Annotated in this window: 59 protein-coding genes, 1 pseudogene and 1 other annotated feature (1 of these 61 running past the window's edge); of the genes and pseudogenes, 21 read left to right on the top strand and 39 right to left on the bottom strand. The window is 42.4% G+C overall.

The window, feature by feature from the left end; all coding sequences use genetic code 11:
* The 7 genes from Q1J64_RS09415 to Q1J64_RS09385 all read right to left on the bottom strand — a co-directional run.
* On the bottom strand, positions 1-139 hold the 5' portion of the coding sequence (locus Q1J64_RS09415; protein ID WP_301108808.1) for an ABC transporter ATP-binding protein. 878 nt of this gene lie to the left of the window's left edge; 139 of the gene's 1,017 nt are visible here — the first part of the coding sequence; it begins with the start codon at positions 137-139; its stop codon lies off the left edge, out of view.
* Positions 140-156: 17 nt separating this feature from the next.
* Positions 157-1,092, bottom strand: coding sequence for an ABC transporter permease (locus Q1J64_RS09410; protein WP_301108807.1), 936 nt, complete (start codon positions 1,090-1,092; stop codon positions 157-159).
* Between the two features lie 16 nt (positions 1,093-1,108).
* Positions 1,109-2,026 carry an ABC transporter permease gene (locus Q1J64_RS09405; RefSeq protein ID WP_301108806.1) on the bottom strand — a complete coding sequence of 306 codons (918 nt, stop codon included), beginning with the start codon at positions 2,024-2,026 and terminating at the stop codon, positions 1,109-1,111.
* An 84-nt stretch (positions 2,027-2,110) separates the two neighbouring features.
* A complete protein-coding gene (locus tag Q1J64_RS09400; RefSeq protein WP_301108805.1) occupies positions 2,111-3,661 on the bottom strand; it encodes an ABC transporter substrate-binding protein in 1,551 nt (516 codons plus the stop codon).
* 16 nt (positions 3,662-3,677) lie between these two features.
* Positions 3,678-4,868 (bottom strand): M20 family metallopeptidase, encoded by a 1,191-nt coding sequence (locus Q1J64_RS09395; protein ID WP_301108804.1) that lies wholly within the window; start codon positions 4,866-4,868, stop codon positions 3,678-3,680.
* Between the two features lie 336 nt (positions 4,869-5,204).
* Positions 5,205-6,284, bottom strand: coding sequence for an AI-2E family transporter (locus tag Q1J64_RS09390; RefSeq protein WP_301108803.1), 1,080 nt, complete (start codon positions 6,282-6,284; stop codon positions 5,205-5,207).
* An 84-nt stretch (positions 6,285-6,368) separates the two neighbouring features.
* Entirely contained in the window at positions 6,369-7,571 is a 1,203-nt protein-coding gene (locus tag Q1J64_RS09385; protein WP_367183376.1) for an MFS transporter, read from the bottom strand.
* 164 nt (positions 7,572-7,735) lie between these two features.
* On the opposite strand from Q1J64_RS09385, the gene Q1J64_RS09380 reads away from it, so the two are divergent.
* The 3 genes from Q1J64_RS09380 to Q1J64_RS09370 all read left to right on the top strand — a co-directional run bounded on the left by Q1J64_RS09380 (position 7,736) and on the right by Q1J64_RS09370 (position 9,153).
* A complete protein-coding gene (locus tag Q1J64_RS09380; protein WP_301108802.1) occupies positions 7,736-7,858 on the top strand; it encodes a hypothetical protein in 123 nt (40 codons plus the stop codon).
* 200 nt (positions 7,859-8,058) lie between these two features.
* The gene (locus Q1J64_RS09375) at positions 8,059-8,874 is read left to right on the top strand and encodes a flagellin N-terminal helical domain-containing protein (RefSeq protein WP_301108801.1); all 816 of its coding nucleotides are present in this window, start codon (positions 8,059-8,061) and stop codon (positions 8,872-8,874) included.
* Between the two features lie 66 nt (positions 8,875-8,940).
* Entirely contained in the window at positions 8,941-9,153 is a 213-nt protein-coding gene (locus Q1J64_RS09370) for a CsbD family protein (protein WP_301108800.1), read from the top strand.
* Between the two features lie 110 nt (positions 9,154-9,263).
* On the opposite strand, the gene Q1J64_RS09365 is transcribed toward Q1J64_RS09370, so the two are convergent.
* Positions 9,264-9,737 carry a YflT domain-containing protein gene (locus Q1J64_RS09365; protein WP_301108799.1) on the bottom strand — a complete coding sequence of 158 codons (474 nt, stop codon included), beginning with the start codon at positions 9,735-9,737 and terminating at the stop codon, positions 9,264-9,266.
* 163 nt (positions 9,738-9,900) lie between these two features.
* On the opposite strand from Q1J64_RS09365, the gene Q1J64_RS09360 reads away from it, so the two are divergent.
* The 3 genes from Q1J64_RS09360 to Q1J64_RS09350 all read left to right on the top strand — a co-directional run bounded on the left by Q1J64_RS09360 (position 9,901) and on the right by Q1J64_RS09350 (position 11,510).
* Entirely contained in the window at positions 9,901-10,200 is a 300-nt protein-coding gene (locus Q1J64_RS09360) for a DUF3243 domain-containing protein (RefSeq protein ID WP_301108820.1), read from the top strand.
* Between the two features lie 16 nt (positions 10,201-10,216).
* Entirely contained in the window at positions 10,217-10,456 is a 240-nt protein-coding gene (locus Q1J64_RS09355) for a hypothetical protein (protein ID WP_301108798.1), read from the top strand.
* 160 nt (positions 10,457-10,616) lie between these two features.
* Positions 10,617-11,510 carry an EamA family transporter gene (locus Q1J64_RS09350; protein WP_301108797.1) on the top strand — a complete coding sequence of 298 codons (894 nt, stop codon included), beginning with the start codon at positions 10,617-10,619 and terminating at the stop codon, positions 11,508-11,510.
* 109 nt (positions 11,511-11,619) lie between these two features.
* Here the strand turns inward: Q1J64_RS09350 and Q1J64_RS09345 are convergent, their stop codons facing one another.
* The 15 genes from Q1J64_RS09345 to Q1J64_RS09275 form a co-directional block, all read right to left on the bottom strand.
* On the bottom strand, positions 11,620-12,435 hold the full coding sequence (locus Q1J64_RS09345; RefSeq protein ID WP_301108796.1) for an alpha/beta fold hydrolase: 816 nt from the start codon (positions 12,433-12,435) through the stop codon (positions 11,620-11,622).
* Positions 12,436-12,448: 13 nt separating this feature from the next.
* Positions 12,449-12,730: a hypothetical protein gene (locus Q1J64_RS09340; RefSeq protein ID WP_301108795.1), complete on the bottom strand. Its 282-nt coding sequence runs from the start codon at positions 12,728-12,730 to the stop codon at positions 12,449-12,451.
* Between the two features lie 340 nt (positions 12,731-13,070).
* Positions 13,071-13,232 (bottom strand): hypothetical protein, encoded by a 162-nt coding sequence (locus Q1J64_RS09335; RefSeq protein ID WP_301108794.1) that lies wholly within the window; start codon positions 13,230-13,232, stop codon positions 13,071-13,073.
* Positions 13,233-13,692: 460 nt separating this feature from the next.
* A complete protein-coding gene (locus Q1J64_RS09330) occupies positions 13,693-14,190 on the bottom strand; it encodes a P-loop nucleotide/nucleoside kinase family protein (protein WP_301108793.1) in 498 nt (165 codons plus the stop codon).
* A 142-nt stretch (positions 14,191-14,332) separates the two neighbouring features.
* On the bottom strand, positions 14,333-15,262 hold the full coding sequence (locus Q1J64_RS09325; RefSeq protein ID WP_301108792.1) for a hypothetical protein: 930 nt from the start codon (positions 15,260-15,262) through the stop codon (positions 14,333-14,335).
* A gap of 164 nt (positions 15,263-15,426) precedes the next feature.
* Positions 15,427-15,804, bottom strand: coding sequence for a peptidylprolyl isomerase (locus tag Q1J64_RS09320; protein WP_301108791.1), 378 nt, complete (start codon positions 15,802-15,804; stop codon positions 15,427-15,429).
* Positions 15,805-15,899: 95 nt separating this feature from the next.
* Complete coding sequence (locus Q1J64_RS09315) at positions 15,900-16,097, bottom strand: hypothetical protein (RefSeq protein ID WP_301108790.1); 198 nt, start codon at positions 16,095-16,097, stop codon at positions 15,900-15,902.
* A 285-nt stretch (positions 16,098-16,382) separates the two neighbouring features.
* On the bottom strand, positions 16,383-17,417 hold the full coding sequence (locus tag Q1J64_RS09310; protein ID WP_301108789.1) for a DUF4179 domain-containing protein: 1,035 nt from the start codon (positions 17,415-17,417) through the stop codon (positions 16,383-16,385).
* Positions 17,414-17,983: a sigma-70 family RNA polymerase sigma factor gene (locus tag Q1J64_RS09305; protein WP_301108788.1), complete on the bottom strand. Its 570-nt coding sequence runs from the start codon at positions 17,981-17,983 to the stop codon at positions 17,414-17,416. Before Q1J64_RS09305 ends, Q1J64_RS09310 begins: the two co-directional genes overlap by 4 nt.
* Before the next feature lie 130 nt (positions 17,984-18,113).
* Positions 18,114-18,680 (bottom strand): hypothetical protein, encoded by a 567-nt coding sequence (locus tag Q1J64_RS09300; protein ID WP_301108787.1) that lies wholly within the window; start codon positions 18,678-18,680, stop codon positions 18,114-18,116.
* A complete protein-coding gene (locus Q1J64_RS09295; RefSeq protein WP_301108786.1) occupies positions 18,673-19,536 on the bottom strand; it encodes a hypothetical protein in 864 nt (287 codons plus the stop codon). Before Q1J64_RS09295 ends, Q1J64_RS09300 begins: the two co-directional genes overlap by 8 nt.
* A gap of 29 nt (positions 19,537-19,565) precedes the next feature.
* Positions 19,566-20,195: an alpha/beta hydrolase gene (locus Q1J64_RS09290; RefSeq protein ID WP_301108785.1), complete on the bottom strand. Its 630-nt coding sequence runs from the start codon at positions 20,193-20,195 to the stop codon at positions 19,566-19,568.
* A 113-nt stretch (positions 20,196-20,308) separates the two neighbouring features.
* The gene (locus Q1J64_RS09285; protein ID WP_301108784.1) at positions 20,309-21,283 is read right to left on the bottom strand and encodes a c-type cytochrome; all 975 of its coding nucleotides are present in this window, start codon (positions 21,281-21,283) and stop codon (positions 20,309-20,311) included.
* 197 nt (positions 21,284-21,480) lie between these two features.
* Entirely contained in the window at positions 21,481-22,158 is a 678-nt protein-coding gene (locus Q1J64_RS09280; RefSeq protein ID WP_301108783.1) for an ABC transporter ATP-binding protein, read from the bottom strand.
* Between the two features lies 1 nt (position 22,159).
* A complete protein-coding gene (locus Q1J64_RS09275; RefSeq protein ID WP_301108782.1) occupies positions 22,160-23,191 on the bottom strand; it encodes an ABC transporter permease in 1,032 nt (343 codons plus the stop codon).
* A 292-nt stretch (positions 23,192-23,483) separates the two neighbouring features.
* On the opposite strand from Q1J64_RS09275, the gene Q1J64_RS09270 reads away from it, so the two are divergent.
* Positions 23,484-23,732, top strand: a complete 249-nt coding sequence (locus Q1J64_RS09270; RefSeq protein WP_301108781.1) for a KGG domain-containing protein — start codon at positions 23,484-23,486, stop codon at positions 23,730-23,732.
* A 107-nt stretch (positions 23,733-23,839) separates the two neighbouring features.
* On the opposite strand, the gene Q1J64_RS09265 is transcribed toward Q1J64_RS09270, so the two are convergent.
* From Q1J64_RS09265 to Q1J64_RS09255, 3 genes are all read right to left on the bottom strand, one after another.
* The gene (locus tag Q1J64_RS09265) at positions 23,840-25,072 is read right to left on the bottom strand and encodes an acyl-CoA dehydrogenase family protein (RefSeq protein ID WP_301108780.1); all 1,233 of its coding nucleotides are present in this window, start codon (positions 25,070-25,072) and stop codon (positions 23,840-23,842) included.
* 328 nt (positions 25,073-25,400) lie between these two features.
* Positions 25,401-26,996 carry a DUF4179 domain-containing protein gene (locus Q1J64_RS09260; RefSeq protein ID WP_301108779.1) on the bottom strand — a complete coding sequence of 532 codons (1,596 nt, stop codon included), beginning with the start codon at positions 26,994-26,996 and terminating at the stop codon, positions 25,401-25,403.
* The gene (locus Q1J64_RS09255; RefSeq protein WP_301108778.1) at positions 26,974-27,540 is read right to left on the bottom strand and encodes an RNA polymerase sigma factor; all 567 of its coding nucleotides are present in this window, start codon (positions 27,538-27,540) and stop codon (positions 26,974-26,976) included. The genes Q1J64_RS09260 and Q1J64_RS09255 overlap by 23 nt, the downstream gene beginning before the upstream one ends.
* A gap of 171 nt (positions 27,541-27,711) precedes the next feature.
* Here Q1J64_RS09255 and Q1J64_RS09250 point away from each other — a divergent pair, with 171 nt between their 5' ends.
* Entirely contained in the window at positions 27,712-28,299 is a 588-nt protein-coding gene (locus tag Q1J64_RS09250; protein ID WP_301108777.1) for a YgaN family protein, read from the top strand.
* Positions 28,300-28,439: 140 nt separating this feature from the next.
* On the opposite strand, the gene Q1J64_RS09245 is transcribed toward Q1J64_RS09250, so the two are convergent.
* Positions 28,440-28,877, bottom strand: a complete 438-nt coding sequence (locus tag Q1J64_RS09245; RefSeq protein WP_301108776.1) for a GatB/YqeY domain-containing protein — start codon at positions 28,875-28,877, stop codon at positions 28,440-28,442.
* Between the two features lie 221 nt (positions 28,878-29,098).
* On the opposite strand from Q1J64_RS09245, the gene Q1J64_RS09240 reads away from it, so the two are divergent.
* Positions 29,099-31,294, top strand: a complete 2,196-nt coding sequence (locus Q1J64_RS09240) for a DNA topoisomerase III (RefSeq protein WP_301108775.1) — start codon at positions 29,099-29,101, stop codon at positions 31,292-31,294.
* A gap of 207 nt (positions 31,295-31,501) precedes the next feature.
* On the opposite strand, the gene proS is transcribed toward Q1J64_RS09240, so the two are convergent.
* The 4 genes from proS to Q1J64_RS09220 form a co-directional block, all read right to left on the bottom strand.
* Entirely contained in the window at positions 31,502-32,938 is a 1,437-nt protein-coding gene (gene proS / locus Q1J64_RS09235; RefSeq protein ID WP_301108774.1) for a proline--tRNA ligase, read from the bottom strand.
* Positions 32,939-33,247: 309 nt separating this feature from the next.
* Entirely contained in the window at positions 33,248-34,537 is a 1,290-nt protein-coding gene (locus Q1J64_RS09230) for a cation:dicarboxylate symporter family transporter (protein WP_301108773.1), read from the bottom strand.
* A gap of 89 nt (positions 34,538-34,626) precedes the next feature.
* Positions 34,627-35,514: a response regulator gene (locus Q1J64_RS09225; protein ID WP_301108772.1), complete on the bottom strand. Its 888-nt coding sequence runs from the start codon at positions 35,512-35,514 to the stop codon at positions 34,627-34,629.
* 2 nt (positions 35,515-35,516) lie between these two features.
* Positions 35,517-36,782 (bottom strand): sensor histidine kinase, encoded by a 1,266-nt coding sequence (locus Q1J64_RS09220; RefSeq protein ID WP_301108771.1) that lies wholly within the window; start codon positions 36,780-36,782, stop codon positions 35,517-35,519.
* A gap of 130 nt (positions 36,783-36,912) precedes the next feature.
* Here Q1J64_RS09220 and Q1J64_RS09215 point away from each other — a divergent pair, with 130 nt between their 5' ends.
* Complete coding sequence (locus Q1J64_RS09215) at positions 36,913-37,566, top strand: SDR family oxidoreductase (RefSeq protein ID WP_301108819.1); 654 nt, start codon at positions 36,913-36,915, stop codon at positions 37,564-37,566.
* Positions 37,567-37,635: 69 nt separating this feature from the next.
* A complete protein-coding gene (locus tag Q1J64_RS09210; protein WP_301108770.1) occupies positions 37,636-39,093 on the top strand; it encodes an aldehyde dehydrogenase family protein in 1,458 nt (485 codons plus the stop codon).
* Positions 39,094-39,237: 144 nt separating this feature from the next.
* Here Q1J64_RS09210 and Q1J64_RS16710 read toward each other — a convergent pair whose 3' ends face one another.
* Together Q1J64_RS16710 and Q1J64_RS09205 are read right to left on the bottom strand one after the other, a co-directional pair.
* Positions 39,238-39,372: a cupin domain-containing protein gene (locus tag Q1J64_RS16710; RefSeq protein ID WP_367183375.1), complete on the bottom strand. Its 135-nt coding sequence runs from the start codon at positions 39,370-39,372 to the stop codon at positions 39,238-39,240.
* 20 nt (positions 39,373-39,392) lie between these two features.
* Positions 39,393-40,283 (bottom strand): DMT family transporter, encoded by an 891-nt coding sequence (locus Q1J64_RS09205; protein WP_301108769.1) that lies wholly within the window; start codon positions 40,281-40,283, stop codon positions 39,393-39,395.
* A gap of 213 nt (positions 40,284-40,496) precedes the next feature.
* Between Q1J64_RS09205 and Q1J64_RS09200 the strand changes: the two genes are divergently transcribed.
* From Q1J64_RS09200 to Q1J64_RS09190, 3 genes are all read left to right on the top strand, one after another.
* The gene (locus tag Q1J64_RS09200) at positions 40,497-40,916 is read left to right on the top strand and encodes a hypothetical protein (protein WP_301108768.1); all 420 of its coding nucleotides are present in this window, start codon (positions 40,497-40,499) and stop codon (positions 40,914-40,916) included.
* A gap of 127 nt (positions 40,917-41,043) precedes the next feature.
* Complete coding sequence (locus Q1J64_RS09195) at positions 41,044-41,886, top strand: YitT family protein (RefSeq protein WP_301108767.1); 843 nt, start codon at positions 41,044-41,046, stop codon at positions 41,884-41,886.
* A gap of 264 nt (positions 41,887-42,150) precedes the next feature.
* Positions 42,151-43,683 (top strand): AbgT family transporter, encoded by a 1,533-nt coding sequence (locus Q1J64_RS09190; RefSeq protein WP_301108766.1) that lies wholly within the window; start codon positions 42,151-42,153, stop codon positions 43,681-43,683.
* Positions 43,684-43,730: 47 nt separating this feature from the next.
* On the opposite strand, the gene Q1J64_RS09185 is transcribed toward Q1J64_RS09190, so the two are convergent.
* Positions 43,731-44,609 (bottom strand): LysR family transcriptional regulator, encoded by an 879-nt coding sequence (locus tag Q1J64_RS09185; protein ID WP_301108765.1) that lies wholly within the window; start codon positions 44,607-44,609, stop codon positions 43,731-43,733.
* Between the two features lie 146 nt (positions 44,610-44,755).
* On the opposite strand from Q1J64_RS09185, the gene Q1J64_RS09180 reads away from it, so the two are divergent.
* The 4 genes from Q1J64_RS09180 (at position 44,756) to yedF (ending at position 48,128) form a co-directional block, all read left to right on the top strand.
* Positions 44,756-45,889: an AbrB family transcriptional regulator gene (locus tag Q1J64_RS09180; protein ID WP_301108764.1), complete on the top strand. Its 1,134-nt coding sequence runs from the start codon at positions 44,756-44,758 to the stop codon at positions 45,887-45,889.
* A 99-nt stretch (positions 45,890-45,988) separates the two neighbouring features.
* Complete coding sequence (locus Q1J64_RS09175; protein WP_301108763.1) at positions 45,989-46,558, top strand: nitroreductase family protein; 570 nt, start codon at positions 45,989-45,991, stop codon at positions 46,556-46,558.
* A 132-nt stretch (positions 46,559-46,690) separates the two neighbouring features.
* A complete protein-coding gene (gene yedE, locus Q1J64_RS09170; RefSeq protein WP_301108762.1) occupies positions 46,691-47,899 on the top strand; it encodes a selenium metabolism membrane protein YedE/FdhT in 1,209 nt (402 codons plus the stop codon).
* On the top strand, positions 47,889-48,128 hold the full coding sequence (gene yedF / locus Q1J64_RS09165; protein WP_301108761.1) for a sulfurtransferase-like selenium metabolism protein YedF: 240 nt from the start codon (positions 47,889-47,891) through the stop codon (positions 48,126-48,128). The genes yedE and yedF overlap by 11 nt, the downstream gene beginning before the upstream one ends.
* A gap of 55 nt (positions 48,129-48,183) precedes the next feature.
* Here the strand turns inward: yedF and Q1J64_RS09160 are convergent, their stop codons facing one another.
* Both Q1J64_RS09160 and Q1J64_RS09155 read right to left on the bottom strand, forming a co-directional pair.
* The gene (locus Q1J64_RS09160) at positions 48,184-49,770 is read right to left on the bottom strand and encodes a 2-isopropylmalate synthase (RefSeq protein ID WP_301108760.1); all 1,587 of its coding nucleotides are present in this window, start codon (positions 49,768-49,770) and stop codon (positions 48,184-48,186) included.
* A 166-nt stretch (positions 49,771-49,936) separates the two neighbouring features.
* Positions 49,937-50,171 (bottom strand) — a binding site (T-box leader).
* A gap of 111 nt (positions 50,172-50,282) precedes the next feature.
* Positions 50,283-51,176 (bottom strand): stalk domain-containing protein, encoded by an 894-nt coding sequence (locus Q1J64_RS09155; RefSeq protein ID WP_301108759.1) that lies wholly within the window; start codon positions 51,174-51,176, stop codon positions 50,283-50,285.
* 548 nt (positions 51,177-51,724) lie between these two features.
* Here Q1J64_RS09155 and ahpC point away from each other — a divergent pair.
* Both ahpC and ahpF read left to right on the top strand, forming a co-directional pair.
* Entirely contained in the window at positions 51,725-52,294 is a 570-nt protein-coding gene (ahpC, locus tag Q1J64_RS09150; RefSeq protein ID WP_301108758.1) for an alkyl hydroperoxide reductase subunit C, read from the top strand.
* Positions 52,295-52,307: 13 nt separating this feature from the next.
* Positions 52,308-53,852: an alkyl hydroperoxide reductase subunit F gene (ahpF, locus tag Q1J64_RS09145; protein WP_301108757.1), complete on the top strand. Its 1,545-nt coding sequence runs from the start codon at positions 52,308-52,310 to the stop codon at positions 53,850-53,852.
* Between the two features lie 287 nt (positions 53,853-54,139).
* Here ahpF and Q1J64_RS09140 read toward each other — a convergent pair whose 3' ends face one another.
* Together Q1J64_RS09140 and Q1J64_RS09135 are read right to left on the bottom strand one after the other, a co-directional pair.
* The gene (locus Q1J64_RS09140; protein WP_301108756.1) at positions 54,140-55,240 is read right to left on the bottom strand and encodes a DUF4145 domain-containing protein; all 1,101 of its coding nucleotides are present in this window, start codon (positions 55,238-55,240) and stop codon (positions 54,140-54,142) included.
* 436 nt (positions 55,241-55,676) lie between these two features.
* The gene (locus tag Q1J64_RS09135; RefSeq protein WP_301108755.1) at positions 55,677-56,618 is read right to left on the bottom strand and encodes a VanZ family protein; all 942 of its coding nucleotides are present in this window, start codon (positions 56,616-56,618) and stop codon (positions 55,677-55,679) included.
* 202 nt (positions 56,619-56,820) lie between these two features.
* Here Q1J64_RS09135 and Q1J64_RS09130 point away from each other — a divergent pair.
* Positions 56,821-57,101, top strand: a pseudogene (locus Q1J64_RS09130) (transposase); the annotation flags it as partial.
* Here Q1J64_RS09130 and Q1J64_RS09125 read toward each other — a convergent pair.
* Positions 57,038-57,208, bottom strand: a complete 171-nt coding sequence (locus tag Q1J64_RS09125) for a helix-turn-helix domain-containing protein (RefSeq protein WP_301108818.1) — start codon at positions 57,206-57,208, stop codon at positions 57,038-57,040. The pseudogene Q1J64_RS09130 and the gene Q1J64_RS09125 sit on opposite strands and share 64 nt — an antisense overlap.
* Positions 57,209-57,671 lie beyond the last annotated feature (463 nt).

Raw genomic sequence — 57,671 nt, 5'->3', positions numbered from 1 at the left:
TACCACAGCCAGACTCTCCCACCAATGCCGTTGTTTGTCCGGACTCCAAAGAGAATGATACTCCATCCACTGAAGGCACGACTCCATTTGTCGTATAGAAATATGTTTTTAAATCATTTACTTCAAGCAATGTAGACATGATGAAGTCTCCTTTCGTTACGAGTTGCTTCCTTGAGATCTTGGATCCAGTAAATCACGGAGCCACTCACCCAAAAATATGATTCCCAACACTGTAATGGTGATGGCTAATCCGGGGAATGTGGCAAGCCACCAACTAGTAGCGACATATTCTTTGCCTTCGCTTAACATTATTCCCCATGAAACTGTTGGCGGTTGAATACCTAATCCTAAAAAGCTCAGTGATGATTCTGTAATGATTGTACTTGCAACACTTAATGTGGAAATAACGATAATAGAAGACATTACGTTAGGCAAAATATGGCGCTTCATGATTTGAATATCTGAGACACCCATCGTCCGCGCTGCTTTCACGTATTCCCGTTCACGCAAACTAAGTGTTTCACTACGGATCATTCGTGCATACAATACCCAGCTAGTTACACCAATTACTATGATTAATGTAGGAAGTCCTGGATCTAGTACCGTCAGGAAAACGATACAAAATAATATGGTTGGTACAGATAAGAACGCATCCACTAGCCGCATTATTAAATTATCCACGATGCCTCCATAGTAACCCGAAATGATACCAAACACGACACCAATCACACCTGCTACCAGAACGGATAATATTCCTACAACTAATGAAATACGTGAACCGTAAATAATTCTGCTCAATATATCGCGACCTAGATTGTCTGTCCCAAGAATGTGACTTAACGTACCGCCGTCGGACCAAAATGGGGGTGCTAACATATTTGTCGTATCGATTTTGCCTGGATCATACGGTGCGATCGCAGGAGCAAACATCGCCATTATACATAAAGCCAGAACGATCAGTAAGCCAACAGTACCTGTCTTACTTCTTAAGAGTTTTGTAAAAAATATCTTCAGCTTATTTTTCGACTTGATACTTCTATCATTCTTGTCAACTGGAAGTATGGCAAGCTCAGCATGGCTGGTTGATTTCATTTTGACAAATCCTTTCTTAGCTATATTTAATTCGCGGATCTAAGAAACGATACAGTACGTCCGTCAATAGATTCATCAACAGAATAATGACGGCTGTTACAAATACAGCTGCTTGAATGATCGGTAAATCTTTGTCATAGACCGCTTGAATGATTAACTGTCCAACACCAGGCCAAGAGAAAATCATCTCCGTTATTAAGGAGCCGCCTACTAATGTTGCCATCTGCAAAATTGTAATTGTAATAACAGGTACTAACGAGTTGCGAAAAGCATGGCGGAAGATAATGACACTTTTCTTCTGTCCTTTACTTCTTGCTGTACGGATATAATCCTGTTGGAGAATCTCCAGCATATTAGAGCGCACGAGCCTCGTAATCTCAGCCGACACTGCTGTTCCTAGTGTAATGGCAGGTAGAATCAGATGTTTCCAGCTACCTGTTCCTGAAACCGGCATCAATTTCAAGTTTACGGCGAAAATTAAAATCAGCATAATCCCCAACCAGAAGTTCGGAATGGCTTTTCCTAAAACAGATAAACCTGTTGCAAACAAGTCTACAATCCCGTTTGGACGGATTGCAGAAATAATACCCAAGGGAATTGCAATGACTATAGCCATGATCATGGAAGCAGTTGCTAATTCAATTGTGGCCGGCAATCTTTCCAGCACTAGCCCCAAAGCAGAGATTCCATATTTATATGAATCTCCAAAATCCCCCTGTACTAAATCAACCATGTAATTCCAAAATTGCAGATAGAATGGTTGGTCAAATCCTAAAGCGACTCGGAGTTGCTGAATTTCTTGCTGTGTAGCTTCTGCCGGCAGCATCAAAGCTACTGGATCTCCGGCTATGTATACTAGAACGAAGATCATGAGGGAAATGATAAATAGAACGATTGGAATCTGCAATAACCTGCTAGTAAAGTATCTCCACATATAGATCCTCTCCAATTAATTGTAAAGATAGCCAACAGATCAGCTTCTGTGGTCAGAAGCTGTCTGCTGCTATCTCATGAATTTTTATTTTTTATGAACGTCAGGAATATATACTAATTCATCCAAACGAGGTGTATATTCAACTCCGTTATTTACTCCGAAAAACTGATCGATTTGGAATAATGGGATGATTGGCATCTCTTCACTTGCAATTTTTTGGATTTCCTGATATTTCTTCGTTCTCTCTTCTTCATCCAAAGATGTATTGGCTTCTTCAAGCAACTGATCTATCTTTTCATTACTATAACCATTAATTGAAGCTGATCTCTCAGTACCATAGTAATCAAGCGCCTGTCCTGCATCAAAGAATGAAGATCCGAGTGCGATCAAATAACCATCTTTAAACTTTTCTTGATCTCGAAGCTCAGAGAATGTGCCCCATTTCAATAAGTTCATTTCGGTATGGATGCCTGCCTCTTCAAGCATACCTGCAATCAGCTGCATGACTTCACGATCTTTAATATAGCGCCCTGTTGGACCTGCCAACTCGATCGTTACGCCATCTTTATAGCCAGCCTCATCCAATAGCTGCTTTGCTTTTTCAACATCGTAATTGTAATTATCGAATAAACTTTCTTCAAACCCGACATTTCCAGGGTTCACTCGAGTTAATGTAGGTGTACCGCCGCCATCCAGTAGACTATCTACCAAAGCTTTGTCATCAATAGCAAAGTCAATAGCCTGACGCACCTTGACGTCAGATGTTGGCCAATCTTCTTGTGTACGCAGGAACAACATATACGTACGGTTGGATGCACCATTGACTATCTTGCTATTATCGGAAGTGTTAATTCTATCCCAGTCACTTGGAGGAACGTTTGCGATGATATCTACACTGTCTGTCAATAGCTCAGCCACCCTAGTCGAATCCTCAGGAATTGCTCTGAACACTACATTTTCGTACTCACCTTTTTTATCGAAGTACTCATCATTTTTCACTAGAGTAACTTGGTTGTCCTTCTTCCACTCTTTGAATTTATAAGGACCTGAACCAATAGGAGATTTCAAAAATTCGTCCATACCTTTTTCTTCAATATAGTTTTTTGGTAGAACCCCAGATGCCTGTCTTGAAATCCTGCTTAACAACATCGGATCCGGCTCATTTGTAATAATTTGAAACGTTAATGGATCTATTACTTTTACTTCGGCAATCGTATCGAAATCGCCATGGCTTTTCAGTGTTTCATCCTTGGCAACGCGCTCCAGAGTAAACTTGACGTCTTCTGCTGTCAGGTCATCACCATTATGGAATTTCACTCCTTCGTTCAGTGTAAATTCATATGTGACGTCATCAATATTCTTCCACTCTTTTGCAAGATGCGGCTGAATTTCTCCATCCGTATCACGCATCAGAAGATAATCAAAAACATTTACATGAATGACCTCTGTAGATGTAGTAGTATGATTATGAATATCCCAAGTCAACATATCCGGCCCCAATGAAAGTGTCAGCGTATCATTATCTTCCTTTTCCGAAGCTGTGCCGCTGTTCTCAGCAGGTTTGCTCGTTGTGGTACATGCGGATAATATAACAAGTGCTGCTGCAATCATTAAATATAATAGTTTTTTCGACATTTTTTATTCCCCCTTTTTAATGTATAACCATTTCATTCTGTATTTCTTTTTCTACCGCAAATTGCCTTTTAATTTCATTCAATAACGAAGGCGAAGAAAGGACATCTATACAAGCAGCCCCTAAAACTTTAGCAGCTGTAACAATCGCTTCATTTCCTTCTTGACTGTTGGATGCTTCCACCCAGTCTTTCGTGTGGTTAGGCGTACCCTGAGGAACAAATGAAACACGTATACACGCACCAGGCACGCGATGGGTAACGATGCTGAAATCAGTGGAACCCGTACGTTCACGAGGCGGCGTAATATTTTTAGCTCCTGCCAATTTTGCATTTTCCAATAAAACATCATTTAAGGCCTGGACATTCAACTTACTCTCCATGGACTTCTTCTTATGGATCTGAACCTTTGTCCCCGTTGCGAGCGCCGCCCCTTTTGCTACATTTAAAGCTCGTTCAATCACAGTTTCCAAATAAGGCCGATTCAAAGCACGTATAGAAAAAATGGCTGCAGCTCTCTCAGGTACGATATTCGCTGCCTTACCGCCATCCGTAATAATGCCATGAATTCGAACATCAGATCTAACGTGTTCCCGTAAATACTCCATTCCGTTGAATGTCATTAGCACGCCATCCAAGGCACTGATTCCTTTTTCCGGAGCAACTGCAGCATGGGAAGCTTTACCTTCAAAAACAAATTCGAAGTTGTCTATAGCTAATGAACGACCGTCCACTGTTGTTCGGTCCCCCCCATGCATCATCAATGCAAAATCTAGGTGATCAAAAAACCCTTGCTTCGCCATCGGAATTTTTCCGCTGGTCGTTTCTTCGGCCGGCGTCCCAATTACTTCGATTGTGCAGTTCGGCAGTTCATCAAGCTTGGTTAAACTGATCGCAGCTCCCAGCACAGCGGGTGACTGCAAATTATGGCCGCAGCCATGGCCCAATTCCTCCAGTGCATCGTACTCACATAGCAACCCGACTGTCGGCCCGCCAGTTCCTACTGTATAGTGCGCCCGAAAAGCCGTGTCTAAACCCGCCACGTTGTGTTCAACGGTAAATCCATTGGCTTTCAAGATACCAGTGATTTTTTGTACTGCCTGATACTCTTCATTGCCTAATTCAGGATTTGCATGTAGAAATGCACCTAAATCAATTAATTCCTTCTGAAGCTGTTCTACATGATTAAACAATATTACCTTGCTGTCCATGAGTGACTCTCCTGCCCTTCTTGTTGTAATCGCTTCCAAACTGATGTTAAGGTACGAATACTCTGTCAACTCATCATACGAGAGCTTTTTTCAGAAAGGAAATTGAATTAATTATGGTGTACGATAAAAAAATTTTATAGGCATCTCATAAAGACATGCATTCCATATATGTACATAGCGCTCAGTCATGCCATTTAATAGTTTACTACAGCATCCTTCGCAAGAAACTAAAAATTTTTGATTGCTGTTCATTGACAGACGAATACTTTCCTCATGCTGCTGTAAATATCCCTACAACAAAAAACCTCCCAGTCCAAAGACCAGGAGGCACTTCAACTACACTTCTTTTGTAGCTGCACGGCGTATTTCTTTTCGCCGTTCATAAATATTTTGGACGATGACTTTTCCGACTGCATAAGCAGGAACAGCCACCACAATTCCCAGGAATCCCGCAATACTTCCTGCCACCAATAAAACAGTAATGACAGTCAGCGGATGAATATCGAGAGTTTTCCCCATTACGTTCGGCGTGATTAGATTGCTGTCTGTCTGCTGTGCAACAAGCGTTACGACAGCTACCCAGATGACCAGCTTCGGATCCTGCAGATAGGCTATCAACAGAGCCGGCGCTACTGCAATCCATGGCCCAATAAACGGAATCAGGTTCATGAAAAGTGCCAGAATTGCTAGCAACAATGCGTATTCCAGTCCAATTATCAAATAACCAGTCAAAATGATGGCTGCTAGAATGGAACTGATCAGCAACTGCCCCTGAATATAAGAGCGAAGTACTCTGTCGATATCTTCTAACGTCTTTTTTACCCAGACCTTACGCTGCCCTGAAAATAGATTATAAATTCTCGGCGCCAGTTTTTCATGATCTTTCAACATGAAGAAGAAGAAAAACGGAACAAGCAGGAGTAACACAACCGCCTGAACGAATGACTGAATAAATGTGACGAACCATTTACCGAATTTCACTGCAAATGACTGAATAGATTCAAAAGCTGAATTCAGCGAATCCTGCAGACTGTCCGGTAAGTTGTCTTTTTGATTGATGGCTTCATTTTTCAACTGATCTAGCTGACTGGCTAATGCAGGAGCGTTTTCGACCAAGTTATTCACCTGTTTCGTCACAATTGGACCAATGAGTGCTAGCAGAATCCAAACGACTGCGATTAAAATCAACATAACAGACAAAATACTGCCCCAACGAGGCATCCCACGTTTCTCAAGCATGCGCTGAATTGGTTCCGTCATGTAATATAGCAGTCCGCCAAAGATTAGCGGCAGCATAATGGTCTGCAAAATGATCCCAACCGGTTTAAAAATATAGTTCACTTCTAAAAAGTACTTGGTAATCAAAAGGGCAAGTAAAACACCTATACCTACCTGGAACCATACTTTTTTCGTCAAATTCCCACTTCCTTTATTGCGTATTATTCAAGTAGTTTAATTATACGCGGTCAGCAGGCTTCTGTCGAAAATAATCCTGAAGTGTTAATTGGTGATTTGAAGCTTTCTTCTGCGAAGCCGGAGCAGCATGACATATACAAACGGCACCAAAGCTGAAAACAATGCTAAACCGCTCCAGCCGGCCATCTGCCAAAGAGGCGCTACAAGCGTGCTTCCCGCGGCCATTCCGATATAGTAGGAAACCAGATACAAACTAGATGCGCTGCCCTTATGATGCGTTGCTTCTTTACTGACGGAAGCGGCGGTCAATGAATGAGCAGAGAAGAATCCAAGACACATAACACAATAGCCCACGACGATAAACGGTAATTTCATTGGGATCGTAATGAGACACCCTGCTGCCAACAGGATCACCGCTGTCAATCGGACATTATTCGTGCCGTACTTTTCGGCAAGTGATCCGGCAATTGGCGCGCCGACAATCCCGAATGCATAGGCAAAATAAATATAGGAGACTTCGTCAAGTGTCAGTAAAAACGGTGTTGCAGTCAAATGGAACGGAAGAAAGGTCCACATGCCCGTAAAGCTGAGCTGCAAGACAATACCAAGTCCGAATACAACGAGTAAATTTGGATTTCGTAAATGGTAGCCAAACCCCTCAATATCTTTCTTAATCGTTTCCACACTTGGCTGAAAGTTGGCTGATTTAGGAAGGATGATCATTAGCATAATAAAAACGCCTACGCCTAAAATCGTTAATGCCTGCAAGGCTAGTTCCCACGATCCACGCTCTGTCAAATAACCTGTCATGAACCGACCGAACATTCCGCCGGTTCCGTTAAACGATATGTAAAGTGCAGTAGCCACGCTCACAACACGCCCGTGAATTTCTTCATTGATATAGGCAAGTGCTGCAGCTAATATACCGGCCATCGCAAATCCCTGGATGAATCGAAAGACCAGAATCATGACAAATGAATTGGTTAAAAACATGGGAATAAATAAAAGTGCAGTTAGTAAAATAGAAGTTTTCACAAAAATCGATCTGCCCAGCCGGTCCGAATAAAAACCGAGAATCACGAGTCCTATAATCAATCCAATTGTATTGATCGACATCGTCAAACTTGCAGTAGATACAGAAACACCAAATTCTTTCGTGAAAACAGGGAGCAAAGGCTGCATGGAATACATCGCAGCAAAAATAAATACGGACGCTATACCAAGGCCGACGACAATACGCCAGAAACGTGCTTCGCGTATGGTTGATTTTGTTGTGTAATTCATCATGATGCCACTTCCAGTCTATAATTTGCGAATAATGAAATTATAGCATTATCTAGAAAACTTCTCATACTATTCCTGAATCTTCTCGAAATTAGAAGCAAAAGTTCTAATTTATATGTATAATTTTCTGGTTTCCTCTCATGCTATATTTCGGAGGTGGCAGACAAATGAACAAAATGGCAATGACAGCTGTTGGACTTGGTGCTCTGTACCTAATGCGAAACAAGCAGTCCCGGGAAAAACTCATGGAGCAAATCAATCAATTTGCAGCAATGAAAAGTACTCCGTAAGGCCAGACATTTGTTACACACACCAAAAAACCGGAAACCTCCAGGGTCTCCGGTTTTTCTTATTTATTATCGGCACCTATACAGCAACTAATTAAAGGGGTAAATCCATCCAAACCATCCCCTACAATTTGAAGCTATTCAACATTGGTATTTCCTACCGATAATACCAATAAACGATTGTCGTGAAGGGAGACAGCGTTATGCTTGGACAATGGAATGCGGCAGGACTGAATATCTTACGTAATATGAATATCCATAATATGCAGGCGTTGCGTTCAATGGAACGACTTTCATCCGGAATGCGGATCAACCGCGCGGGAGACGACCCTGCAGGTTTAGCGATATCTGAAAAAATGCGCGGACAAATTAGGGGTCTTGCGATGGCACAGCGCAATATCCAGGATACCATTTCTGTATTTCAGACAGCAGAAGGCGCGCTGAATGAAACGCATGATATACTACAAAGAATGCGCGAACTGAGCGTTCAGGCAGCCAATGACACACTGACAGATAATGATCGAAAACAGATTGCATTGGAATTCGAAGAGCTAAAAAAAGAAATCCAGCGGACCGCCACTGATACACAGTTTAATACAATGCCGCTCCTTGACGGTTCCAGAAATTCTTTCAAAACACAGGCAGGACCGAATGCAGGACAGTCCATCGATTTTTCGATCGGTGATATGAGAACTGCCGCGCTCGGAATTGACGATGCTTCCATCGGCACGCGTGAAGAAGCAGACAAGGCAATTGGCTTACTCGATGGCGCAATTTCCAAAGTGTCTTCTGAGCGTTCCAAAATGGGCGCTTACATGAATCGCCTTGAACATGCGTACAGCAACGCACAGACAATGGAGTCCAACTTGACGGCAGCTGAATCCCGCATACGTGACGCCGATATTGCAAAAGAACTCATGGCGCTGACAAAAGCCAATATCTTAATGCAAGCCAATCAATATGTACTTTCTCTTCATATGCAACAGGCACAATCCGTTCTTCAATTATTAAGGCAATAAACGAGATGTTTTCCTTTTTTCTAAAGTGGGTATTTATACACTAACTATAGAAACGGAGGAGATTTCATGAATAACAAAGATCACGGTATGGAAGACAAAATTAAAGGTGCAGGAAATAAAATGAAAGGCAGCGTAAAAGATGTTGCCGGTGACGTAATGAATGACAGAAAGATGCAGGCTGAAGGTAAATTAGACAAAGTAAAAGGTGAAGCCCAGCAAAAAATGGGTGAAGCTAAAGAACATTTCAGCGATGCAGAAGCACGCCGCGAACGCCCTTAATAGATCTACAGTCTGCTGTTATACAGCGGGCTTTTTTGTTCTAAAAGAAATAAATAAAGAAGCTGCTCGAGAAGTCATTGCCAAGTGATGATTTCTCGGACAGCTTCTTCTTATAAATTCGTTGTATCAATACGGGGACTGTTTGGAATTGGTGTTCCTGCTTCCTGAATGGATTCACCTTCAAGACTTTCTCCACTTATTGTCCGCTGAGCCGAACTGTCATGAGGATCGATGGATGCCGCTCTCTCCTCATCTGTCAGCTTATCAACAAATAATGCAATGCCTCCTTCAGACAGATCGTTATAGAACGTCTTTGCTTCCGCCTTTGAAAATCCCATCTTGATGAAAATAGTCAGCATTTCATCCTTACTATTAAATAATCTGCGTGTATGATCCCAAAGTGAGCCGTCCTGTATGCCAATCAGTTCAATTTCGGAATCATCCTCTAATATCTTCAAATCATCCCGAACATTTGAAACCGCACACATATGACGTTTTCTAAATCCCTGTGCTTCCAACTCCGTTATTTTATAAAGCACATTATCAACGGAGTGAAAAGTACCTGTATATTGTTTGTCAGCCATTACTGCACCTCCTTCAGCTTACGGTATATTCTATTTGTACCCACTGCACATGTTCTTCACACCTACACAGTCAGGTATTCATCTCAATTCCCTATGCGCATACTTTCGCTTTTCTTGCACACGCTATTAGTATCAAATGAAAAGGAGTGTTGCATCAGTGGAAATGAAAAATAAAGTGGAGTCCGAAATTTCCAATATGAACGAGGAAAAGAAAGATCAGATTCTCGAGAACTTTAACCGGTTCAAAGGTTTTTTATCGGATAAAGTAGAAAAAGGTGAGAGCCTGGGACTCAGCGATGAGCAGCTTGCGAAAACAACTGAATTTATCGCTAACTATTTATCACGACATGAAGAACCCCGAAACAGAGAACAATATTTATTACAGGAACTGTGGGATTCCGGTTCCAAAGAAGAACAGCATTCTCTTGCGCATATGTTGCTGAAAATGGTACGCCAAGCATAAAACGGAGGCGATTTAAATGGTTACCAAGGGGAACCCTGGACCTAAAAGAAATCCTGACACGTACCGACTAGCTCAGACACATCCAGAAAATTTAAATACCAATACAGTCAGTTTGTTCGATTTGCACGAAGATATGCAGACTGTCGATTCTATTTCTCTTCCCGATCAGCGCGAAGACCTCATGAAAGAAAAAATCAACCATTCACCTCGTTACAGTGGAGGCAGTCCTTCGACTGACTATGGAGCTCCGAGATAATTTCCCAATAAAAGCCGCACAGTGCTGTACACTGTGCGGCTTTTCCTCATATCCTCCCGATTACTGTCGATATTTCCCGGGAAATGTTTCGCTATTTTCTGCAATCTGCTTAACCGTTTCCATGATATACTAATATCCGAAAGAAACGGAGGTACAGAACGTGAAACCTTGGATGTATCCGCTGCTGGTTATAATCGGTGCCAGCTGTTACGGTATTTTATCAACAATCATTAAATTGGCAATTCAAGATGGCTTTACTGCTTCCGAAGCGGTAACAAGCCAGTATTACACAGGCTTTCTTTTAGCACTTATCATTTTTCTTATCGCAAGACGCGGTATTCCAAAACTTCGGGGCAGTTTCCCCGTTCTGATAGCTGGGCTGTTTACCGCCATCACCGGCACGGTATACGGGAAATCCATCGAGTATATGCCCGCTTCATTGGCGGTTGTACTGCTCTTTCAATTCACTTGGATCGGTATGCTGTATGAGTGTATAGCAGTCAGAAGACTTCCTAAAAAGTCGGAAGCTGTGTCGCTCGTATTTTTATTTGGCGGCACCATTTTAGCGGCTGGCCTGATTGATGCAGACATCAGCGGCATTGCCTGGCAAGGTTGGGCGTGGGGACTTGCTGCAGCATTTAGTTTCGCAGCGTTTGTCATGGCCAATCAAAAACCCGTACCCGGAATGAACGTCGTAACCCGACTGTTTCTCATGTCATTTTATGCAGCGATTGCTATTACATTTTTCCAATCTCCAGAAATCATCTGGAACGGCAGGCTCAGTGAAGGATTATGGATCTACGGAGCGATTTTAGGGGTTTTCGGTATCGTATTGCCGATCTTCTTATTTTCAGTCGGCGTACCGAAAGTCGGTGGCGGCATGTCTTCTATATTGAGCGCTGTCGAACTTCCGGTGGCGATTATGGCGTCGATGTTGCTGCTCGGTGAACGCTTGACGATATTACAATTTGTCGGTATTTTCCTTGTACTGCTCGGCATGACACTGCCTGCTGTGCTGCAGAAATATGCTTTGCGGCGAAGGCAGTTGGAATGAAAACGAGACGGATTGTAAAATGTAAGCTGTTCTATTCACGTATGTTAAAATCATATTACACAATAAAGAGTCTTAATTCGCATATGAATTAGACTCTTTATTTTTGACTCTAAAATCCTTTGAGCCATTCGTTTATAAGGAATTGGACCGTTTGTCTTTTTTCAATATGTGGTAAGTGACCTGCTTGGAGAACCGCGAATGTTGAATTCGGTAAATTCTCAAGAAGCTCGTAATAGTTTTTATATCCACAGATAGAATCAAATTTGCCAGCAATTATTAGAGAATTTCCATCATATCGTTTAGCTAATGGATCTGTTTTGAAATAGTAACCCGCGTCTCGCCAATTTGAAGCTAAAAATTCTCTATCCGCAACCAATCGACCTGGTTGAACTTCGTCTAAAAACGTTTGAAGATTTTCACCAGACTGATATACCATTAAAGTGTCAAACGCTGTTCGAATATCTAAATTCACCTCTGCGAGAGCAGATTCATTAAGATTACAAACAGCTTTTCTTGGCACATCTCGATTTATTTGATGAACTGCAGTGGCTACTAAGCAGAGTCCAGTCAGCTTTTCACTAATCATGCCTTGAGCGATGTATCCACCAAAAGAATGACCTATTATAGAAAAACTCTGTTCTCCAATTAGTTCAGAAATAAAAGAAGTAAGTAGTTGGCGTATTTCTTCAGTTGATACAATTTCTTCACAAACACTTTGACCATGCCAAGGAAGGTCTATATAAATCCGTTGAAATTGATTTGTATCTTTAAAAATTGGTTCAACCCATTTTTTCATAGCTCTATGATCTGTGCCCAATGCATGCAAAATGAAAATAGGATTTCCATTTCCCTCAACACTGTAAAATAAACTGTTATTGCCGGAAAGATATCTCACTGAAGCCCCAACTTTCTTCGCTAATTTCATTGTGAGCTAGTCATTAAACTAACCAAGCAAAAGGTAGAAACAACCAATAATCATCAATATTTGTAATGCTTACATACCAAAGTATGATTCCAATGATTGCAAAAGGTACGTTTTGCAGACCTTTCTTTACCCAGCCAAAAGAATGAGCTAGCGCTAACATCAATAAAACAAATGGTATTACAAGGAGGTAGAGTCCAATTGACCAACTTCCCAAGAAACTAACAACATACATAATCAATGCCGCCAACCAATACTTTTTCGCTATATTTCCAATTTTAATCAAGGCTAGAATCATCAAGATGAGCCCTATAAGAAATAAACCAAAAAAAATAAATGTCCAAATAACACCTTCACCTCACCTTTTTTAAAAAAGGCTCTGTTAAACGATAGTGTTTGTTCTATATTACAGTTTTCTTATTCAACCAATCCCCTGTTAGTAAGATAGCGGTTTGAAACTGTTGATCTGCGCTGCAGCCAAGCGAACAGCGCAGGGCTTTATGGTGCTTTCAAATCCAGTTCATCCTCCCAGAGTCGCCGGCTTCCGCTCCGATCAACTAAGTATTTGCCAAAAACTTGTTCTACAAACAGCCCCCGATTCAAGAAGTATTTATTTTTATACAGTAATAAATCAAAACTTAAAGTGCTTTTTGCTTTCCATTTTTACGTTGAATTTCCACCAAAATAAATCCTCCCATTAATGCAACGGGTATACTCATTGCAAATACGAACGGTTCTATAAAACTTGCAGCTGCCCCGCAGATAATCGTTGAAATAATTGCTGTTAGAACTCTCCCCATGAATTTCCCTCCTCCCAATTCTATAAAGTCTGGCCCGTTTGAAGCACAAACCTTAATACGATTAAAGCCCCCAAGTGTTGAATACACTAGTATTTTTCCCTTGATAGTTTATATACAGATAATAAAAGAAATGCCGATCCCAGGAATAATAAAATTCCACCTATAATCATATTCGATATTATATATTGTGACCGGATAGCATTAAACTCTGCTGTATCCATACCATCCAAAGAACTTAAATAAGCACTTGCTGCATTCGATCCAAGATCAACACTAAATTTCAATGTCAAAAAACCTATTAAAGTGAAAATCATTGTAAGTATTAGTAATCCATATTTCTTAGCAAAATGCATCTTAGTCCCCCGTTCATTTCATCAAAATGGCCCTTTAACGGTATAATCCCTATTCAAGAATTGCCCCCGTTAGTTGAAATCTACACAAAGTTATATTGAATTCTTTGTTAATCCTTTCCACTAAACTCTAAAATATTTAACCCCTCGGATGCTTCTGGTGCTTCAAAAAAATTAGTAACATGAATAAACACCGCTTCCGTGTCAAAATCTGCTCGTTCAGGTTGTTCATTTCTCCTTTGTGCAATTTGACTTAGACATTGTTCGTTATTTAGATTAAGGAAAATTAGTTGATGGTTCGCATTGACCTCTAACACCATATCCAAAAACCACGTTCGCAGCTTTTGAGTATTAGCTGGAAAGTCCATCACTACATTTGTTCCGACACTTAGTATATTTTGGACATGTTTTTTCACAAATGGCTTGATCTGCTCTGAATATTTCAGATAATCTTCAAATGATTCGATTTGATTAGGATAAAAAGATGCGAGCAATTCATCCTCAGACAACAGTACCGCATGTTTTTCTATTGCTAATTGTTTTGATTTGGTTGTTTTCCCTGCACCCATTTTCCCACAGAAAAAGTATAGCGTCCCCGTTTGTTTCATATTTTTAAACCTCCCTCTTATTTTAATGATTGTTTTCCCACCTTGTAAAACATGTTTTTCAACAAAAAGATGGCCCGATTTAAGAGCAGTACATCTATCATAACTGCCCCCTATTGTAGAATTTCGAAAATATATTATCACCTTATCTATTTTTTGATTTTATAAACTGTATTTGATATTCCTTTTGCTCAATAAATTTCTGTTTTTGTTCATCGGACAAGTGTTTTTTATCTTGTTGGAGAAAGGCAAAGTTTATTATGGTCATATCTGTCATATTTATAGACTCCATTGCATTTTTCAGATAAATCTTCCATCTCAAGTTAAAATCGATATTGTCTTCACAATCAGCAAAAAAAGTATTATCATTATAAAGTTCTTCATCAAGACTTAAATATAGTTCAGCAATAATATCTAATAATAAGAAGATTCTTGTTGTATTATCCCTTAAAACTTCTACGTCCTCAATGTTATCTAAGAGATGTAAAGTTCTGTTTCTATTAAATTCCTTTTTCACACCTTCTTGCGAAGCATTAAAACTAAGATAAAATACTTCTCTAATCATAAAATCAAAATATTTAATCTGATTACTAATCCACTTTTGAAACTCGATATTAGTATGAAGTTCATTATTTTTTTCGTTTAAATACTTAACTGGGTTTTCTTCAAAAATTTTCCTGTCGAAGTCACCCTTTTTATTTATGGATTTAATTTCATTAGACTTCTCATTAGACCATTTTCGTAATATTGCTTCTACCACTGGCACCAAACTCAAATAGGAACAAATGTAATTTCCTATCATCAAATCATAAGTTGCACTTTCAATTACTTTCATGAAGTCATTAAATATTATTGTTGGCTTAAATCTATATTCAATCTGATAGGCTCTTTGCCATGGGTTTTTTACCATCCTTAATATTTCTCCATCTAACCCTCCCCAAGCTGGATCTGGATTTTCTAAGCTAGCTAACAATTCTTGTACCCTCTTGCCTGAAACAGAAGGGTAAGGAGGAATAGTGAGTAATTTTTCATTTAGATGTTTATCTACTTTCTCATAAGTTTCCCATAAGTTCATGTAATCACCTCAAAAATAATTATGCCATACTTGTATACGCTAAAATAAAATCATTAAAAATTACTTATTTAGGATGCAATATTCATTTATTAACTCCGAAAATATTTTGTTTCATAAAATGGCCCGATTACTGAAATAGATTTTTTATCTTAGAATCACAACTGCTAGTCTATAATAATCACAGGATAAGACGATGATTCACCATTAACTTTGATATCAATTGTGTCATGAGATTGATCCATTGTTAAAGTATATACATATTGCTTTAGTTCATTATCACTCACATCCACTTCATCTAACTTGATAAGTGCTGTCGTATTCACTGATTCTAAACTGGATTTAACATCTTCTTGCGATCGAAAAACAATGTAATACACTTTGCTGTTTTTATTAATCACTTGAAGTTGATCGTCAGGGTTTATTGCTTCTGTTACTTTTTGGGGAACAGCATCTACTTCGTCAAAGCTTAACTTTTTCTGTGCACATGCTGATAAGGGTAAGATTACAAGAGCAGAGAACATTATTAAAAATAACTTTTTCATCAATTTCTTGTTAATTAAAGAATTTGACCCCGACTGCGATATAGACGAAATCGCTTATAAAGCATTTCCCCCCATTTATTTAATATCCACCATCTCTATTTCTTAAATTCGTCTTCTAATTCCTTTTCAACTTCATCATCACTGACCGGCGTAACTTCCTCTTTACCCCCATACTTCTTTGTTATTAATTTACCAAGCTCTGATCTGTCAATTCCGTCTTTTACCGCTGTAAAAATTACTACGTACAAAATAAACAAACCTACAATTGGCAGTAAAATAACTCCCCATCCCATTGATCTTCCCCCTCATATAAATAACTTTAGTAGATTCCTGGACTATAGAATTGCAATACGAACCTTTTGCAACATTGTTGCCGTCAGATCATATTCGGTATGAATACTTTTATAAACAGGAAGTAGCTTAATTTGGCGCCTATCTTACATACAGTTCTTTCATATTTAATGTTATTATACCAGGTATATCCATAAACGCCTTCCAAAATAAAAAAGCACCGCGCAATGCGGTGCTAATTAATATGCAAACTATCTGTTGACCATCCCGTTAATATTTTGCAATGCTTATCTATCCAACTGCACTTCGATCGGATCAAGCATCAGTACTTCATGACCCTGCCCGCTGTCTTCACTTAGAATAATTTCTGGCGTAAAGATTAGTGAAGTCGCTTTTTCATCAATTTTCTTCACTGTAGTACTCCAATAATAATCCTGATCATTTTCACTGAATCCGCCATTGCCATTGGTGAAATATTCATTTCCCAGATTATCTATAACTTTCAGATCTGCTGTAACCCATTCCCACTTATTTGTTACGGACGGGTCAACTTTCTGGCTGTATTCGATGATTGTCGAAATATCAGTATAACGGATTTCATCAATGGAAATTTCTACTCCCTCTTTGGCTGTCGACTGACCAGTTGTCTGAATATTACCCGTTACAGGATGCAGTGTAAAATGAAAATTCCAGTCACCTTCTATTTCATTCATCGTGTCGTATTGGACTACACTGCCCGGGACCCAGCTTACCTCTACAGACTCTCGACTTTTATCAAAATCCGGAGTCGTGGTAATCATTCCGACATATTTGTTGTCTTCCACTTTTTTTAGGGCTGTTGAAGTCCCCGATGAGCCATTTGAATGTTTTACATCCATAGAGGCATTGACGCCCGCATTTTCTCCAAGTTCCTTCTCTGTTTCCACGGAGTAGGTCAGCGTAACCGTCTTCCCATCATACACCGCTCGATCGACCATGATCGTAATCCCATTGCTCGTCTGCGCCTGTTCTATATCTACAGCATATTCCTCATAATCTGTATAGAAACCATCCTGTTCTTCATTGAATATAGAAAAGATATTACTGAAAATGGGTATCTGGCTGGCAAGTGTCGGGAATCCAATACCCACTGCCGTAACGGAAGCCACCGTAATGACTGCTGCAGCGGCCACATTGCGCCAAACTTTCGGCATGCGTCGTTTAGGATGAATTTTCTTTCGCACAAGCTGCTTCATGGCCTCATTTTCTTCATCGCATACTCCCACTGGCTTGATTTCCTCCTCTATATTTAGATCGTTCAATCGTTTATAAATGGACTTCATATGCACTCTTCCTTCCATTCGCTTTTTATTAATAACGACAGCTGCTTCTTGCCACGATACAGCCGGTTATCGATCGCTGCCTTTGTTACGCAGAGGGAATCCGCAATTTCGCTATTCGACATATCCAGAAAATACTTCATGGTAAAAATATCGCGGTCTACTTCATTTAACTTGCTCATAGCCACCAATAATTCTTCCTGCTCTTCTTTTGCGAGAAGGTCCCCCACCGCATTGCTGTCGCTGATGAATGACATATCGTCCATCCCCTGTTCCCGAGTTTTTCGCTTCTCCATCCGCCGATACTGATCAATCGCTTTATACTTCGCCACCATGCAGATCCACTTTTTGAAATCCGCTGCTTCCCCTTCAAACTGATCGCTGTTCTCCCATACCGCCAGGAACACATCACTGATGCATTCATCCATGTCTGCCTCCGTCTGCAGCGAACCCAGCACTTTATACACCACCGCTTTGACGAAGGGCAAATAGGCATCCACGACATATTCAATCGCATCTTCCTTCTTGCGTTTCAGCCTCCGAATAAAATTTCTCTCTGTAGATTTCATCATCACTTCTCCTTGATAAACTGTTCTTACTTACTACAACGAATGAACTTACCAATTATTCTCATGAAAATGCAAAAAAGTCCTCACGTTTTTTTGTGAGGACTTCAAATTGTAGAAATTTTGAACATCGCTATATTAAACGATTAATATGATTGGAGTGATCCGCTTCCCAATCCACTCTCCGCAACGCTGCAATCAGCACCAGCAAAACCACATCCATCACAATGACCATCAGGCTGAAAAACAAGAACAGCGACGTCCACTCACTGCCGCCTACATTCAACGAAAATGCCGTCAGCAGCATCATAATAAAATGGATGCCCATATACCAGACATACGTAATCTGCACGCGCTGGCGCAATCGGCTCTGGCCGACATGTTGAATCGCCGATTTCCATGTTCCAAATAAGTAATAGACCGTGATTACTTTCCAAATGAATAATCCTTCTGCGTACAGCACCCACAGGCCGCCCGTCACTTCAGATAAGTTCACGAACATACCAGGTATGGAAATCAGTAAACCGACAATAGCTACCGTTTCTGCTTTCTTTGCTGCGGGAATGCGTTCACTCATCAGTCCGGCTCCCAAGTAAATCAAATAATAGCCGATTGGATCCGCCAGCAGATCAATGCCTAAATGGATCCGGAAAAACACGAAGATATACCCCCAAAACATCAGCCGAAACGCTTTATTCATTCGCTTCCGCCTCCGTTCTCTTGTCAATCAGCTGTTTGATTTCCTGCCCGGTAAACTGCGGCTCGGATCTATATTCGGTTCTTACAGCAAATGGTTCATTTTCAGCTGTTTTCCCCGCGACTTCAATATCCATCTGCAACACACTACTCATCTCTACATTTGCAGTGCCGGTAACAGTCAAACGCTCACCTTTCTTCATATCGAAAGGAAACTGAACCGCCCGCGCGTCTATTCCCGGAATGTCTTGCCAAAACTTTTCTTCATACACATTCATTCCTTCAGGCAAAGTTCTTTGATCCAGTGAACGCTCGCGCATATACAGCTTGATGAAAAACTGATTTTGCAGCACCTCATCAAAAGATGTCGTCACCGACTCGACCGTGATGTCTTCTTCTGTTGTCAGCTGCGTTTTTTTATAATTCAAATCATAATGAGGATGCTCTCTGAACAGTTGCTTTGTATCATAAGGCGGCTGAACGGTAATTTGCCCGATCTCCGCCCGGACAGGAGGACCTTCCGTAAAGTAAGCTGTTATCTCACGGAACTCCTTTGCCTCTGTTATTTCGGGCAGTCCATTCATTTGCAGCGTCACACGGCGTAAAGAATAACGGCCGAACTGGTCAACTTCTTCAAACTCAACATCCATGCCATTGCGCTCCGGCACACCCTGCCAATCTTCCAATTCAACCCATTGTATAGTAGAGCGATCCTCTTTATTGGCCAGGTAATAGATGGTAAAGTACGGATCTTCTTCCCACCAGACATCAATATAATGGTCAACAAAAATAGGTTGGTCTAGCTTCTTTGATTCTGCATACGCAAAATTAACAGCCCAGCTGATGACAACAATCGTCATAATGATCTAGAATGGACGGATTTTCCTCTTCACAGCGAACGAAGAAACGTAGTCAGATCACGCTGGTTTTCAGGCGTTACACCATGTCCGTCGCCATACGTCTTAAACGTCACATTGGCTCCAAGAGATTCAAAATACTCTTTGCTCTCCACACCTGACTGAGATGGAATGACATAATCATAGTCTCCGTGCGAAATGAATACCTGCAGTTGATCCACCGACTGCTTTGCATATTCATCCTTCACAAAGTCCGGTACGTAGCCGCTGAGCGCTGCTACCCCATGCATAGAAGGAATCATCGTTAAGCCCAGCGTTTGTGCAAGTACAGCTCCCTGACTGAACCCGACAACCGTCAAACGATCAGGGTCTAAGTCAAACTCCGTAATCACTTCGCGGATGAATGCCTGGATGTAGACCACTACTTTATCGAATACTTCGCGCACCGGTTTGCCTTCTTCTTCAATAGTAAAAAACGCATAACCGGGTGCATGCACGACCGGTCCTCTTAGACTGAATATATGATGGCTTTCCTCAAAATCTGAAACTAGTTGAGGCAGATCTCCTTCATGACTGCCCATGCCGTGAAACAAGAATATTGCCGGCTGCTTTCCTTCTTTTACAGCTGGTGCTGTATGTGTAAACGTAAATGGTGATTGCACGTATATTCTCCCCTTTTCTCACAAGTTATCATTAACCATATTCTTTTTATATGTTTTTATATTACCATACAAAAAAACGCCTGCCACATGAATCAGCAGACGTTGTCATTTGATTATTTTTTCTCTGGCTTAACCAGTACTTCATCCCAATTAATCGTGCCGTCTTTCACTTGATCGCGAAGTTCTTTTGTCATTGTATCATTCGGACGTCCGCCATTCGGCCAGTCTTTATCGTGATTTTTCCATTCAGGACGATCTTTTGACAGAATAAACGCTGCCAGGTCACTTGCTTCCTGATCTGAAAGAGTGTTTTCCTGACCAACCGGCATGTTCTTCTGTACATATCCGGCCATCTTCGTCATACGCGCAATTCCCGCGCCGTCGTTGAATGATCCGTCACCCCATAGTTTCGGTCCTGTGTTCGAACCCGTTCCCTCGCCATTTTCACCATGACAAGCAATACAAGATGCCTGATACAGTTCTTCGCCATTCTCTACGTTTGGTGTCGGCAACTCATCAATACTGTTCTGGTGGCGCCAATCCAGCTCGGCACCTACCGGAATACCTTCAGAAATATACGTTAAGTATGCAACCATTGCATCCAGATCTTCATCGTCTGCTGCAAATTTCTGACCATCCATACTTCTCACCATACAGCCGTTAATTCGTTCTTCCAATGTGACCATTTGTCCGGAGCGTCCGATATACATCGGATAAACCGCAGACATACCCACCATTGAAGAAACCCCTTCATCTGTCCCTGCTCCTGCGTGACAGCTAGTACAAGACAATTCATTCACTCGGGCAATTCCGTCTTCAACTGACGCTGCTTCTGAACGTAATACATTCGATGTATCATCAAACAAGTCAAATCCTCGTTTGATTGCTTCCCCTTCAGGCCCATCTGGTACATCATCCATTGATGGCGGGTTGTGTTGGATTCCTGCTACTTCTTGTGTTGCTTCTTCATTTTCAGGAGTTTCTGACGATTGATCTTTATTGAGGCGGATCTGGTTACCCATCAATGCGATGACAACCAAACAAACGATGACAATAAAACCTAAGACTAACGATGTTGTTCGTTTCATGTTTACTCCTCCTTTTTTTCTACAAATTTCATATAAATACCAATTCAAACTTACCATAATTGGCAGTTTTCGTCTAGGAGTGTTCTGACTTAAAAGCAGTGCAAATTATGTCGAAAGCTTGCTGTGTATGCATTTCCGGATCAGGAAAAATTTGTGACAAATAACAAAACAAAGGACGGCCATAAGCCGTCCTCTTTTTATTCCACTATATAGCCGTCCCTCATGGTAATGATCCGGTCTGCGTATGGAAGCATTTCTTCATCATGCGTAACCATTAATGTCGTTACATTCATCGTTCTCGTTAATTCCTGCAGCAGTTCCATAACCCCTCTTGAGCGTTTTGTGTCGAGACTTGCTGTCGGTTCGTCGGCAAAAAGTATTTTAGGACGGTGAATGATCGCCCGCGCAATCGCCACACGTTGACGCTCTCCGCCGGACAATGAAGAAGGATACGCGTCTTTCCTGTGTTCCATATCCACTATCTTTAGAATTTCTGTTATTGCCTTTGTCTGCTCTTTTTTACTCGTTTTCGTTTCAGAGACATCCAGCATCAACTGCAGCTGCTCTTCTACCGTCAAAAAAGGCACAAGATGAGAGGACTGGAACACGAAGCCAAAATCTGTGGCCCGAACATGTCGAACTTCCTCCTGGCTCATCTTGGTCATATCTTTTCCCTCAAACAGAATTTCTCCGCCCGACGCTTTTTGCAAACCTGCAGCAATCGTCAGAATGGTCGACTTACCGGAACCTGATGGACCGACCAGCGCCGTAATCTCGCCTTCCTTCAGCGATAAATTGACACCTTTTAATATCTCTTCCTCAATTTCACCATTCGTAAATGTTTTTTTCACTTCATCAATAATAAAGGCAGACATATCACATCTCTCCTTGTTGAATCGCCTGAAGCGGTTCGATTTTTTTAATTTGGAACCCTGAAATGGTAGCTCCAATGAAACCGACGACTAAAAACACAGCAGACAGCATCAGAACAGTACCCATCGTTAAGTGGAACGGCATGCCTTCAGGTGCAATAAAATTAAATCCTTGGCTGAGAATAATAGAAAGTGCCAATGCCACAATCGTGATGACGATCATCTGATACCAAATCATCTTAAACAATGACATGGTTTTCATACCAATTGCTTTCAAAATACCGTACAAACCGATTTTCTGAACGTTCATCATATAGAAGAAAATCGCAAACAGCATACCGCTGATAATCACGAGGAACCAGACAATCATGTTGAGAGACATTTGTTCTGCGCTGTAGCTTGGGATCGCGTTTAAGAACTCTTTATTCGAGAACGATTCCAGTCCGCTGATCGCAGGAGCATCTTTGCCCGGAATGAATAATGTCTGCATTTCCATTACTCGATAAATCTCCTGATAGTTTTTCATCTGAATGAACGCAACCGGTGCGTGACTGTATTTCTGTTGGTCCACAAATCCTTTAACCGTAAATTCACCGCTGAACTGATTGTTGGTCAAAACATCGCCAACTCTAATTCCTTTTTCCTCCAGAGAACTGTCGAGGACGATTTCGCCTTCTTTCACATTTTGGAATAGGTTAGAATCTGTGGAAGCAACGAATGCCACGCTGTGCTGCTTGTCATCCTTGTCGTTGACGAAGCCCATCTGTACCGAGAATGCAGTAGCATCTGGATTGTCGGCTAAAGTTTTCTTTTGTATGTCTTCATCTATTTTCGATAAATTATAAGTTTGATCTGCGTCTTTATCTAAATAAAACTGTCCATCAGGCAAATCTTTAATAAGTGCCGCGTTATCCTGCGACAATCCGTTAGCAAGCCCTGAGATAATGAATGTCAGGAAACTTACCAGGAAGATGATTGATCCAAGAATCATAAATTTCGCTTTGCTCTTTTTCATTTCTTTCCATGCAATCTTCATGGATACCGCCTCCGTGTTTTTCTTGATGTTTCTATCTTATCGAATGAAGATGAACGGAGAATGAACTGGATTGTCTTAAAAAAGATAAAGAGGAATTCTTGTAAAAGCATGATGTACTAAATTTAATTTAATTTTTTCGAACAGGTGCAAACGTATACTTACCAATTATCTGTAATTACCAAGCATGCTCTGCTTCATAGAAATTCAGAAAAAAAGAAGTTTATTTCATGTATGACGGGCTATATTAGAGAATGTAAGACAAACAAAAAATTTAAAAGGAGAGATTTTCATTATGGCAAAACGCAGCAATAATCAGCAGAACCAGAACAAAATGTCTCACGAACAGGCAGGTAAAATGGGTGGAGAAGCTACCGCCAACAGCCACGGCCAAGACTTCTATGAAGAAATCGGACGCAAGGGCGGAGAAGCCACTGCAAAGAATCACGATAAAGAGTTCTATGAAGAAATCGGTAAAAAAAGCGGAGAGGCACGCGCTAAACAAAATAACTCTAATTCCAATTCAAACAATAACAATAAATAATGTGTAAGTTGATCCAATGACAAGAATTCCCCCTTTTGCATTTCACTTCACATAAACAAACAGGTCAAAGCAGTGTACTCACCGCTTTGACCTGTTTGTTGCTGTTATTAATCCATCCAAGGAACTTCAATCATTGTACGGCCAATCCATTCACGCAAGATCTCATTTGTCGGACCCATGAGAGCGCCCGCGCGTCCGTCACGGACATATCTTTCCACCTGGCCCGTCATATAACCGCGCCCACCTGAAACTTGCAGCGCTTTATTCGTTACGTCGATGACCATGTCCGCTGCATGTGTTTTCAGCTGCCATAATGGATACAGACATTCTGAAAGCTCTTTGCCTTCTTTATTGCAACGATCCATTGCTTTAGATGTACGATACAGCATGCTGCGAGCGCTATCAATCTGAATCTGCGCTTTCGCCAGTTCATGACGGATGACTTGATAGTCCGCAACAGAGGAACCTGTATCTGCGTGAACCCGGCGTTTTGCACCGTTTGTCGCCATATTCAGCGCGCCCTGCGCAATGCCGACCCAGCACGCAGCTGAACCGAGCAAGAATAAAGGATCAATCGTGTTGTCGTTGAAATAACCCATGCCGCCCTCGCTGCCGATCCGGTTTTCAAGAGGAACTTGAACCTTTTTAAAATTCATCGGACCGCTGGCATTTCCCCGTAAGCCCATTGCATCGAACGGAAATGCCTCCAAGCCTGCCTGATCGTTCTCCACTAATAAAAACATCAAATTATCTGGATCTTCCGTTTCAGGTGAAGTCGTAGCGACCAGATAAAAGTCTGCTTCTCCTCCGCTTGTAACGAATGACTTTTCGGCATCTAGTAAGTAACCGTTTTCATTTCGTTTTGCTACACTGCCGACATTCCAAAAGTGTCCGCCTGTTGCTCTTTCACTGAATGCCAGTCCGCCGACATGTCCTGCTTCTAATCGAGGAAGCAAGCGGCGACGCTGTTCTTCAGTTCCTGCTTCATAGATGGTATGGGCTGTCGTCATATGCATCACCCAACACATTGTCGTAGACGGGCAGTAATGCGCAAAGCTTTCCGATAGTACAGAGAATGCTGTGAATCCTTCTTTCAGACCGCCTGCCTCAACAGGAATTGTGACGGCTGAATAGCCAGCTTTCGCTACTTCTCGTAAACTTTCACGCGGATATTTTCTCTCTTCATCTGAAACAAGCGCACGATGCAGCAGTTCTTTTTCACCAAGCGCATGTGCCGCTTTCTGTAATTCTTCATGACCCTCTGGACACGTCCACCACTGCGGAATTTGCATAATTCCTTCTTGTTTTTTTGCTTTTTCCATTACGGCTTCTTTTACCAAACCTACCACTCCATTTATATATTTTGCCCACTCTTTTTAAGTTACAGAGCTAGCGGTACTCATTCAACTCTAGCACATTTTACTAAATAGTAAAGTTTTGTAGTAAACTGATTATTTAATCACAACTGAATTAATCAATTATCCTGGTGCACTATTTATTTTTTCATTACTTTTAATACCATTCGTTATTTCAAGAAGACTGTATTTCCCTATAGTATTTATGGCAACGAAAAAAAGGGACTAGCCTCTAATGATCTCAGGCCAATGTATTGCTTAATAAATGGAAAAACATCCGGAAAATCATTTTACATGATTTTCCGGATGTTCTTCACTCAAACAACGGGACTTTCATAATTTCTTTCACCGGCATATAGCGTTTCACCGAAAATAGATGCAAAGTCAATTCTTCCGGCACATCCTTCAATGCAGGAAAAGTCAGTTCATAATCGACTTCTTCATTGGCAACCGATCCGCTTGGGCCTGATGAGTAGACATTCCCTTCGCCGTCTTCCAACAGCCACCTGCCCAGCTCGCCGGCTTCCTTATCTCTCTTGCCTTCCATTTCAACAACGAATGTTTTCGCTCTTCCTACGGGCTTCAGCGATTTACGGAAGTAGTAGTCGGTTTCATTCTTCGCCCGGACCACATTCAGCTGATTCCCTTCAAACTCGAATGAAAACGGCTTATCCTTGAGATCCTTCGGGTTAAATGTGATAGAGAAGTCAGCAGGCTCTGTCTTGTACACACCGTCCATCACAAACGTCATGTCCGGCTGTTCCTTCTGTGGCACAAATGAATTCACATACTTCCGATGACCGATTGTCTCCAAGTCTTCACCCGTGCCCTGTAGCATACCTGTATTGCCAACATGTTCTACTCCTACGTCCCAACGATTCCAAGAATACAGCTCTGCACCGTCTTCATCCTCTAAATGATACGCAATTTCAGGATCAAACGTACGCATCAACGATTCCACCCGCTCCGCGCCAAATCGTTTCTTGAACTCTTCTCCCCCCTTCTCAATTCTCATGCGTTCTTCCTCTGTAAATGAAATCTCATAGAAAAGCTCGGTAGAAGAAGGTGCCATCTGCATTTTCTGCAGTTTGACCGCCACACCATCCGTGTCAAATGAAGCATCCTCCAGCGGCCACGTGTGGGTCAGCTGGCGTTTTTCGCTGAGATCCACCGGCACATCCAGCTGCCAATTCCCTTTCACCCCCTGTAACTCCGTGACATCAAATTGGATAGTCAGCTGATCGATATCCTCATATCCACGCAATGAAAACTCATATACTCCATAATCGCCCGCATTCTGCCAGCTGTTCATAAGTCCGTCCAACTCATTTCCCTTCTGGTCAAATACCAGAACTCGGTTGGCATGGTTCGCCTCTTCAAAGTACGCATATTTCGGTTTGCCATTTTTCAGTATCTGATAGGAAAGCGTAACGCGTGAAGAATCGGCCAACACATCTTCGACTTTCAATGTAATCCCCTGGTCTTCCACCGCCAGATCTACACGTTCTGCAAGCCCTTCTTCCATCGCCAAGCGAAGACCGTCATCCGCTTGTTCAGAAGAAAAGAACCCCCCTATCAACTCAGCAAAACTCGGACTCAGCGCGGCACTCAAACCGACTGCCAACACTACACCTGCCGCAGAAATTGCAACTTTCTTCCAAGGTGACTTCCTTCTCATTTTCTGCTGTGGGTACGGTTCCAGCTGACTCAGCACGCTGTCTGCAAAATCGTCAGGCAGGCCCGGTGTTTGAAGCGTGTCTTTCACGAAACGCTGTTCTTCCAAAAATGCCTCGACAACCGCCTGGCAGCTTGAACAGCTTTCCACATGCACCTGCACCTGCAAGGTTTCTTTTTCAGTTAATAAATCATCCGTAAACTTCGACAACTCATCGATCGTTGGACAATTCATGGTAATCTCCTCCTTCTCGCTTCACCGTATCTCTCATCTTTTTCTTCGCCCGGTGCAATTTATTGCGGACGGTCGGTAAAGATATGTTTGTCATTTCACTGATCTCGTCGTAACTCAATTCATTCGCATAGCGCAGCAGGATAATTAACCGTTCATCTTCAGGCAATGTCGCAAGCAGTCTCTCCAACTGTCGATATTTTTCTTTCTTCATAAAGATGACTTCTGGCTGACTTTCTCCTGCCGTCACCTCTTCCACAAATCCTGATGGAACCGATTGATGCCGTTTCTTACGGAATTCATCCATGCAATGATTGATCGCCACGCGGTACAGCCAGCTCGAAAACGATCCTGTTTCTTTGTATTTATCCAGCTGACTGTAGACCTTCAAAAATGCATCCTGTACATAATCCTGTGCATCTTGGGAGTTTCTCGTCATTCGTAAAATCGTCGCATATAATGGATTTTTATATTTATTAACGATGTGAGCGTACGCCTGTTTATCGCCGGCCAGCACTTCCCGCACCCACTTCAAATCTTCTTCCATAGGAACCTCCTCATCCAAACAGCCATGCGCATGTTCTGTTTCATTCAATATGTATAACGGGTCGCGACCCAAAAGATTTCACTTATTCTAAAATAATTTATCACTGCTGATAACGGAAGGTTCTGTAAACTGTTATACTATAAGAATATAGAATAAAGGGGGCCTTGTGCCATGAAAAAATGGATCAGCCTGCTCTGCCTAAGCTTTGTACTTGTATTAAGCGCCTGTGCAGCCACTGACACCAACAAACTGACAATTCCCGAGTTAACAGACCGGGAAGAGCAAATTATTCAAACTGCTGCAGATCAGGTATTTGTTTTTGATTATACAGCCGATCAAACGTACTCGAGTATTTCACTTTGGATGGATAAATACGAGAAAGGGGAAAAGATTGGCGGACCATTAAGTGAACTTTCCGTTCCACTGCCCGGCGAATCCACGAACGGTACGCTGGTCATGGCCGTGAAACCGTCTAATGATAAGCTATTATTCTCCGCCAGCATCAGCGGCGCCGGTTTAACGAGTGAGGACCAGTTGCCTGACCTCGAGATCAAAGCGGTCATGACTGAGCTGAATCCGCGGGAAGGCCTGCCGCTTGCAGAAAACATGCTGCTCGGCACGCTCATTTATACGGATGGTTCAGAAGGCGTAATAGTCAGTTCCCTTTCAGGTGATTTCTTTGAACAGAAAGACGGCTATCTGGAGAAATTAAAGGAATACGACACAGCGTATTTATTGAGGGCTTCATTTAAGAAGTGAACCGGCAGATTGGTTCGTTCGCCGACTCTTTTGGCGCGGTACTGCGGTCCTTTTGCTCGTTTACAGCAATAGACCACGCCGGCATTACCAAAAAGGCTGCGAGGAAATCGTATAATCCGATTTCCCCGCAGCCCGTTTTTTTACGCTTGCAAATACTCTTTTACTGCCTGAGAAACCGTTTTGCCTTCTGCACGTCCCGCAACTTCCTTCATGACCGTACCGATCGCCTGACCCATTGGCGTATCTTTTGCGATACCAAGGGAGCTGATCAATTCCTTCACTTCCTCCACATCCATCTGCTTCGGCAAATAGGATTCAACAATGACGATTTTCGCTTTCTCTGACTCTACAATATCTTCACGGTCGGCTTTTTTCGCTTCTTCGAGAGATTGTTTCGTCTGTTTGAGTTCACGCTGGACGATTTTGATTTCCTCTTCTTCCGTCAATTCACGTTTCAACTCAAGTTCCTCGTTTTGCAGACCTGCACGCAATAAATTGATCACGCCTTTTTTCATCTGATCTTTTTCCTTCATTGCTGTTTTGATATCTGCCATCAAACGCGTCTTTAATTCTGACATCCTAATCCCTCATTTCTAAAGTGTTAGTACTATTATACAAAAAACTATTGCTTTCAGTCAGATTAAAGAACTGAAAGGAAAACAAATGCCTTAATTGACGAAACTACCCTACTCGTTTACACTTTTTACTAAGCAGCTCCTTTTGATAGCATAAGGCCAAACATCCCCTTATCTAGCGGAGGAGTTTTTTGACATGTATGTACACAAAGGAGTTCAACTATATGAAAAAAAGTGTTGTATTGGCGGAGAAACCTTCCGTAGCACGGGATATTGCCCGTGTACTCAACTGTAATAAAAAAGGAAACGGCTATTTAGAGGGAGACAAATATATCGTCACATGGGCACTCGGTCACTTAGTTACACTTGCCGATCCCGAAACGTACGATACGAAATATAAGGCGTGGAAATTGGAAGACCTACCAATGATGCCGGAGGACCTGAAATTGACGGTCATCAAGCAGACTGGCAAGCAGTATAATGCCGTCAAATCCCAACTTACACGTTCCGATGTATCCAATATCATCATCGGCACGGATGCGGGACGCGAAGGAGAGCTTGTTGCACGATGGATTATCGAGAAGGCGAAAGTCAAAAAACCGATTCAGCGTCTGTGGATTTCATCCGTTACGGATAAAGCAATTCAAGACGGATTTGCACAGCTGAAGCCAGGAAAAGCCTATGAAAATCTGTATGAAGCGGCCGTCGCACGCTCAGAAGCAGACTGGTACATCGGTCTGAACGCAACCCGTGCACTGACGACCAAATTCAATGCACAGCTGAACTGCGGCCGTGTCCAGACCCCTGTTGTCGCGATCATCGCACAGCGCGAAGAGGAAATTAATACATTCCGTCCGAAAACATTCTATGGTGTCGAAGCACAGACTGATTCCAAATTAAAACTGACATGGCAGGATGCGAAAACGAATGATACGCGTTCATTCGACCGGGAAAAGCTGTCTGCCATCGTGAAAAAGATCGACGGCAAGCAGGCAATTATTGAAAATGTCGATAAAAAAGCCAAAAAGACGTTTTCGCCTGGCCTCTATGATCTGACGGAACTGCAGCGCGATGCCAACAAACTTTTCGGCTATTCTGCGAAAGAAACGCTGAACATCATGCAGAAATTGTACGAGCAGCACAAACTGCTGACGTATCCGCGGACTGATTCACGTTTCCTATCAAGTGACCTCGTTGCGACATTGCCAGAACGCCTGAAATCATGTGGAATCGGCGAGTACCGTACGCTTGCCAATAAAATACTAAAGAAGCCGATCAAGGCGAATAAATCATTCGTCGACGACACGAAAGTATCCGATCACCATGCAATTATTCCGACTGAAGAAATCGTCCTGCGTGATAAACTGTCTGACAAAGAGCGCAGAATCTACGACTTAGTAGTTAAACGATTCTTAGCTGTACTCTTCCCTGCCCACGAATATGAGCAGCTGACCGTACACGCAAAAATTGCTGACGAGCGCTTCATGGCACGGGGAAAAACGATTGTAGCTGCCGGCTGGAAAGAAGTTTATAATAACCAGTTCGACGAAGAAGAAACAGAGCAAGATACGAAAGAGCAGCTGCTGCCGAATCTCTCTAAAGGAGATTCATTGAAAATCCAGCTGGTCAAAGAAACATCTGGCCAGACCAAGCCGCCTGCACGTTTTAATGAAGCAACACTTTTATCCGCTATGGAAAATCCCGTGAAATATATGAGCGGGCAGCAGGACAAAAAACTCGCAGAAACACTGAAATCAACCGGAGGACTCGGCACAGTTGCTACCCGTGCGGACATCATCGATAAGCTGTTCAATTCATTCCTGATTGAAAAACGCGGCAAAGACATTCACGTAACGAATAAAGGGAAACAGCTGCTGGAGTTAGTGCCGGATGAACTGAAATCCCCTACACTAACAGCAGAATGGGAATTGAAGCTCGAAAAAATTGCCAAAGGTCAGTTAAAAAAGGAAGCTTTCATTAATGAAATGAAAGGCTACACGAAAGAAATCGTTGCAGAAATTAAAGCGAGCGAAGCAAAGTTCAAGCATGATAATATTTCAACGAAAACTTGTCCGGACTGCGGCAAGCCAATGCTTGAAGTAAACGGCAAGCACGGCAAAATGCTCGTTTGTCAGGACCGCGAGTGTGGACACCGAAAAAACGTTTCACGTGTCACAAATGCACGCTGTCCTCAGTGTAAGAAAAAAATGGAGCTGCGTGGAGAAGGCGAAGGCCAGATCTTCACATGTAAATGTGGCTATCGCGAAAAGTTGTCTACTTTCAAAGCACGACGCGAAAAAGAGTCAAAAGGTAAAGTGAATAAGCGTGATGTGCAGAAGTATCTGAAGCAGAATAATGAGGATGAACCGGTGAATAACCCATTTGCTGATGCATTGAAAGGGTTGAAGTTGGACGATTAATCGGTTTTGGCGCGGCTGGCGTGAGTGTTGGTTCGCTGCTGGACAGGTTTGGCGCGTTGCTAGATCGAATTGGTGCGTTTCATTAGCAGATTGGTTCGTCTGCACAGGTTTTTTGCGCGGAACAAGCCATGTTTCGCGCGACACGTCCATATAAAAAAAGGTGCCATACGCAAATCAACGCGTACGGCACCTTTTCTATTATTCAACTCAGTATGCTCTCGCGAACCATACTGTATGTTTAGATTCTTTTCCACAATTAATACAAGTTTCTTTCTCTGTAGGCGGATTGAACGGAATATTACGTGTCGTAAATTTCGTTTCATCTTTTACATGCTCTTCACATGCATCGTCCCCACACCAGCCAGCAAGAATCCAGCCTGGAATTTCTTCTTTCGCCGCGCTGTCTTCAATATGTTTTTTCAGCTCATCGATCGTGTCGATATGCGTATGTGAATGTTCGTCACGGAAAGCACGTGCTTTTTCAAGCAGACGAGTTTGCATCGTTTCAAGCTCTGCTTCGATACTTGCTACTGCCTGAGCCAGATCAACCGCTATCTTTTCTCCGCCGTCACGCGCTTTCATCAATGCCTGATCATTTTCAAGGTCACGAGGCCCGAGCTCTAAACGGACCGGCACACCTTTTAATTCCCATTCATTGAACTTAAAGCCAGGTGACTGATCAGAATCATCTAGACGTACGCGGATACCTTTTGACTTCAGCTCTGCATAGATTTCATCCAGCTTTTCCATAATCGCCGGGTTCTTTTTCCAAGGCCCGACCGGAATCAAGACTACCTGTGTTGGCGCAACACGCGGAGGCAATACTAATCCCTGCTCATCGCCGTGAACCATGATAACTGATCCAATCAGACGTGTGGAAGTTCCCCATGATGTCGTATGGACAAACTGGTGCTTATTTTCTTTTGTTAAATATTTGATATCAAATGCTTCCGCAAACTTAGTTCCCAAGTAATGTGAAGTACCAGCTTGCACAGCTTTCCCGTCTTTCATCATCGCTTCGATGGAGAACGTGTCCACAGCTCCTGCAAATCGCTCTGAAGGTGTTTTCTGACCGTCATATACGGGAATCGCCAGCAAGTCTTCTACGACTTCCTTATAAATCTCAAGCATCTGCATCGTTTCAGCGCGCGCTTCTTCCTCATCCACATGCGCTGTGTGACCTTCCTGCCATAAGAATTCAGATGTCCGAATGAATGGCAGCGTCTTTTTCTCCCAACGGAACACGTTTGCCCACTGATTGATAAGAACAGGCAGATCGCGGTAGCTTTTGATCCAGTCGGAATACAAATGACCAATCATCGTCTCAGAAGTCGGACGCAGTGCTAAACGCTCTTCTAATTTTTCTCCTGCCGCTTCCGTCACCCATGGCAATTCGGGAGAAAATCCTTCAATATGATCTTTCTCTTTCTCAAAAAATGATTCAGGAATCAGCATTGGGAAATATGCATTTCGGTGCCCTGTCTCTTTGAAGCGTCGATTCATTTCATCCTGAATATGCTCCCAAATTTCAAAGCCATCCGGTTTGAACGCAATACAGCCGCGCACTGGTGTATAATCCATCAAATCCGCTTTCTGAATTGTATCGATATACCATTTCGTAAAATCATTTTGTTGATTACTCATTACCAAATTTCCTCCTTAGTAAAACCCGAGCTCTTGTTAAGCATCCATACTGCATATCATATAACAAATCAAGCATTCCTACAATTGAATCCGCCGGCAAGCAACGTGCAGTCCGCAGTTTTTATTGCTTATGATCATGAACTTCACGCAAACGCTCCTAAATCTCTGCCCGTGATCATACCAATCCGTCAAGCGCTCATAGGCGGTCCGCAACCGATCATACCCTCTCCGAGCATGCTCATAACCGCCCCAAACTCGCTCATTCACCATAAAAAAACTGCCCTCACAAAGAGGACAGCATTCATTTCATCAAATTAATTTCTCTTCCGCCAAGACAAACTGCGGATCTTGCTCTTCTTTCACGTGCTCCGTACCAAAGCGTCCTTCCCACTTCGACATGACAACGGTTGCCAACGCATTTCCTACCACGTTGACCACTGTGCGCGCCATGTCGAGCAAACGGTCGATTCCGGCAATGAACGCCAGGCCTTCAAGCGGAATACCAACTGTTCCAAGCGTCGCCAGTAATACGACGAATGAAACGCCCGGCACGCCTGCAATTCCTTTAGACGTGATCATTAACACTAAAACCAGTGTAATCTGTTCCGTGATGCTCAACTGAATCCCGTACATCTGCGCAATGAACATTGCAGCCAATGCCTGATACAGTGTAGATCCGTCCAGATTGAATGAATATCCTGTAGGCACAACGAATGACACGATATCTTTCGGACAGCCGAACTTCTGCATTTTCTCCATCACTTTCGGCAATACCGTTTCAGAACTTGAAGTAGAATAAGCCAAGATCAGCTCATCTTTCAGCACTTTCATCAGATGGAAGATATTGATTCCGACAATCTTCGCAATACCGCCCAGTACGACGATAATGAAGAAAATCATAGTTGCGTATACCAGAATCATCAATTTCCCCATTGGAATAAGCGATTCCAAACCGAATTTAGAAACCGTCACACCAATCAGTGCGAACACCCCGAACGGCGCAAACTTCATAATCATATTCGTTACCCAGAACATCGCATCGGCAACTCCCTGGAAAACATCCAGAACCGGTTTTCCCCGTTCACCGATCGCTGCCACACCCAACCCGAATAAAACAGAGAAGAAAATAATCGGCAGCATATCGCCATTTGACATGGACTCTACAATATTGCTTGGAACGATACCAACCAATACATCCATGAATCCGCTGTTCTGCACATCTTCAGTTGTTTCAACGTAGCTCGAAATATCGCCTTTTTCCAGTGATGACATATCAATGCCTTCACCCGGTTTGAAAATATTTGCTGACATCAATCCAACAATAATCGCAATCGTTGTGACGATCTCAAAATATAAAAGCGTTTTACCGCCTAATTTACCTAATTTTTTAATATCTCCTGTACCTGCTACTCCGATCACCAATGTAGAAATGATAATCGGTACAACAATCATCTTGATCATATTGATGAACATGGTCCCAATCGGCTGTAAGTACGTTTCCACTTTAGGATTACCATAAAATATGGCTCCGACCGCAATACCAAGTACCAGCCCGATCAGAATCTGATAAGCCAACGACAGTTTAAATTTCTTTTTCATAGATAATCCCCCTCCGTCTTACTTCTGAAAACGCTTTCTTGAAGTACTTACGAGAATTATACGGAAAACCTACAAAATTCTACATCATCCTACAAAAACTTTTTTTGCTCTTCAGCTGTCTCTATATATAAAACTTGCAAAAACTTCTTGCTGTTGACTTTAGAGGGCCTGATAATAAAACTCTCTTCCTGGATCTGCTTCATCCGCTGGGTTATTTCCTGAAAATCAAAGTAGCGGGGCGCATAATACTCGAATTCATCAATGGTATAGTCCACCGCTCCGAGAGAGGCGAGATGATCCATGGCAGTTTGAATAGAACGCCGGATCCGCTGTTCCATCGCTTTGCTCTCTTTGGCAATATCTTTTTGCTCGATCCCCATTTTACCAAGAGCTACTTCATACAACTCTTTTAATGGAGGAAGCTGTGCGACATTACGTTCAATCAGTACTTCTGTAATGGCGACAATATCGCGGGTGCTATTCTCACCTATAATGCCCATGTCATGCAGTTTGGACAGAACGATATCTTTAACAGGACGTGCAGGTTTCGACTGTTCTTCAGCACCAAGTTGTGCCAGTGATTCCCGAATTGTCAGAAGGGAGTTTTTCAGTCGAAGCTGCTCAGTCGTTCTGCGCAGCACGCTTTGCACTTCAATTTGATTGATCGGCTTATGAATGAAAAACTCCACACCGACTTGATACGCTTCCCCCACCATCTCTTTGCTGACTACCTGACTCAGCATGATGAACTGTCCGGTGAATCCCTGTGTTTTCAGTTGCTGAATCGTTTCGATGCCGTCTAGTTCAGGCATCAGTAAATCAATTAGCACCAGATCAGGAGCCAGTGACAAAATTTGCGGAATGGCATTGCCGCCGCTTTCCGCCTCTCCGATGACCATACCCAAGTTCTGCTCAACTAGAATATTCTTCAACATCAAGCGGCTTGCTTTATCATCATCCACAATGAAATACCTCATAATTACGTCTCCTTCATAATCGATTCAACAGGAATTCGGACCGTAACCGCCAGCCCTGCTTCCAGCCGCTCCACAGCGATATCGCCGTTCATCGATTCAATAATCGCCGCTACATGCGACAATCCAATCCCTGTCGCCGCCACACCCTGTTCATTAAACTTCGTCGTATACCCGGGCTCGAAAATAACATTTTCATGTTCAGAAGGAATGCCCTTCCCCGTATCTTCTAAACGAAAATGAACCTTCTCATCTTTAATTTCAACCGTAATCTTTACATGGCCCAGCCCTTCCAGCGCTTCAACTGCATTAGACGTCAGATTATTGAGCACCGCGAGCAGCGGGATATGCTGATCGGTCTGAAAATCCCTGTCTACTTTTGTTTCAATCGTACAGTCGCGCCCAATTAATTCACTGTACTTTTCATTGGCAGTCACAACGAGCGCTAATAAATCAGATATGTAAAACGATGTTACTTCCTCCCGATTCGTCCACTTCGACAGTCCTGCTAAAATCCGTTGTGAATCTTTCTTCACTTCATGGATTTCCTGGGCAATCAAAAGGGCCTGCGTACTGAGTTCAGTATGCCCTTCTTTCTTGAGCTTGCGGTACAGGTCGTGGCTCGAAGCAGTGATCATCTCAATATTGTTCATCGACTTCTGAAGATACATCGTTTCTGCATACATTTCTGCACCAACGCCAAGCATTTCTTCCACCCGCTGTTTCTCTTTCGATAACGCTACTGAGCTATAAAGTCCCACTGTGAAAAAACTTCGCAGCAAAGCTACCCCCACCAGGACGCCCCACTCTTTTGCCAGCATGGATTCATGCGTCAAAAAGTTCCGAAGTGCATGCTCTGACGTATTGCTCATCACTTCGAATAAAAATGCCAAAGCACCTAATCGTAACGGAAACAATTTATACTTTTCCAGATCAGCAAAGTGCCAGCCGGTTGCGATGATGAAATAAAATAAGAAAACCGGTACATGCATGCGCAAACTTTCTTCGAAACCTGCACCGAACCACATTTCTTCAATTACACGGAACACGACAACAGTCACAGCCGTGATAAACCCCGTCCGCAACATAGAAACCGGAGGGTATATTAAAATCAGCAAAAAAAATACGATTCCCCCCAGTGCAAACCGGAAAGATTCGTCTGCAAACGGCAAAACCTTTAATTCACCGGTCAAAGCGGTCAGGATGGCAATAATCGCGATGCGCACAGCTTCCGATTGTGAAATTTGAAGCCAGGCTGATTTTGTATTCATATATAGTGTCTCCTAATGAAAATAGTATTCGTGTACATATTATAACAAGCTGAAAATGTTTGTGCAGTTTTGAGAGTTATGGAACAGGGTACATCTTAGAATAGGTTTTTATATCTCGAAAGGATGTCATATTGTGAAAGTACTGGTTGTAGGTGCAAACGGACAAATTGGGAAACATCTCGTTACATTGATTCAGGATCATGAAAAAATGGAAGCAAAAGCGATGATCCGTAAACAGGAGCAAGCTTCCTTTTTCGAAGAATTAGGTGCTGAAACAGCACTGGTTGATCTGGAAGGTGAAATCGACGATATTACGAAAGCTGCTGAAGACGTCGATGCCATCGTCTTCACAGCGGGTTCCGGGCCAAAAACAGGTCCCGATAAAACCATCCTCATTGACTTAGACGGAGCTGTCAAAACAATTGAAGCGGCAAAAGCAGCTAATGTAAAGCGTTTCATCATGATCAGCTCGTACGATACAACACGAAAAGCGATTCAGGAAGCTTCCTCTTCATTCGCTCCGTATGTTGCGGCGAAGCATTATGCAGACGAGTGGCTGCGCGGAGCAGACCTCGATTATACGATAGTCCATCCGGGTGCCCTGACAAATGACGCGGGCACAGGAAAAATTGAAGCGGCGGCAACTGTTGAGCCTTCCGAAGTAGCCAGAGAAAATATTGCTCAAGTCATTTTGGCATGTCTGGAAAATGACGCGACCATCGGCAAAGAATTTCAAGTCGTCAACGGAGACACGCCGGTTAAAGAGGCAATTGATTCCATTTAATAGGAACCGTATACTATGCTTGTACAACAACAAACATGAAGGAAGTTTATCCAACACAGGAGGTAAGTCATGCTAACTATTCAATCACTGAGCAAGCAGTATATTAACGGTACTTGGAGAGACGGAGAAAGCAGAAAGCAACTTACAAATAAAAATCCATATAATGGTGAAGTCCTATCTACTATTGCGATGGCAACAGTACAAGATATCGATCAGGCTTACCAAGCGTCATTTGATGCTCAAAAAGAGTGGGAAAAAGTAAATGCGTATAAGAAAAGAGCTATTCTCGAAAATGCTGTTACCTACATTGAGACACACGAAGATGAAATTACAGAGCTAATTATTGACGAACTGGGTGCTACCCGTTTGAAAGCAGCATTCGAAATTGGACTCGTCAAAAATATGATTAAAGAAGCTGCAACGTTCCCATTACGAATGGAAGGTAAAATCTTACCTTCTATTGAAGACAATAAAGAAAATAGATTATATCGTATTCCTGTTGGGGTTGTTGGGGTTGTCAGCCCATTCAATTTCCCATTCTTCTTATCAATGAAATCTGTAGCACCTGCACTTGGGGCAGGAAACGGCGTTGTCATTAAGCCACATGAAGAAACTCCGGTCATGGGCGGCACATTAATAGCAAAAATCTTTGAAGAAGCCGGTGTACCGACTGGGCTTATAAACGTCGTTGTGACGGATATAAATGAAATTGGCGATGCTTTCATTGAGCATCCAATTCCTCGGATCATTTCATTCACTGGTTCTACAACAGTAGGGAGTCATATTGGACAAGTTGCGATGAAACACTTTAAAAAGCCGATTCTTGAATTGGGCGGTAACAGTGCATTCATCGTGATGGACGACGCTGATATCGACTATGCAGTTACAACTGCAACGTTCAGTCGTTTTACACATTCAGGACAAATTTGTATGTCAGCAAATCGCATCTTAGTACATGAAGACGTATATGAAGAATTCGTTGAAAAATATAAACAAAAAGTAAGTTCATTAAAAGTAGGAGATCCAAGAGATTTAGAAACTATCATCGGTCCTGTCGTGAACGAACGTCAAGCAGGTAACTTAAGCACAATGATTGATAATAGCATTACGCAAGGCGCTTCCATAATTCTGCAGGGGTCTGTCGAGTCAAATTTGATGGAGCCGACAATTATCGGCAATGTCACACCTAAAATGACAATTGCCCAGGAAGAACTATTTGGACCTGTTGTCTGTGTAATTCCTTTTAAAGATAAACAAGAAGCGATTGATATTGCCAACGATACACGTTTTGGCCTTAGCGGAGCGATTCACACTGCAAACGTAGAGACCGGTGTAGAAATGGCGAAGAATATTCACACAGGAATGATTCATATCAATGATATTACGATACATGATGAGCCAATCGTAGCGTTTGGAGGAGAGGGTCAGTCAGGAATTGGACGATTAAACGGCCAATGGAGTCTAGATGAATTTACGACAATGAAATGGATTTCAGTAAGCTATGGTCAACGCCAATTTCCGTACTGATTAAAGGTGCACACTTTACCAATAAAGTAGAAGTGAATACAAATGAATATTTCATTGTAACACTTTCAATTCGCTCGTATATATATAAAGGAATCCGACTCGTATTCGAATTGGATTCCTTTTTGTCTCCATCAATTTATATGCTTACTGCTTGGTGTAGAGCGGGCGGTTCCCTTGCGGACACTCCGTCGTCAATTGCGATTGATAGGTCGATTTGTAGAATTCACCCTCAGGATGTGGCTCCAAATCCAAATACTGAATCCATTCCTGTGCATACATTCAACCCATTCCTTTATTAATTATTTGGTTAGTATAGCAGACTTTTCTGTACGACGGTTGACGAAGTAGATACTGACCCCCACTAATATTAATCCAATTAACAGTTTATATGTCACCGGCTCGTGTAAGACGACTGTGCTTACGAAAACTGAAATTACCGGCACTAAAAACGTATAGACACCTACCTTGCTGGCTTCGCCGGCATTTACAAGACTATAGTAAATGACATACGCTACCGGAATACCCATCGTTGCGCCAAAACCAAGGCCGAAAATATACAGACTGTTCCATTCAATTGCAGACCAGCTTTCCGTCATCGAGCCTGCGATAAGAAGAACCATGCCGCCGATAGCAAACTGCATCGCTACCATCCAGTATGCATCAATTTCCTGGCTGACCTTTTTGACATACACTACACCAAGCGCCCAGAAGAATGCGGTACACAATCCGAGCATGACTCCGATAAATGACACATGCGTCGTTAACCCGTCCAAACCAACAATCACAATTCCTATGAATCCGATAATAAGGCCGAGCAATTTTATTGGTGTCATCTGTTCACCAAGCCACATCCACGCAAAGACACCGAGCAGCACCGGTTGAAAATAAACGAGAACCGAAAACAGTCCGCCAGGCAGAAACCCGAGACCGATTGTATGCAGTCCAAAAAAGAGCACCGTATTCAATAATGCGGAGATACAATATTTCGGCCAGTTTTTCCGCCAGTTTAAGCGGTTGCGTCTCTTCAGTATAATGATGGTAACGAGACATCCACCAAGCAAAGCACGCATGCCTGAGAATAACAGTGGTGGCGCAAACGCAGCTGAAACCTTATAGATCGGCCAGCTGATTCCCCAAATCACGACTAAACATAATAAAGCGACCGTTGATTTCGTAAACGACTTGTTCAACGCCCCATCCTTCCCCCATATAATCTTCCCTTTTGTCCATTCTATTCTTTCGGTTGTAGTCCTGACTCAACATGATCATTCTACACAGCGTAAGGGGCCCCCAGCGCCAAAGGGTTACCAAACCACAACATACCACCCTGAAGTCGCCATTACGTGATGAGCCTTTTCTTTTTGCGCAAAATTCTTTATGATTACATACGGGGGCGATTTTGAATGAAAAGAATTATGATGTTGATGATAGCAGCTGCCATGCTCGCAGCCTGCAATAATGAAGAGAAAACTAAACCTGCAGAAGAACAGCAAAAAGATGTCGTGGAAGAACAGGCGGCGGTCGGAATGGAAGAAGGACTGAAAGCCGACACCGAGGAACAGAATTATGCCTCTCTTTCAAATGATGAAGTAGCCGTCAACGCAAAAATAAAATTTGTTGGCACCGTCACGGTATATGAAGACGGGAAAATGGACGTACAGAGCGGCGATTCTACACAAGAAATCGTACAAGTTGATGATATCCGCCTTAGCGAACGCACAGAAATTGCTGAAGGCACTGAAGTGACGGTGTACGGCAGCTATAAAGGGAAAAACGATGACGGCATACCAGTGATCAAAGGTATTTTCATCGACGCTGACTGAAGTTGGAAGCAAGTTAGAGGTTTAATTCTGCTGAACTATTGGTATAGTAGTCTAACCCTAAATTTTTCACAAAATACGTAAGGTGGCATACAACTGTATGTCGCCTTTTTTGAGAAGAGGAAATTGAGTGCAGAGAAAACTAATTGATTACTCCGCGTTATTTATTGGATCCTTATTTTTTGCACTGGGCATTAACTATTTTGCGATACCAAATATGCTGTCAGAAGGCGGCGTCATTGGGATCACTATCATTACATACTATTTATTCGAATGGTCACCAGGCCTCGTGAATTTCATTATTAATCTCGCGTTGATTGTGATCGGTTATAAGTTTTTCAATAAGAAGACGATTATTTACACACTCATCACTATCGTCTTCACGTCTATCTTCCTTGAATTAACAAAAACATGGGGCGAACAGTTAGGCAATGATACACTGCTTGCGGCATTATTTGCGGGTGTATTTGTAGGAACCGGTCTAGGGATTATTTTCCGTGTGGGCGGCACGTCAGGCGGTGCCACAACACTAGCCAGGCTAATGCAGCAGTTTCTTGGCTGGAGCGTCGGGAAGTCCATGCTCGTCATTGATATTACCGTTATTTCACTGTCGGTATTTGTCATTGGGAAAGAGAAAGCGATGTATACGCTTGTCGCCGTGTTCATTGGGGCGAAGATTATCGATAAGATTGTGGACGGTGCTGATGACCGAAAAGCAGTGATGATTATTTCTAAACACCAGGAGAATATAAGGCAGGAACTGCTCAATACGATGGGCCGGGGTGTGACAATTTTAGAAGGGCGCGGTGGATATACGCTCGAAACGCAGCCGATTCTCTACGTCATCATCAACCAGACGGAAGTCGTGCAACTGCGTCGAATTTTGGAGCGCGTTGATGAGGATGCCTATGTCACGATTAATAATGTGCAGGAAATCTTTAAGCGCGGTTTTAAGGAGCGGCGGCCGAAATAAATTAATATTTTACAATTAAAACCACTGGATTTAGCTGATTCTGAAAGTGTGTTTAATTGTAATCCCTTTATAATTAAGCCTATAGTATAGACACTTACCCAACTATTCACCATCTTCCTATAAGTCACAACTATTTTCCAATTTAATTAATTTGTTAAGGTATTTAATTCGATATCCTTCTTCTATATACTGAAATAAGTTTAGAAAATTTAAGAATTCTATAACATAAAGATTCAGAATTTTCATTAGAGGAAGGTGTTTATCTTGGAAACGAAAAGAAAAGGTTTTTTCCAGAAGTTTTTGGATATGATTGAGAAAACCGGTAACCGTCTGCCCCATCCGGTAACATTGTTTGCGTCTCTTGCTCTGTTGGTTATTGTATTGTCGGCTGTCGTGTCTTACTTCGGCATCAGTGCTGAGCATCCGGGTAAAGAAGGCGAAATGATCGAAGTACATAATCTATTAAGCAGTGAAGGTATCCATTACATTATCACCAACATGACGGATAACTTCATCGGCTTTGCTCCGCTCGGCGTTGTATTGATTACGATGCTCGGGATTGGGGTGGCAGAAGGTTCGGGATTGATCAGTGCATTGCTTCGCGGCTTTGTGATGTCTGTACCGAAGCGTCTGATCACGCTTGGATTGGTATTTGCAGGAGTTATGTCCAGTGTTGCTTCTGACGCAGGATATGTAGTATTGCCGCCGCTTGGTGCAGTTTTATTCGCAGCTTTAGGACGGCATCCGTTAGCAGGTTTGGCTGCGGCATTCGCTGGGGTTTCCGGTGGATTTAGTGCCAACTTATTGCTGTCAGGTACGGATGCGATGCTCGGTAAATTGACAATTATGTCGGCAGCGATTATTAATCCTGAATATGCGGACGGCATGAATATTGCCATGAACTATTACTTCATCGCATTTTCTGTAATTGTGCTGACAGTTGTCGGGGCATGGGTAACGGAAAAGATTGTCGAACCGCGTCTTGGTGAGTATAACGGTGAATACCGTGAAAAAGTTGAGAAACTGACGGCTCTTGAGAAAAAAGGATTGATTTGGGCTGGTGTTTCTATAATTGTTGCAGGTATTCTGGTTGCTTTGCTTGTTATTTTCCCTGGTGCCCCATTGCGCGGAGACGAGGGCGATATGCCGATTATTAAATCACCATTTATGAAATCACTTGTACCGATTATTGCATTTATGTTCTTTGTTCCAGGACTTGTCTACGGAAAAGTAACGAAATTGATCCGTGACGATAAAGATGTGGCAGCGATGATGTCTACGACGATGGCTGCCATGGGTATGTTCATTGTGCTGTCGTTCACAGCAAGTCAATTCGTGGCGTTTTTCTCTGAATCAAATATGGGCTTGGTGCTCGGTGTTTACGGAGCTGAGTTCTTAGACAGCATAAGTCTGAAAGGAATTCCATTGCTGCTAATGTTCATCTTGATTGCCGCATTCATCAACCTATTTATCGGCAGCGCGTCTGCTAAATGGGCGATGATGGCGCCGGTATTTGTGCCGATCATGATGCAGCTTGGCTATTCTCCGGAATTAACACAAATGGCGTACCGTGTGGCAGATTCCTCTACGAATATCATTTCTCCGCTCATGACATATTTTGCGATCATCATCGCGTTTGCGCAGAAGTATGATAAGAAAATGGGAATCGGAACACTGGTTTCGGTCATGTTCCCTTACTCCATGTTCTTCTTGCTGTTCTGGAGTATCACGCTCGTTATCTGGATGTTGCTGGGCATTGATTTAGGACCTGGTTCTCCGATTTATTATACAAAATAAAAAGAGTGCACCCGTCGACAACTGTCGGCGGGTTTTTCAATTTTTCATTACATTTTATTAAACTGTCCATGGAATTCCTCTTCCATGAAGTCTACAAAAGCTTTTACGATATTCAGGTGCAAAGAGTCTTTGTGATAGAGCATCCACGTTTTGCGGACGATTGGATCACCGTTCAGTTTCGTGATATCAATTTTATACAGATCAGGTGCATCGTTGACAATCATTCTTGGCAAAATGGCATATCCCAGGCCGTTGATGACCATTTTCTTGCATGTATCGGATTTATCCACTTCAATACTGACGGTCGGGGGCTGGGCAAAATGTTCTGTCCACCAATTGTCGATAGAGCTTTTTAATAGAGAATCCGTATGATAATCAACACGCGGCAGATATGGCAGGTCTTCTACCGCGATTTTTTCTTTTGATGCAATGCAAATCGTTTCCTCCAATAAAAGCTGCTTTTCATCTTTCCAGGTAAAATCACCTTTGACAATGCCTATGTGCACGTCTTGATTGTAAATCAAATGAGCAATCTGGCTACTGAGATCAGTGGTCACTTTGAATTCCACGTCTGGATACCGGTCTTTGAATGACTTCAACAAATCAGGCAGCATATAGTCCGTAAAAAATGTGGAAACGCCAAGACGCAGTGTGCCTGTCAGCTGATCACCCATATTAATGACATGGTCTTTGATCGTTTGGATATTCAACAGCATCTCACGCGCGCTTCTCGCTAAATATTCTCCTTGAGGTGTAAACTGTATTCCCCTTCTCCCTCTGTTAACGATCTGCACGCCGAATTCTTTTTCCAACAGCTGCAGACGATTGGTTAATGCCGGCTGAGAAATATAGAGTCGGTGTGCCGTCTTTGTAATATTTTTCTCTTCATAAAGTATTTGCAATATAAGCCAGTCTCTTTCATTCATTGGATTCCCTTCTTTCTGGCATTAGTTTAATCTATGTCCAATGATAATAAATCGGTATTTTATTTATACCTGAAATTATACTATACTTAAGACAACAAGCAATGGATATACCATACACCACAGAATATCAGAAAGAAGGAATCCTCATGAAGAAAGGTTTAGACCATGTCAAGCCCTTTGCTTTCATTGCTGTCAGTGCGCTTGGAGGTCTGCTCGTATCTTTGACAGGGCTTCCGATTGGCTGGATGATCGGTACCCTTTTAACCGCCACTGTTCTCTCCATTTTCTTTCCCCATCTGATAAACTTACCGCAAAGTTATAATGGCCTGCCAAAGTATTGGCTTTATATTGGACAGCTCATTTTAGGTATTGAACTCGGACAGCGGGTAAACAGCACAGTCATTTCAGTATTTCACGATAATTGGCTAACCGTCATCATCATGCTGTTGCTGTCTGTTGTCATCTCACTAATCACCGGACTATTTTTATGGAAATACAGCAAACTGGATATGCTGACCAGCTTTTTTGCCACAACGCCGGGAGGTCTTTCTTCCATTCCCGTAATTGCTGAAGAATTCGGGGCAAATACTGGAGTCGTCAGCATCGTACAAACACTGCGGGCGTTCATGGTCATTCTGATCATCCCAATTGTCATTACTGTCTGGTTCGGTCATACGATCCCCGCATCTCTTGTTACTGTAGAGACCATTTTTCAGCCGCAGCAGATAGCAGTTACGCTTCTATTTGCCGGAATCGCTGTGATCGGTTGCTATGCAGGCAAGCTATTAAAGCTCCCTGCTCCATGGCTAATAGGAAGTATGATCAGTATTGCCTTGATGAAAACACTCGGGACGGTGCTGATTGGTTATGAGTTTATCTCCTGGTGGCCGGCAAGTCTGTTGATTATTTCGCAAATATTGATCGGTGCCAGCATCGGTTCCCGTTTTACGAAAGAAATGTTTGCGGGTTTGACTAGGACATTATTTGTTTCATTCGTGAGTATTTGGGGACTGATTATTGCCATGTTTGCATGTGCTTTCGCAGTATCCCGCTTCACCGATATCACTTTCCTCACTTCAGGGCTAGCCTTTGCCCCGGGCGGAATTGCAGAAATGTCGACAACAGCCCTTGTGCTGAACGGAGACGCTACATTTGTCGTAGCTGTACAAGTACTGCGGGTCATCATGGTCTCTATCAGCCTTCCACCGCTGTTTAGATTTTTGCGCTATGTAGAACAACGCAAAACATCGATATTTCTTCGAAGTAAACAGGCGCATTAAGAAACCCTCATTCACTCCGTGTGTTAGTTGTAAATCTCTACGACCCTGTTATCATAGTAAATGATAATGGTTTTCAGTTAGCTGAGAGGAGTTTTATTTATGAACGATAAAGGAAAAAACGACTTGGAAAATGCAATGATCGGCCGACGGTCCATCAAAAAATTCAAATCAGATCCTGTAGCGATAGATGAAGTGATTGAACTGCTCAATGTTGCCAAATGGGCACCGAATCATAAATTGACGGAACCTTGGCGTTTTCAGTTATATGCGAATGAAGGCAAAGAGAAATTTGTCGATGCCTTTCTTGCTTCTCAAATGAGAGACAGCAACTTACCGGATAAAGCGAAGAAAAAGGCAGAGTATTTCCGTGAAATTCCGCTGCATCTCGTAGTCTACATGCCAGAACCTTCCCGCCAGAAACAATGGGATGAAGACTTCGCGGCTGTATCCTCATTTATTCAAAATTTCCAGCTTGCTGCATGGGAGCGCGGAATAGGTATGATCTGGCGGACGAATGACTGGATAAATGATCCAGTATTCAAAGGAGCTGTCGGTATAAAGTCAGATGAAAAAATTATCGGAACGCTGATGATCGGTTATCCGAAACATGTTCCAGAAGTGCAGGAACGGACAGACATTCGGGAATTACTGACAATTATAGATCAATAATAGCGGGCGGTTAGGAGTTTAATGAATGAATTCGAGACTCGTAATCGCTTCATTTTCATTCTATCTGCACTTGATTTCTCATAAATAAAGACTAAACTAAAAAAAGAACTTTAATAAAGGGGCCCCTCGCAAATGAAATCTTTGATTCAACCTATTTTCACACGCTATTGGAACCCCTATGTTGTATTACTGATTGCCGGAGTTCTGAGTGCACTCTATTTCGGCTTAACGTCAACAGTTTGGGCTGTAACCGGTGAATTCACCCGGCTCGGAGGAGATCTCCTGCTGCTATTTGGAGTGGATATTTCCGGATGGCAGTATTTCGATATGGTACATCTGAAAGGAACAACCTGGAATCGCCCGGATGGCTGGATTGTCTGGGGAATGTTCATCGGTGCTCTGATTATGGTGCTGTTTAGCAATAGTTTCAAAATTCGTCTTCCGAAACAGAAACGTCGTTATATCCAAGGACTTGTCGGCGGCATCATTGCTGGATTCGGCGCGCGTTTAGCACTTGGCTGTAACTTGGCGGCATTCTTCACAGGTGTTCCTCAGTTTTCCATCCACTCTTGGATTTTTATTGTGGCAACTGGCATCGGAACGTTCTTCGGTGCGCAGCTTACGAAAACACGCTGGTGGAAAGGCAAACCTACGTTAACACGGGGTGCCGCGAAACCATCAAATGTTAAAAAACGCGTGATACAGCCGTATGTCGGCGGAATAATCGCTATCCTCTACATCGGATTAATCATCTATTTCTTCGCAACCGGCCAGAAGTTTCTTGGTTTGGGTGCAATGTTTGGACTGTTTTTCGGTATTCTAATAGAACGGGGACAAATCTGCTTCACATCGGCATTCCGGGATCTATTTCTCGTTGGCCGCAGTGTAATGGCAAAAGCGATCATTATCGGAATGGCAGTCAGTTCTATCCTTACTGTCATCGTAATTTCTATTTACGATTTGACGCCGATCACGCAAATTGCGGCGATGAGCACGTTTGTAGGCGGAGTGCTGTTTGGAGTCGGCATTGTCATGGCATCGGGCTGTGAAACCGGCATGATGTACAGACTAATGGAAGGACAGCTGCTGTTCTTGCCTGTCTTTGCAGGAAATATTATTGGCGCTACGTTCCTCGCATATGCTTGGGATCATCTCTGGGTGTATAATGTATTGGTCAAAGGCGGTTCAAAAATCAATCTGCTGGATTCAATTGGGCCAGTTGGTGCTATTTCTGCCACACTCGTAATGCTTGGCGTACTTTACGCCTTAACGGTTTATTGGGAAAAACGCTATCACCGAAAGTTAGCGGTCAAGAGAGGAATGAAAGCACATGTCAGCTGAAAAGGAAGCCGATTTCACACTCGATCTGCGTGGAGAATCATGTCCTTATCCCGTCATCTATACGCTGGAAACTTTAGAAGGAATGAATAAAGGAGAGCTGCTGCAAGTCATCACCGATTGCCCCGGCTCATTCCGCAACGTTCCTGAAGAAGCACTAGCGCACGGCTATACGTTTGCGCAGGACCCTGTGCAGAACGGGCAGGAATATTTGTTTTATATTTATGCGTGAGAAAAGGCAGCTGTCCAAGTTTGACTGGATGGCTGCCTTTTTCTCTATTCTGCAGTTAACTATTTACAACCGGCTGTTCCACAGGTATTTCCTTTATTTTAGCGACAATCACGCTATTAATCGCATTCATATACGCCAATGCACTCGCTTTTAAAATATCTGTATCTGCTGCCTTTGCGATGAATTTCTCTCCTTCATGTGAAATAGTGATTTTCACTTTGCCAAGAGCATCTTTCCCGCGTGATACACTGCTTATATCATATTCCACTAGCTTCACGCTGATTTTTGTGATTTCTGCTATGGCTGAATACAGCGCGTCGATCGGACCAGAGCCGACTGCGCTCGACCTAAAGACTTCTCCACCCTGGCGTATCTTCACACTGGCAGAAGGGAAACTTGAATTGCTGACAACTTGCAGATCTTCAAACTCAAAGAAATGATCGCTGTAGTTTGTGACATTGGTCTTATCATTCTTTTCATAATAGTTTTCCACTATAACATACAGATCATGGTCATATACTTCCTTTTTAATATCCGCCAATGCCAGGAACCCTTCGAAAATCCCTTCAAAGTCTTCTTGTGCCAAATGACTGAAACCTAGATTCTCCAGTGCGTTTTTCACAGCATGACGACCGGAACGCGCTGTCAGAATCAGTTCCATATCGTCCAGACCTACATCTTCAGGATGGACAATCTCATACGCATCGCGTGATTTCAGTAAACCATCTTGATGAATACCGGATGAATGAGCAAATGCATTATCGCCGGTAATCGCTTTATTAACCTGTACGTCCAGCCCCATAAAACTCGATACTAAACGAGAAGTATTCATAATTTCTTTCGTGTTAATTTGCGTCTCCACGTTATAGATCGAACTTCTTGTTTTCAATGCCATCACGACTTCTTCCAGCGCCGCGTTTCCTGCTCGTTCGCCAATTCCATTGATTGTACACTCTACTTTATCTGCACCATTTTTGACCGCCGCCAGTGTATTCGCTGTCGCCATGCCCAGATCATTGTGACAATGAACGCTCAATAAAACGTCTGGATTCAGGTTCTTCATTCGGTCATTCAGTTTGAAGATCATGGCACCGAATTCTTCCGGTTCTGCAAAGCCCACTGTGTCCGGCACATTAATCATCGTCGCTCCTGCCTTCATGACAGATTCAATCGTGTGCCATAAATATTCAAACTCTGAACGAGACGCATCTTCCGTTGAATACTGGACTTGAGGCATTAATGTTTTTGCATATTTCACGGCATCCACGCCGATTTGCAGTATTTGGTCTTTTGATTTATTGAATTTTTTCTCCACATGAATATCTGATGTACCCAGCACCATATGAATCATTGGATTTTCCGCGTGCTTCACTGCGTTGTAAACAGAATCAATATCTGCCTGAACTGCACGCGCCAGGGCGGTAATCATAATGTTACTTGTGTTACCGACCTTCTGGGCAACTGCCTGCACTGCATTAAAATCACCTTGGGAGGAGGCAGGGAATCCAGCTTCAATAATATCGACACCCAGCTTTTTGAGCTGCTGCGCAATTTCCACCTTTTCATAAAGATTTAATTTTGCACCCGGTACTTGCTCGCCATCACGTAACGTTGTATCAAACACCCAAATTTTTCTGCTCATTCCTCTGCACTCCTTTGTGATATAAATTATAAAATCAATCGTGCCTCCGCATGATTGCGTCTAGATTTTGAATCGTGCTTGCACGATTCACTCCTAACAAAATCTATGACATCCGCCCGAGTTTTTATCTGGTTACAGATAAAAAAATCCCGCCTCTATATAAAAATATAGAGACGAGATTATACTCGCGGTACCACTCTAATTGATTCGCTCAAATGAACAAATCCACTTATCGACAGCAAACACTGTCTATCCCGATAACGGAGGAAACCGACATCCCTTACTTAATTTCAGGGAGTGACTCCTGGATGAGTTCAAAATGTGCGCCTGCCGATTTTCACCAACCATCGACTCTCTCCAAAGACACAAACACTCTTACTAGTTCCATTCTTAGTCTGAACTGATATATTGTATGCAATATTACAATACACCACACTAAGTGTCAACAGTTTTCTGAAAAATTAATTGTTTGGTTATAAAATGCAGCGAAGCGTTGGTTGTTTTATTGCAGATTACTCCATCAAATCGTCAACAAATGAAGTGGGTACGTATGTTTTATTTGTTTCCAGAAGATCCGGTGCCACTTCAAATTGACGCAGTGATTTATTGTAACCGTACTTTTTCTCGCCGCGAGTAATCGTAAAGGATTTAGCATCTTTGGATAAGATAGCGCCTTTACCTGTTGTTTTAACCTGATAACCAAGCTCTTCCGCGATCAAACGAAGCGGAACCATCATCACGCCATCCACCATTTTGTGATCTGCCGCGATGATTTTGTCAACAGCAGAGTTCGTTCCTGGATCAGTTGCTTTTCCATCAAGAACGATGATTTTTTCAGGTGTTGTCTGTGCCGGGATGCTTCTTGTCGTCATTGTGTAAAATACGAGCAAATCTTTTTCTGCCAGATCAGCAGCCTTCACTTGTTTGCCTGAAACGCTTGATAGGTCTGTATCTTCACCTACGTTTAACTGTAGTTTGAGGTTGGAATCCACTAATTCTTTATCAAACGTCCCAACTGCCACAGAGCCTGTTTTTTCCGTTTCAACAATCACCGCATCCACTGTGTACTGAGGGGGATAGATCATGATCATCGGTTTATCAGCATCCGTGTATCCAGTAACCTTATCGCCCTTTTTCAGCTCTACCTGTTTACCGGTATTGTCAAAGACCAGTGCTTCTTTCGTGACAGCCAATACATTGATTTCTTCACCATTTTTAATTGTGTAAAGTGTTGCGTAATCGACTTTTTCTACTTCTTCAATCGTTCCGCCAACTTGTACAAATGATGGTTTCACTTGCATTTCTTCTGTATTCTCTCCTCCTTTTGCAAAAACTCCTGCAGGCAGGGCTGCGCCGCCCACAAGTAATGCAGACATCGCGAATGGTACAATTTTGTTCATTTTCATAGATAAACAGCTCCTTTTTTCGTTCTCATAGAAGTAGTCGAATGGGAATGGAAAAGGTTACAGACTCAGATAATTTTTCCCTTACAATGAAATCTCTCTATTTTCTCTCTACCCTCATTTCGATCAATCACACCGATGATCTGCATCACATCCCCGAGATTTTCCTTGAATAAAGTCGTAAACTATTTGAATAAGTCTCCAGCACATCGAAGCCCTCTGCAAATATTCTGTTAGAATTGGATTTTACGAAAGGAGAAGCTAGTTAGGAGCACGCTTAGTAACCTACAGCTAATCTAGTATGTTAAAGTTTGTAGTAACTGATAACCAAATATTTTAATTGAGAATTTGAAACTTTGAAACGGCGTTTTTATTGCTAATAAAATATGATTGAACAATCTTACTGACGATTTTATTGTTTGTAAGCAATACAATTGACAAAAATGCTAATTCGTATAATAATGATTATGGAATTAGAATTATTCTATTCTAGAATTTAGTTTATCCTGATGGCTGTATAGTCATCAAAAACACTTTAGGAGGAATTTTTTATGTCAATGATCGGAAAACAAATCGAAGAATTTAAGGCAGAAGCGTACAACAGCGGTAACGGAGAATTTATTCAGGTTACAGAAGAGAACCTAAAAGGAAAATGGAGCGTTGTGTGCTTCTACCCTGCAGATTTCACATTTGTCTGCCCTACTGAATTAGAAGATCTTCAAAACCAATACGAAGCATTAAAAGCATTGGATACGGAAGTGTATTCTGTTTCTACAGATACTCACTTTACACATAAAGCATGGCACGATCACTCAGATGCAATCAGCAAACTGCGTTACATCATGATCGGTGACCCTTCACAAAAAATCTCACGCATTTTCGACGTACTGGATGAAGAAGCTGGTCTTGCACAGCGCGGGACATTCATTATCGATCCGGACGGTGTCGTTCAGGCAGCTGAAATCAACGCAGACGGAATTGGCCGTGACGCAAGCGTTCTTGTGAATAAAATTAAAGCTGCACAATACGTACGCAACAATCCAGGCGAAGTGTGCCCGGCTAAATGGAAGGAAGGCAGCGAAACACTTAAGCCAAGCCTTGACCTTGTAGGAAAAATTTAAGGAGACGGTTCATATGTTAGACGCGAATATTAAAGCACAGCTATCCCAATATCTTGAGATGATGGAGAATGAGATACAGCTGAAACTCAGTACAGGAACTGATAAAGTATCGCAGGAAATGGAGGCATTAGTAGATGAACTGTCCGCTATGTCTTCCCTCATTCAAGTAGAAAAAACGGAATTGGAAAGAACTCCAAGCTTTAGTGTTAACCGTCCGGGAGAAGATACGGGTATTGTATTTGCCGGTATTCCTCTTGGCCATGAGTTCACTTCACTTGTACTCGCGTTGCTTCAGGTAAGCGGCAGAGCGCCAAAAGTGGACGAGCAAGTCCTCAATCAAGTGAAAAATATCGAAGGCAAGCACCATTTCGAATCGTATATCAGCCTGAGCTGTCAAAACTGTCCGGAAGTCGTACAGGCTTTGAACATCATGAGTGTATTGAACCCGAATATTACGCACACGATGATTGACGGCGCAGCTTATAAAGAAGAAGTGGAAAGCAAGAATATCCTCGCTGTTCCGACAGTTTATCTGAATGGAGAGCCTTTCACCAGCGGCCGAAAAACAGTGGAAGAGATTCTGGCTGAAATGGGCAGCGGACTTGATGCTTCAGAGTTTGAAGACAAAGAGCCGTTTGAAGTGCTCGTTGTCGGCGGCGGACCGGCTGGCGCAAGCGCTGCTATATACGCTGCACGCAAAGGGATCCGTACAGGCATTGTAGCTGATCGTTTCGGCGGTCAGATTTTGGATACAGCATCGATTGAAAACTTTATCAGCGTGAACCGCACAGAAGGTCCAAAACTTGCGGCTAGCCTGGAAGAACATGTGAAAGACTACAACATCGATGTGATGAACCTGCAGACAGCTAAACGGCTGGAGAAAAAGGAACTCATCGAAGTAGAATTGGAAAATGGAGCCGTCCTGAAAAGTAAAACGGTCATCCTTTCCACAGGTGCACGCTGGCGTAATATCGGCGTTCCCGGCGAAGCAGAATTCCGCAACAAAGGCGTTGCCTACTGCCCGCACTGTGACGGTCCTTTATTTGAAGGAAAAGACGTTGCAGTTGTCGGCGGTGGAAACTCGGGTATAGAAGCTGCGATTGACCTTGCGGGAATTGCCAATCATGTCACGGTTCTTGAGTTTGCTCCGGAACTTAAAGCGGATGCTGTTCTTCAGGAACGTTTGAATAGCTTGCCGAACGCTACAGTTTATACAAATGTGCAGACAAAAGAAATTACCGGAACCGACAAAGTAAACGGTGTAACATACGTCGAACGCGATTCTGGCGAAGAGAAGCATATTGAATTGTCCGGCGTATTCGTCCAGATTGGTCTCGTGCCAAACACGGACTGGCTTGGCGACACAGTCGAACGCAATCGCTTCGGTGAAATTTTGACTGATAAAAAAGGTGCTACCAACGTACCCGGCGTGTTTGCAGCAGGAGACTGCTCAGACAGCCCGTACAAACAGATTATTATTTCCATGGGCTCCGGCGCAACTGCCTCATTGAGTGCATTTGATTATTTGGTACGGAGCCAGGTGGAACTTGATCAGTAAGTTTCGTGTATGACAAAAGGTACCAGTTTCAAGAGAAATTCTTGAAGCTGGTACCTTTTATTTTATATAGGCGTTGTTGCAGTTTTTATGATCATTCCCCCTTATCTACTCTTTCTATTATTTTTTTACAGCAATAACAAAGGTACTGTAAATAACTGTGTTTATTACAACTCGAATAAAATCTGACTAGCTAACCACCCTATTACCATTATATTTTACGAATTATTATAGTAGACACTAGACGTATACAAAAAAGACCGGGTGCGTTATCCCCAGTCAATTGCAGCTTACTTCCCCTTCAACTGCACAAATAGTTCTTCTATCGTTTCGAAATCAACGTTATCGTATTTAGTTAAGGCGGCCAGGTCTTTGGGCAGCTGACCGACCCTTTCAATCTGATCTTCATACAGTTGCTGAAAGAGGATCTGGCTTCCCGTGAATTCCTCTTCAGTCAGCGGGATATGTGCCAGTTGATCGGTTACGATGACATAGTCTGTCTTATAGAACAGGACGAGTTTTCCTGGATGCGTCCACTCCACCTCACGTCTGACAGTCTCTTCTTTAATAAAATGTTTCAGTTCATTAAACAGGGTTTCATCACTTTTTTCACTGAATCCTTCCACATCGTTATGCAATCCTTCCAGATTATTCGGCAGTTCACTCATAATCCTTACTTCTTGTTCAGCCCCGAGAATTGTGAGAAAACTCTCTGACTCCTCGAATCTTTGGGGCAGCAGGAAAGCATCCCGAAGAAATTGCGGCACCTCAAGACTTCGGTCTTTATACACAATCGCGCGGGCCGATGCCAGACCCGTCATGGCATCTTCGGGGTTACCCGATCCTGTCGCTGTCTCGAATTCCTCAGTGAGCCCTTTTTGTTGTTGAATATTTGAATGAATTAGGGCTTCCATACTTTGAAGCCTCGCTTCCATTTCAGATACTTCGGTTTCATCACCCTTTGTTGGTTCCGGATCCTGATAAGCCGGCACCTTCACATCCTGAGGACAGTATTTCTTCACATACCACCCGACGATTGTATAGATCGCCTCCCAAGAAATGAGAGCCTCTGAATAGCGGAAGGTTCTGGTTTCGTGCGACGCTGAGTTTCCGTTTTTTCGGACCTGATGAAACGCATCGATGACTTCCTTTTCCAGCATCCCCTTTTTCTCCAGCAAATCAAGTTTGTCTTTAAGTGTAAAGCTTTCTCCACCTGACAGCTGTTCCGCAATCATGACCCGCTGCAGGATCGCTTCGACAAAAGTCCGTGTGTGCATCAGCATCGTCTGCGGACTGGAATAAATACTCTTTTCAAGCCCTTCAGCCATTTTCGCCAGTTGTTCAGATACCGGCTCTAAAAATCGATAAAAATAGGATGGGTTATTTTCCATAATCCGAGATCTCCTCAAGTTTCATTATAGTAGGCGTTTTGGCCATGCCGGTGACCAAGTCCGATGAACACAGCAGATCGGGATGAATGAGCATGGCGCAACCGGTTTTATCGGCAGGGCCTTGCTTTGTATTTTCCCCATTGAAGAAGCTTGTTAAACAATCCAGTTACTGTTTTTGGGAACGCTACTTTTCATGGTATGATGCCAAATCCAAATGTTTCAAATAAAAAAAGTACCAGGTTCCCAAATAACTCTTGGAACCGGTACTTCTCAGTATTGGTCTTTTAGAATAGATTGATAAAAACGCAACATCTGTCCAGCCTACTAAGGAAAAACCTTTTTATTAATTGATATGAAGAAATAGCAGGATGTTTATAACAAATCAAAACATCCCCTTGTAGATATTTAATCAGCTGTTAATATAAAAAGTAGATTGTTAATTCCACCAATACTTCATTTCTTTAATTGTAACATCCCATAACACTGCATTCCCTTTAATTGTGATTGTAAGTTCATTTACCTTATCCATATTCAATTCGGAAGAAACTTGGTCCATATTGGAATAGGTTTCTATCTCTTGCCCATTAACAGAAATAATTACCCTACCATCATTGTCACTAGCGTTATCAGGAATCCCGTAGTTTAAAGAAAGCACAATATCTTTTCCACCAAAGGCATAGGTAAATGTTTCTACATTATCGCCTTTGCTACTATAAAAGTTAATTTTTGGATCATTTTTTTCGTGTCCAATTTCGAAACTTTGAAGATTTTTATCTACTAGTATATTTCCACTTGGATACAGTTCATGTAAAGCTATAACGGGTCCTTCTATTTTTGTGAAAGATTTATTTAGTAACTCTGAAAAACCTATTACTGCTATTGAAAGGATCACAACAGTCAGAATAGTAAAAGTGATGTTTCTCCAAGAATTGGTGAAACGAAAACCAATTTTGTATGCACAAAACCCTACTGCTGCACCTACTGTATTGACGATTGCATCGTTCACATCAAAGCTACCGAGAAAAGTTAGCATTTGTACGGTTTCTATTATGAGGATTGACAAGAAAAACAATGAAATGAACCTAAAAAATTTACAACGATATAGCATAGGAATCAATATGCCTAAAGGGATGAATCCTGCAAAATTTCCTAATTCAAAAAAACCACACGGAAAATATTTCAAGTCTGAAATGGTGAGAAATCCGTATGAAAATATATTGGGAATTAAATTAAATTGATATTCGTTATTACTTACTGCTGCACCAGGTCTACCCACACCAAAAAACAGAAAGTATAATATCAAAGCAGTATAGATTATTATTATGGTAAAGATTAGCTTACGTTGCTTTATTGTCATAATAACCCCGATCTTATACATAATATATAGCTTCCAGTAATATACCATACAGTATAGTTAGTGTAAATATTATCCTTTTTCCATTACTTTATTAACAGTCATTCGCGGAATGAATATGGTGATCAACGCATGTGACGTTGACATATCTCCATAACTAACCTGCACGTAATTGTTCTTTATATCCTCAGTCATATACCATAATAATATCCAACCAATATTAACTTGGGCAGAATTCCGAAAAACGAAGTCCGGCATTAAGCTTCATTGCGGCTTGTGTTCTTGGAAAATGGTTGTTCCTACCCTGACAAGGCCGTTTTGACGAACGCCAAGGAACACGATCGTGGACAGCTGGAAGTACTGGTTTATGACAAGGAATGCCTGTATGTGTTAGATCGCGGCTATTTAGATTACGAACGGTTCGACCGCATGACGGATGAGGGCTATTTTTTCGTCTCTCGTCTGCGGAAAAATGCAGTCGTACGGACACTTGAACACTTAAACCTATTTACGACATCCAACTTCGGAGACGTATAGCCATTCTCATATTGCCAGATAGCTTGTTCAGTCACTCCTACTTTCTTAGCCAACTGCCCCCTGCTCAATTCATTCATCACACGGATGTTGGTTAAACTCTTTCCAATAAACAAGGTGGCACCTCTTTTCTATATAATTCAGCTTTCCCGTTCTTCACAAAGTACAGAAGCGTAAAATGTATATGATTCTCTTTTCCCCAAGTATAAGCACTATGTACCTTCAACTCTCTAGCTTTCTGACGTAGAACTTTCAAATATTCTTGAAACTCTTCAATAATTCGATCAAAAATGCCTTCATTTAATTGCTAAGGCAAATTATAATTCTCCATTTTTCATATACTCGCACATATTTTTTTTGCTATATAAGTTGAATTAATCTACTTGCATTAAATACTTTACAATGTACAGCCTGCACAGTTGATTGGAGTGCAAGGCGGCGACTCCCTCTTGGAAATACGATAGTGACAAGGTTTATCGCGTTCTGAGTAAGACCAAAAAATATTTTTTCGGATGTATCTGTAGTATGTGTTCCCTAAATATA

It is taken from the genome of Sporosarcina sp. (assembly GCF_029257255.1).
GTDB lineage: Bacteria > Bacillota > Bacilli > Bacillales_A > Planococcaceae > Sporosarcina.
The sequence above is the reverse complement of the archived record's forward strand: the minus strand, read 5'-3'. Positions and strand labels throughout refer to the sequence as shown.

Excerpts from the sequence above, each read along its gene's own strand:
- Q1J64_RS09410 (WP_301108807.1), bottom strand. The coding sequence starts at position 1,092 with ATGAAATCAACCAGCCATGCTGAGCTTGCCATACTTCCAGTTGACAAG.
- Q1J64_RS09405 (WP_301108806.1), bottom strand. The coding sequence starts at position 2,026 with ATGTGGAGATACTTTACTAGCAGGTTATTGCAGATTCCAATCGTTCTA.
- Q1J64_RS09400 (WP_301108805.1), bottom strand. The coding sequence starts at position 3,661 with ATGTCGAAAAAACTATTATATTTAATGATTGCAGCAGCACTTGTTATA.
- Q1J64_RS09395 (WP_301108804.1), bottom strand. The coding sequence starts at position 4,868 with ATGGACAGCAAGGTAATATTGTTTAATCATGTAGAACAGCTTCAGAAG.
- Q1J64_RS09385 (WP_367183376.1), bottom strand. The coding sequence starts at position 7,571 with ATGATGAATTACACAACAAAATCAACCATACGCGAAGCACGTTTCTGG.
- Q1J64_RS09380 (WP_301108802.1), top strand. The coding sequence starts at position 7,736 with ATGAACAAAATGGCAATGACAGCTGTTGGACTTGGTGCTCTGTACCTA.
- Q1J64_RS09375 (WP_301108801.1), top strand. The coding sequence starts at position 8,059 with ATGCTTGGACAATGGAATGCGGCAGGACTGAATATCTTACGTAATATG.
- Q1J64_RS09370 (WP_301108800.1), top strand. The coding sequence starts at position 8,941 with ATGAATAACAAAGATCACGGTATGGAAGACAAAATTAAAGGTGCAGGA.
- Q1J64_RS09365 (WP_301108799.1), bottom strand. The coding sequence starts at position 9,737 with ATGGCTGACAAACAATATACAGGTACTTTTCACTCCGTTGATAATGTG.
- Q1J64_RS09360 (WP_301108820.1), top strand. The coding sequence starts at position 9,901 with ATGAAAAATAAAGTGGAGTCCGAAATTTCCAATATGAACGAGGAAAAG.
- Q1J64_RS09355 (WP_301108798.1), top strand. The coding sequence starts at position 10,217 with ATGGTTACCAAGGGGAACCCTGGACCTAAAAGAAATCCTGACACGTAC.
- Q1J64_RS09345 (WP_301108796.1), bottom strand. The coding sequence starts at position 12,435 with ATGAAATTAGCGAAGAAAGTTGGGGCTTCAGTGAGATATCTTTCCGGC.
- Q1J64_RS09340 (WP_301108795.1), bottom strand. The coding sequence starts at position 12,730 with ATGATTCTAGCCTTGATTAAAATTGGAAATATAGCGAAAAAGTATTGG.
- Q1J64_RS09335 (WP_301108794.1), bottom strand. The coding sequence starts at position 13,232 with ATGGGGAGAGTTCTAACAGCAATTATTTCAACGATTATCTGCGGGGCA.
- Q1J64_RS09330 (WP_301108793.1), bottom strand. The coding sequence starts at position 14,190 with ATGAAACAAACGGGGACGCTATACTTTTTCTGTGGGAAAATGGGTGCA.
- Q1J64_RS09325 (WP_301108792.1), bottom strand. The coding sequence starts at position 15,262 with ATGAACTTATGGGAAACTTATGAGAAAGTAGATAAACATCTAAATGAA.
- Q1J64_RS09320 (WP_301108791.1), bottom strand. The coding sequence starts at position 15,804 with ATGAAAAAGTTATTTTTAATAATGTTCTCTGCTCTTGTAATCTTACCC.
- Q1J64_RS09315 (WP_301108790.1), bottom strand. The coding sequence starts at position 16,097 with ATGGGATGGGGAGTTATTTTACTGCCAATTGTAGGTTTGTTTATTTTG.
- Q1J64_RS09310 (WP_301108789.1), bottom strand. The coding sequence starts at position 17,417 with ATGAAGTCCATTTATAAACGATTGAACGATCTAAATATAGAGGAGGAA.
- Q1J64_RS09305 (WP_301108788.1), bottom strand. The coding sequence starts at position 17,983 with ATGAAATCTACAGAGAGAAATTTTATTCGGAGGCTGAAACGCAAGAAG.
- Q1J64_RS09300 (WP_301108787.1), bottom strand. The coding sequence starts at position 18,680 with ATGAATAAAGCGTTTCGGCTGATGTTTTGGGGGTATATCTTCGTGTTT.
- Q1J64_RS09295 (WP_301108786.1), bottom strand. The coding sequence starts at position 19,536 with ATGACGATTGTTGTCATCAGCTGGGCTGTTAATTTTGCGTATGCAGAA.
- Q1J64_RS09285 (WP_301108784.1), bottom strand. The coding sequence starts at position 21,283 with ATGAAACGAACAACATCGTTAGTCTTAGGTTTTATTGTCATCGTTTGT.
- Q1J64_RS09280 (WP_301108783.1), bottom strand. The coding sequence starts at position 22,158 with ATGTCTGCCTTTATTATTGATGAAGTGAAAAAAACATTTACGAATGGT.
- Q1J64_RS09275 (WP_301108782.1), bottom strand. The coding sequence starts at position 23,191 with ATGAAGATTGCATGGAAAGAAATGAAAAAGAGCAAAGCGAAATTTATG.
- Q1J64_RS09270 (WP_301108781.1), top strand. The coding sequence starts at position 23,484 with ATGGCAAAACGCAGCAATAATCAGCAGAACCAGAACAAAATGTCTCAC.
- Q1J64_RS09260 (WP_301108779.1), bottom strand. The coding sequence starts at position 26,996 with ATGAATTGTCCAACGATCGATGAGTTGTCGAAGTTTACGGATGATTTA.
- Q1J64_RS09255 (WP_301108778.1), bottom strand. The coding sequence starts at position 27,540 with ATGGAAGAAGATTTGAAGTGGGTGCGGGAAGTGCTGGCCGGCGATAAA.
- Q1J64_RS09250 (WP_301108777.1), top strand. The coding sequence starts at position 27,712 with ATGAAAAAATGGATCAGCCTGCTCTGCCTAAGCTTTGTACTTGTATTA.
- Q1J64_RS09245 (WP_301108776.1), bottom strand. The coding sequence starts at position 28,877 with ATGTCAGAATTAAAGACGCGTTTGATGGCAGATATCAAAACAGCAATG.
- Q1J64_RS09240 (WP_301108775.1), top strand. The coding sequence starts at position 29,099 with ATGAAAAAAAGTGTTGTATTGGCGGAGAAACCTTCCGTAGCACGGGAT.
- proS (WP_301108774.1), bottom strand. The coding sequence starts at position 32,938 with ATGAGTAATCAACAAAATGATTTTACGAAATGGTATATCGATACAATT.
- Q1J64_RS09230 (WP_301108773.1), bottom strand. The coding sequence starts at position 34,537 with ATGAAAAAGAAATTTAAACTGTCGTTGGCTTATCAGATTCTGATCGGG.
- Q1J64_RS09225 (WP_301108772.1), bottom strand. The coding sequence starts at position 35,514 with ATGAGGTATTTCATTGTGGATGATGATAAAGCAAGCCGCTTGATGTTG.
- Q1J64_RS09220 (WP_301108771.1), bottom strand. The coding sequence starts at position 36,782 with ATGAATACAAAATCAGCCTGGCTTCAAATTTCACAATCGGAAGCTGTG.
- Q1J64_RS09210 (WP_301108770.1), top strand. The coding sequence starts at position 37,636 with ATGCTAACTATTCAATCACTGAGCAAGCAGTATATTAACGGTACTTGG.
- Q1J64_RS16710 (WP_367183375.1), bottom strand. The coding sequence starts at position 39,372 with ATGTATGCACAGGAATGGATTCAGTATTTGGATTTGGAGCCACATCCT.
- Q1J64_RS09200 (WP_301108768.1), top strand. The coding sequence starts at position 40,497 with ATGAAAAGAATTATGATGTTGATGATAGCAGCTGCCATGCTCGCAGCC.
- Q1J64_RS09185 (WP_301108765.1), bottom strand. The coding sequence starts at position 44,609 with ATGAATGAAAGAGACTGGCTTATATTGCAAATACTTTATGAAGAGAAA.
- Q1J64_RS09180 (WP_301108764.1), top strand. The coding sequence starts at position 44,756 with ATGAAGAAAGGTTTAGACCATGTCAAGCCCTTTGCTTTCATTGCTGTC.
- Q1J64_RS09175 (WP_301108763.1), top strand. The coding sequence starts at position 45,989 with ATGAACGATAAAGGAAAAAACGACTTGGAAAATGCAATGATCGGCCGA.
- yedE (WP_301108762.1), top strand. The coding sequence starts at position 46,691 with ATGAAATCTTTGATTCAACCTATTTTCACACGCTATTGGAACCCCTAT.
- yedF (WP_301108761.1), top strand. The coding sequence starts at position 47,889 with ATGTCAGCTGAAAAGGAAGCCGATTTCACACTCGATCTGCGTGGAGAA.
- Q1J64_RS09160 (WP_301108760.1), bottom strand. The coding sequence starts at position 49,770 with ATGAGCAGAAAAATTTGGGTGTTTGATACAACGTTACGTGATGGCGAG.
- Q1J64_RS09155 (WP_301108759.1), bottom strand. The coding sequence starts at position 51,176 with ATGAAAATGAACAAAATTGTACCATTCGCGATGTCTGCATTACTTGTG.
- ahpC (WP_301108758.1), top strand. The coding sequence starts at position 51,725 with ATGTCAATGATCGGAAAACAAATCGAAGAATTTAAGGCAGAAGCGTAC.
- ahpF (WP_301108757.1), top strand. The coding sequence starts at position 52,308 with ATGTTAGACGCGAATATTAAAGCACAGCTATCCCAATATCTTGAGATG.
- Q1J64_RS09140 (WP_301108756.1), bottom strand. The coding sequence starts at position 55,240 with ATGGAAAATAACCCATCCTATTTTTATCGATTTTTAGAGCCGGTATCT.
- Q1J64_RS09135 (WP_301108755.1), bottom strand. The coding sequence starts at position 56,618 with ATGTATAAGATCGGGGTTATTATGACAATAAAGCAACGTAAGCTAATC.
- Q1J64_RS09125 (WP_301108818.1), bottom strand. The coding sequence starts at position 57,208 with ATGAATGAATTGAGCAGGGGGCAGTTGGCTAAGAAAGTAGGAGTGACT.